The 56,978-nt window shown below is 72.1% G+C and carries 53 protein-coding genes and 1 riboswitch (1 of these 54 running past the window's edge); of the genes, 35 read left to right on the forward strand and 18 right to left on the reverse strand.

The window, feature by feature from the left end:
* Positions 1-266: 266 nt before the first annotated feature.
* Positions 267-1,001: a class I SAM-dependent methyltransferase gene (locus ACIRQF_RS24150; protein ID WP_382486517.1), complete on the reverse strand. Its 735-nt coding sequence runs from the start codon at positions 999-1,001 to the stop codon at positions 267-269.
* A gap of 86 nt (positions 1,002-1,087) precedes the next feature.
* Positions 1,088-1,690, reverse strand: coding sequence for a DUF3043 domain-containing protein (locus ACIRQF_RS24155; RefSeq protein WP_376629229.1), 603 nt, complete (start codon positions 1,688-1,690; stop codon positions 1,088-1,090).
* Positions 1,691-1,995: 305 nt separating this feature from the next.
* Here ACIRQF_RS24155 and ACIRQF_RS24160 point away from each other — a divergent pair, with 305 nt between their 5' ends.
* The 5 genes from ACIRQF_RS24160 to ACIRQF_RS24180 all read left to right on the forward strand — a co-directional run bounded on the left by ACIRQF_RS24160 (position 1,996) and on the right by ACIRQF_RS24180 (position 8,894).
* Positions 1,996-2,793, forward strand: coding sequence for a PspA/IM30 family protein (locus ACIRQF_RS24160; RefSeq protein WP_376629231.1), 798 nt, complete (start codon positions 1,996-1,998; stop codon positions 2,791-2,793).
* Positions 2,794-2,814: 21 nt separating this feature from the next.
* Complete coding sequence (locus ACIRQF_RS24165; protein WP_376629233.1) at positions 2,815-3,093, forward strand: hypothetical protein; 279 nt, start codon at positions 2,815-2,817, stop codon at positions 3,091-3,093.
* Positions 3,094-3,635: 542 nt separating this feature from the next.
* Positions 3,636-4,868: a sensor histidine kinase gene (locus ACIRQF_RS24170; RefSeq protein WP_376629235.1), complete on the forward strand. Its 1,233-nt coding sequence runs from the start codon at positions 3,636-3,638 to the stop codon at positions 4,866-4,868.
* A complete protein-coding gene (locus ACIRQF_RS24175) occupies positions 4,865-5,587 on the forward strand; it encodes a response regulator (protein ID WP_376629236.1) in 723 nt (240 codons plus the stop codon). The genes ACIRQF_RS24170 and ACIRQF_RS24175 overlap by 4 nt, the downstream gene beginning before the upstream one ends.
* A gap of 160 nt (positions 5,588-5,747) precedes the next feature.
* Complete coding sequence (locus ACIRQF_RS24180) at positions 5,748-8,894, forward strand: efflux RND transporter permease subunit (protein WP_404094938.1); 3,147 nt, start codon at positions 5,748-5,750, stop codon at positions 8,892-8,894.
* 74 nt (positions 8,895-8,968) lie between these two features.
* On the opposite strand, the gene nadA is transcribed toward ACIRQF_RS24180, so the two are convergent.
* Entirely contained in the window at positions 8,969-10,156 is a 1,188-nt protein-coding gene (gene nadA / locus ACIRQF_RS24185) for a quinolinate synthase NadA (RefSeq protein WP_382486483.1), read from the reverse strand.
* Between the two features lie 258 nt (positions 10,157-10,414).
* Between nadA and ACIRQF_RS24190 the strand changes: the two genes are divergently transcribed.
* Positions 10,415-10,771, forward strand: a complete 357-nt coding sequence (locus ACIRQF_RS24190; protein WP_376629242.1) for a HesB/IscA family protein — start codon at positions 10,415-10,417, stop codon at positions 10,769-10,771.
* Positions 10,772-10,862: 91 nt separating this feature from the next.
* Here the strand turns inward: ACIRQF_RS24190 and ACIRQF_RS24195 are convergent, their stop codons facing one another.
* Together ACIRQF_RS24195 and ACIRQF_RS24200 are read right to left on the reverse strand one after the other, a co-directional pair.
* Entirely contained in the window at positions 10,863-12,359 is a 1,497-nt protein-coding gene (locus ACIRQF_RS24195; RefSeq protein WP_404095471.1) for a hypothetical protein, read from the reverse strand.
* A 60-nt stretch (positions 12,360-12,419) separates the two neighbouring features.
* Complete coding sequence (locus ACIRQF_RS24200; RefSeq protein WP_403523311.1) at positions 12,420-12,626, reverse strand: hypothetical protein; 207 nt, start codon at positions 12,624-12,626, stop codon at positions 12,420-12,422.
* A gap of 178 nt (positions 12,627-12,804) precedes the next feature.
* On the opposite strand from ACIRQF_RS24200, the gene ACIRQF_RS24205 reads away from it, so the two are divergent.
* Positions 12,805-13,779, forward strand: coding sequence for a carbohydrate kinase family protein (locus ACIRQF_RS24205; RefSeq protein WP_376629246.1), 975 nt, complete (start codon positions 12,805-12,807; stop codon positions 13,777-13,779).
* 62 nt (positions 13,780-13,841) lie between these two features.
* Here ACIRQF_RS24205 and ACIRQF_RS24210 read toward each other — a convergent pair whose 3' ends face one another.
* Positions 13,842-15,227, reverse strand: a complete 1,386-nt coding sequence (locus tag ACIRQF_RS24210) for a cysteine desulfurase/sulfurtransferase TusA family protein (RefSeq protein WP_376629248.1) — start codon at positions 15,225-15,227, stop codon at positions 13,842-13,844.
* A gap of 278 nt (positions 15,228-15,505) precedes the next feature.
* On the opposite strand from ACIRQF_RS24210, the gene coxB reads away from it, so the two are divergent.
* From coxB to ACIRQF_RS24230, 4 genes are all read left to right on the forward strand, one after another.
* Complete coding sequence (coxB, locus tag ACIRQF_RS24215; RefSeq protein ID WP_376629250.1) at positions 15,506-16,471, forward strand: cytochrome c oxidase subunit II; 966 nt, start codon at positions 15,506-15,508, stop codon at positions 16,469-16,471.
* A complete protein-coding gene (gene ctaD / locus ACIRQF_RS24220; protein WP_376629251.1) occupies positions 16,468-18,204 on the forward strand; it encodes a cytochrome c oxidase subunit I in 1,737 nt (578 codons plus the stop codon). Before coxB ends, ctaD begins: the two co-directional genes overlap by 4 nt.
* Positions 18,201-18,599, forward strand: a complete 399-nt coding sequence (locus ACIRQF_RS24225; RefSeq protein WP_376629253.1) for a cytochrome c oxidase subunit 4 — start codon at positions 18,201-18,203, stop codon at positions 18,597-18,599. Before ctaD ends, ACIRQF_RS24225 begins: the two co-directional genes overlap by 4 nt.
* A gap of 113 nt (positions 18,600-18,712) precedes the next feature.
* Positions 18,713-19,969 (forward strand): Ig-like domain-containing protein, encoded by a 1,257-nt coding sequence (locus tag ACIRQF_RS24230; RefSeq protein ID WP_382484385.1) that lies wholly within the window; start codon positions 18,713-18,715, stop codon positions 19,967-19,969.
* Positions 19,970-19,988: 19 nt separating this feature from the next.
* Here ACIRQF_RS24230 and ACIRQF_RS24235 read toward each other — a convergent pair whose 3' ends face one another.
* On the reverse strand, positions 19,989-20,390 hold the full coding sequence (locus ACIRQF_RS24235) for a hypothetical protein (protein WP_376629256.1): 402 nt from the start codon (positions 20,388-20,390) through the stop codon (positions 19,989-19,991).
* Positions 20,391-20,577: 187 nt separating this feature from the next.
* Between ACIRQF_RS24235 and ACIRQF_RS24240 the strand changes: the two genes are divergently transcribed.
* The 6 genes from ACIRQF_RS24240 (at position 20,578) to ACIRQF_RS24265 (ending at position 27,749) form a co-directional block, all read left to right on the forward strand.
* A complete protein-coding gene (locus tag ACIRQF_RS24240; protein ID WP_376629258.1) occupies positions 20,578-21,198 on the forward strand; it encodes a heme-copper oxidase subunit III in 621 nt (206 codons plus the stop codon).
* A gap of 72 nt (positions 21,199-21,270) precedes the next feature.
* Positions 21,271-22,080, forward strand: a complete 810-nt coding sequence (locus ACIRQF_RS24245; protein WP_389751045.1) for a c-type cytochrome — start codon at positions 21,271-21,273, stop codon at positions 22,078-22,080.
* Entirely contained in the window at positions 22,077-23,129 is a 1,053-nt protein-coding gene (locus tag ACIRQF_RS24250; protein ID WP_404094947.1) for a Rieske 2Fe-2S domain-containing protein, read from the forward strand. Before ACIRQF_RS24245 ends, ACIRQF_RS24250 begins: the two co-directional genes overlap by 4 nt.
* Positions 23,126-24,751, forward strand: a complete 1,626-nt coding sequence (locus tag ACIRQF_RS24255) for a cytochrome bc complex cytochrome b subunit (protein WP_382484380.1) — start codon at positions 23,126-23,128, stop codon at positions 24,749-24,751. The genes ACIRQF_RS24250 and ACIRQF_RS24255 overlap by 4 nt, the downstream gene beginning before the upstream one ends.
* A 136-nt stretch (positions 24,752-24,887) precedes the next feature.
* Entirely contained in the window at positions 24,888-25,952 is a 1,065-nt protein-coding gene (gene trpD / locus ACIRQF_RS24260; protein ID WP_376629266.1) for an anthranilate phosphoribosyltransferase, read from the forward strand.
* A gap of 89 nt (positions 25,953-26,041) precedes the next feature.
* Positions 26,042-26,158: riboswitch (SAM riboswitch) on the forward strand.
* Positions 26,159-26,339: 181 nt separating this feature from the next.
* Positions 26,340-27,749, forward strand: a complete 1,410-nt coding sequence (locus tag ACIRQF_RS24265; RefSeq protein ID WP_382484377.1) for an aminotransferase class V-fold PLP-dependent enzyme — start codon at positions 26,340-26,342, stop codon at positions 27,747-27,749.
* Positions 27,750-27,817: 68 nt separating this feature from the next.
* On the opposite strand, the gene ACIRQF_RS24270 is transcribed toward ACIRQF_RS24265, so the two are convergent.
* The gene (locus ACIRQF_RS24270) at positions 27,818-28,099 is read right to left on the reverse strand and encodes an Lrp/AsnC family transcriptional regulator (RefSeq protein ID WP_376629270.1); all 282 of its coding nucleotides are present in this window, start codon (positions 28,097-28,099) and stop codon (positions 27,818-27,820) included.
* Entirely contained in the window at positions 28,096-28,839 is a 744-nt protein-coding gene (locus tag ACIRQF_RS24275) for a rhomboid family intramembrane serine protease (RefSeq protein WP_404094951.1), read from the reverse strand. The genes ACIRQF_RS24270 and ACIRQF_RS24275 overlap by 4 nt, the downstream gene beginning before the upstream one ends.
* Before the next feature lie 151 nt (positions 28,840-28,990).
* On the opposite strand from ACIRQF_RS24275, the gene ACIRQF_RS24280 reads away from it, so the two are divergent.
* The 5 genes from ACIRQF_RS24280 to ACIRQF_RS24300 all read left to right on the forward strand — a co-directional run bounded on the left by ACIRQF_RS24280 (position 28,991) and on the right by ACIRQF_RS24300 (position 34,410).
* Positions 28,991-29,233: a hypothetical protein gene (locus tag ACIRQF_RS24280; protein ID WP_128976779.1), complete on the forward strand. Its 243-nt coding sequence runs from the start codon at positions 28,991-28,993 to the stop codon at positions 29,231-29,233.
* Positions 29,234-29,278: 45 nt separating this feature from the next.
* A complete protein-coding gene (locus tag ACIRQF_RS24285; RefSeq protein WP_382484371.1) occupies positions 29,279-30,643 on the forward strand; it encodes an NYN domain-containing protein in 1,365 nt (454 codons plus the stop codon).
* Positions 30,644-30,898: 255 nt separating this feature from the next.
* On the forward strand, positions 30,899-31,927 hold the full coding sequence (locus ACIRQF_RS24290) for an NlpC/P60 family protein (protein WP_389751042.1): 1,029 nt from the start codon (positions 30,899-30,901) through the stop codon (positions 31,925-31,927).
* Positions 31,928-32,140: 213 nt separating this feature from the next.
* Positions 32,141-33,160, forward strand: coding sequence for an NlpC/P60 family protein (locus ACIRQF_RS24295; protein WP_404094955.1), 1,020 nt, complete (start codon positions 32,141-32,143; stop codon positions 33,158-33,160).
* Positions 33,161-33,195: 35 nt separating this feature from the next.
* The gene (locus ACIRQF_RS24300; RefSeq protein WP_404094957.1) at positions 33,196-34,410 is read left to right on the forward strand and encodes a hypothetical protein; all 1,215 of its coding nucleotides are present in this window, start codon (positions 33,196-33,198) and stop codon (positions 34,408-34,410) included.
* A gap of 95 nt (positions 34,411-34,505) precedes the next feature.
* Here ACIRQF_RS24300 and ACIRQF_RS24305 read toward each other — a convergent pair whose 3' ends face one another.
* Positions 34,506-35,081, reverse strand: coding sequence for a PadR family transcriptional regulator (locus ACIRQF_RS24305; protein WP_376629281.1), 576 nt, complete (start codon positions 35,079-35,081; stop codon positions 34,506-34,508).
* A gap of 116 nt (positions 35,082-35,197) precedes the next feature.
* On the opposite strand from ACIRQF_RS24305, the gene ACIRQF_RS24310 reads away from it, so the two are divergent.
* Entirely contained in the window at positions 35,198-36,556 is a 1,359-nt protein-coding gene (locus tag ACIRQF_RS24310) for an MATE family efflux transporter (protein ID WP_404094961.1), read from the forward strand.
* Here ACIRQF_RS24310 and ACIRQF_RS24315 read toward each other — a convergent pair.
* A complete protein-coding gene (locus tag ACIRQF_RS24315) occupies positions 36,514-37,788 on the reverse strand; it encodes a glycosyltransferase 87 family protein (RefSeq protein ID WP_389751035.1) in 1,275 nt (424 codons plus the stop codon). The two genes, ACIRQF_RS24310 and ACIRQF_RS24315, sit on opposite strands and share 43 nt — an antisense overlap.
* 86 nt (positions 37,789-37,874) lie before the next feature.
* Here ACIRQF_RS24315 and ACIRQF_RS24320 point away from each other — a divergent pair, with 86 nt between their 5' ends.
* Positions 37,875-39,017: a glycosyltransferase family 4 protein gene (locus ACIRQF_RS24320; protein ID WP_404094963.1), complete on the forward strand. Its 1,143-nt coding sequence runs from the start codon at positions 37,875-37,877 to the stop codon at positions 39,015-39,017.
* Positions 39,018-39,224: 207 nt separating this feature from the next.
* On the opposite strand, the gene ACIRQF_RS24325 is transcribed toward ACIRQF_RS24320, so the two are convergent.
* Both ACIRQF_RS24325 and ACIRQF_RS24330 read right to left on the reverse strand, forming a co-directional pair.
* A complete protein-coding gene (locus ACIRQF_RS24325; protein WP_376629289.1) occupies positions 39,225-39,755 on the reverse strand; it encodes a hypothetical protein in 531 nt (176 codons plus the stop codon).
* A gap of 137 nt (positions 39,756-39,892) precedes the next feature.
* The gene (locus ACIRQF_RS24330) at positions 39,893-41,689 is read right to left on the reverse strand and encodes an AMP-dependent synthetase/ligase (protein ID WP_389751034.1); all 1,797 of its coding nucleotides are present in this window, start codon (positions 41,687-41,689) and stop codon (positions 39,893-39,895) included.
* Between the two features lie 272 nt (positions 41,690-41,961).
* Between ACIRQF_RS24330 and ACIRQF_RS24335 the strand changes: the two genes are divergently transcribed.
* From ACIRQF_RS24335 to ACIRQF_RS24360, 6 genes are all read left to right on the forward strand, one after another.
* Positions 41,962-42,717 (forward strand): metallophosphoesterase, encoded by a 756-nt coding sequence (locus tag ACIRQF_RS24335; RefSeq protein ID WP_382484387.1) that lies wholly within the window; start codon positions 41,962-41,964, stop codon positions 42,715-42,717.
* A 69-nt stretch (positions 42,718-42,786) separates the two neighbouring features.
* Entirely contained in the window at positions 42,787-43,230 is a 444-nt protein-coding gene (locus ACIRQF_RS24340) for an SRPBCC family protein (RefSeq protein ID WP_376629292.1), read from the forward strand.
* Positions 43,231-43,318: 88 nt separating this feature from the next.
* Complete coding sequence (locus ACIRQF_RS24345; RefSeq protein WP_404094965.1) at positions 43,319-44,440, forward strand: ArsA family ATPase; 1,122 nt, start codon at positions 43,319-43,321, stop codon at positions 44,438-44,440.
* A 51-nt stretch (positions 44,441-44,491) separates the two neighbouring features.
* Complete coding sequence (locus tag ACIRQF_RS24350) at positions 44,492-44,953, forward strand: DUF5304 domain-containing protein (RefSeq protein WP_404094968.1); 462 nt, start codon at positions 44,492-44,494, stop codon at positions 44,951-44,953.
* Between the two features lie 66 nt (positions 44,954-45,019).
* On the forward strand, positions 45,020-45,961 hold the full coding sequence (locus tag ACIRQF_RS24355; RefSeq protein WP_404094970.1) for an ROK family glucokinase: 942 nt from the start codon (positions 45,020-45,022) through the stop codon (positions 45,959-45,961).
* A 92-nt stretch (positions 45,962-46,053) separates the two neighbouring features.
* On the forward strand, positions 46,054-46,806 hold the full coding sequence (locus ACIRQF_RS24360) for an endonuclease/exonuclease/phosphatase family protein (RefSeq protein ID WP_404094972.1): 753 nt from the start codon (positions 46,054-46,056) through the stop codon (positions 46,804-46,806).
* A gap of 82 nt (positions 46,807-46,888) precedes the next feature.
* Here ACIRQF_RS24360 and ACIRQF_RS24365 read toward each other — a convergent pair whose 3' ends face one another.
* Positions 46,889-47,581, reverse strand: coding sequence for a hypothetical protein (locus ACIRQF_RS24365; RefSeq protein WP_404094975.1), 693 nt, complete (start codon positions 47,579-47,581; stop codon positions 46,889-46,891).
* Complete coding sequence (locus ACIRQF_RS24370) at positions 47,574-48,374, reverse strand: alpha/beta hydrolase (RefSeq protein ID WP_404094977.1); 801 nt, start codon at positions 48,372-48,374, stop codon at positions 47,574-47,576. Before ACIRQF_RS24370 ends, ACIRQF_RS24365 begins: the two co-directional genes overlap by 8 nt.
* Before the next feature lie 233 nt (positions 48,375-48,607).
* Between ACIRQF_RS24370 and ACIRQF_RS24375 the strand changes: the two genes are divergently transcribed.
* The 5 genes from ACIRQF_RS24375 to ACIRQF_RS24395 all read left to right on the forward strand — a co-directional run bounded on the left by ACIRQF_RS24375 (position 48,608) and on the right by ACIRQF_RS24395 (position 53,774).
* Entirely contained in the window at positions 48,608-49,354 is a 747-nt protein-coding gene (locus ACIRQF_RS24375; RefSeq protein WP_376629305.1) for a lysophospholipid acyltransferase family protein, read from the forward strand.
* A 33-nt stretch (positions 49,355-49,387) separates the two neighbouring features.
* Entirely contained in the window at positions 49,388-50,611 is a 1,224-nt protein-coding gene (gene macS / locus ACIRQF_RS24380) for a MacS family sensor histidine kinase (protein ID WP_376629307.1), read from the forward strand.
* Positions 50,612-50,646: 35 nt separating this feature from the next.
* Positions 50,647-51,294: a response regulator gene (locus tag ACIRQF_RS24385; protein ID WP_376629952.1), complete on the forward strand. Its 648-nt coding sequence runs from the start codon at positions 50,647-50,649 to the stop codon at positions 51,292-51,294.
* A gap of 104 nt (positions 51,295-51,398) precedes the next feature.
* On the forward strand, positions 51,399-52,388 hold the full coding sequence (locus ACIRQF_RS24390; RefSeq protein ID WP_404094981.1) for an ATP-dependent 6-phosphofructokinase: 990 nt from the start codon (positions 51,399-51,401) through the stop codon (positions 52,386-52,388).
* Positions 52,389-52,763: 375 nt separating this feature from the next.
* Entirely contained in the window at positions 52,764-53,774 is a 1,011-nt protein-coding gene (locus ACIRQF_RS24395; RefSeq protein ID WP_404094983.1) for a 2-hydroxyacid dehydrogenase, read from the forward strand.
* 4 nt (positions 53,775-53,778) lie between these two features.
* Here the strand turns inward: ACIRQF_RS24395 and ACIRQF_RS24400 are convergent, their stop codons facing one another.
* From ACIRQF_RS24400 to ACIRQF_RS24410, 3 genes are all read right to left on the reverse strand, one after another.
* Entirely contained in the window at positions 53,779-55,695 is a 1,917-nt protein-coding gene (locus tag ACIRQF_RS24400; protein WP_404094986.1) for an anthranilate synthase family protein, read from the reverse strand.
* A 112-nt stretch (positions 55,696-55,807) separates the two neighbouring features.
* Positions 55,808-55,873 carry a trp operon leader peptide gene (locus ACIRQF_RS24405; protein ID WP_376629954.1) on the reverse strand — a complete coding sequence of 22 codons (66 nt, stop codon included), beginning with the start codon at positions 55,871-55,873 and terminating at the stop codon, positions 55,808-55,810.
* Between the two features lie 86 nt (positions 55,874-55,959).
* Positions 55,960-56,978 carry the 3' portion of an N-acetylmuramoyl-L-alanine amidase gene (locus ACIRQF_RS24410; RefSeq protein ID WP_404094989.1) on the reverse strand. It continues 1,033 nt past the right edge of the window, so only the last 1,019 of its 2,052 coding nucleotides appear in the window; its start codon lies beyond the right edge, outside the window; the stop codon is at positions 55,960-55,962.

Raw genomic sequence — 56,978 nt, forward strand, 5'->3', positions numbered from 1 at the left:
CCGGGGGGAGGGCCCGAAGGCCGGGGGGAGGGCCCGAAGGCCGGGGGGAGGGCCCGAAGGCCGGGGGGAGGGCCCGAAGGCCGGGGGGAGGGCCCGAAGGCCGGGGGGAGGGCCCCACGGCCGGGGGGAGGGCCCGAAGGCCGGGGAGAGAGGGGGGCGGAAGGACGCGGAGGGGCCGGGAGGCCCGGGGAGGGAGGGGCCGGGCGGCCCGGGCAGGGTGCGGAAGGGCGCGGAGGGCCCCGAAGGCCGGTCCCGCCCCCGGGAGGTCAGCCCCGCACCCCGCAGAGATGCAGCAGCCCCGCGATCCGCCGGTACGGATCCGTGCGCCCCGCCCGGTCCTCCGCGGTCAGCAGGCGGTCGAGTTCGTCCGCGGCCGGCAGACCCAGGTCGCCCGGGATGCCGTCGGTGAAGACCCGCACCCCGTACCAGGCGTGCAGCGGCGCCGCGATCCCGGCGAGGGTCGTGGTCAGCGCGTCGAGCCGGTCCGCCCGCACCTTGGTGCCGTTGCGGTCGGCGTACACGTCCGACTCGAAGCCGGCCAGCGCGCCCGCCCAGTCCCCGGCGAGGCCCGGCCGCATGGCGAGGGCCTCCGCGTTCCGTACGACCAGGGACAGCAGGCCGCCGGGCGCCAGCATCCGGGCCAGGCCGGCGAGGAGTGCGTCGGGCTCGTCGGCGTACATGAGCACGCCGTGGCACAGGACGACGTCGAAGGAGCCGGGCAGGAAGTGCACGCCGGTCTCGCGACCGTCACCCTGCAGCAGCCGGACCCGCTCACGGATGCCGGCCGGTTCGGTCGCCAGCGAATCGCGGGCGGCCTTCAGGAGCTCGGGGTCGGCCTCCAGGCCGGTCACGGTGTGACCGGCCCGGGCGAGGCGCAGGGCCTGAGTGCCCTGCCCCATGCCCGCGTCGAGGATCCGCAGCCGCTGCCCCACGGGGTAGCGCCCGGCTATCTGCTCGTCGAGCTGCCGGGCGATCAGCTCCTGGCGCACGGTGTGGCGCAGCCCGCCCGGCACGATCGGCCAGTGACCGACGACCGGCAGCCCGCCCGAATCCGCCAGCACCCCACCCGAAGCCGGAACCTCCGCGCTCAGGGCCGCTCTCCGCGCTTGACCTGCGGCTTCGGCAGCCGCAGCCGGCGCATCTGGAGCGTGCGCATCAGGCCGTACGCGACCGCGCCGCGCTTGGACTCGTTCGGGAAGCGCTGGTTCAGCTGCTTGCGCAGGCGGATCGTGATGCCGATCGAGTCGATGACGATCATCACGATGACACCGGCCCACAGCAGCAGGGAGATGTTCTGCAGACCGCGGTTGGTGTTGCCGAACAGCGACAGCACGAGGATCACCACGGCCATCGGCAGGAAGAACTCGGCGACCGCGAAGCGCGAGTCGACGAAGTCGCGGACGAAGCGCCGCACCGGGCCCTTGTCACGGGCCGGCAGATAGCGCTCGTCACCGCTGGCCAGGGCCTCGCGCTGACGGGCAAGGTCCGTGCGGCGCGCCTCGCGCTGGCGCTTCATCGCCTCCTTGCGGTCCGTTGGCGCGGACTGCGCGCGGCGGCGCTGGGACTGTGCGTCACTCCGCTTCGGGGTCGGTCGGCCCTTGGGGGCCTCGGGGTCGCGGGGCTGCTTGGAGAGGTCCGCCGTCACCTTGTCGGTGGGGGCCTTCTCATCGTTCGAACGGCTACGGAACACAAGGCCAAGGGTACGGGGTACCAGGCATGGACCCCAGCGTCGCCGGGAACGATCCGATAGCGATCCTTTCAAAAGATCTTGAAAAATCTCCGGAATCGGCGGAGCGGCGGCGGCGCGGCCTGCGTCTACGCCGGTACGGGCCGGGGGGTTCCCTACTCCTTGGGCTGGAGGGACCGTGATCTCCACTCGTCCTTGGGGAGGAGCACATCGGGCCCCGAACAGTGCGGTAATGGAGTCAGGAACCGTACTGTGGTTCATGTTGGAGTGCAGGAGCCGAGTCCGTCAGAAGGGGGCGCGCGAAGCCCATGAGCGGTGTGATGAAGCGTATGGGGATGATCTTCCGCGCGAAGGCAAACAAGGCCCTGGACCGGGCCGAGGATCCGCGCGAGACCCTCGATTACTCCTACCAGAAGCAGTTGGAGCTGCTGCAGAAGGTGCGCAGGGGTGTCGCCGACGTCGCGACCTCCCGCAAGCGCCTCGAGCTGCAGCTGAACCAGCTCCAGGGCCAGTCCGCGAAGCTGGAGGACCAGGGCCGCAAGGCACTGGCACTCGGCCGCGAGGACCTGGCGCGCGAGGCGCTGTCCCGCCGGGCCGCGCTGCAGCAGCAGGTCAGCGACCTGGAGGTGCAGCACCAGACCCTGCAGGGCGAGGAGGAGAAGCTCACCCTCGCGGCGCAGCGGCTGCAGGCCAAGGTCGACGCCTTCCGTACGAAGAAGGAGACGATCAAGGCGACGTACACGGCCGCCCAGGCGCAGACCCGGATCGCCGAGTCGTTCTCCGGTATCTCGGAGGAGATGAGCGACGTCGGTCTGGCGATCCAGCGGGCCGAGGACAAGACCGCCCAGCTGCAGGCGCGGGCCGGTGCGATCGACGAGCTGCTCGCCTCGGGCGCGCTCGACGACCAGTCGGGCCTCGCCAAGGACGACATCCAGGCCGAGCTCGACCGCCTCTCCGGTGGTACGGACGTGGAGCTGGAGCTCCAGCGGATGAAGGCCGAGCTGGCCGGCGGTCCGTCGGCGCAGCAGCAGGCGATCGAGGGCGGCAACGGCAGCGCCCAGAACCAGAACCAGCAGCAGTCCCAGCCCCGCTTCGACAAGCAGTAGGCGACCGGAAGAGGACGCGTCATGATCGTACGGATCATGGGGGAGGGCCAGTGGAAGCTGGCCGACAGCCACTTCGCCGAGCTGAACAAGCTCGACGACGAGCTGCTCGCGGAGATGGAGTCGGGGGACGAGTCCGGTTTCCGGCGCACGCTGGGCGCGCTGCTGGACGCCGTACGGCGGCTCGGTGAGCCGCTCCCCGACGACGCCCTCGAACCGTCCGAACTGATCCTCCCGGCGTTCGAGGCGACCCTCGACGAGGTCCGCCAGATGCTCTCCGACGACGGCCTGATCCCGGGCTGACCCCTCCCGAGCCCGCTTCCGGCCTGCCGAGCCGGTCCGGGCCGGGGACGGGCCCGCAGGGGACGGACCGGAAGCGGTCGGTCCGGCGGCGGACGGTCCGGCGGCGGGGCGGCCCGCGGGGTGGCGCGTCACGGCCGTCGGGGCCGTCCCCAGTGGCGGACGAGCCCCTCCCGGCCCACGCCCCCGGCCCACGCCCCTCTCGCGGCCCCCACCCCTCTCGCGGCCCCCGCCCCCGGCCCACGCCCCCCGGCCCCCGCCCCTCTCCCAGACCGGGCCCCTCTCCCGGCCCACGCCCCTCTCCCCGACCGGGCGCCTACCTCGGACGGCGGCCCGCCGCTCCTGGCACTCCACCCCGCCGGGTCGAACAGGGCCCGAGGCACTCCACCCCGCCGGGTCGAACAGGGCCCGAGGCACTCCACCCCGCCGGGTCGAACAGGGCCCCACCCCGTACGGCTGATTCCGGGTCCGCGCCCGCACCCCGCTTCCGCCCCCGCCCGCTGACCGGATACGCCCCGCCCCGGCGACCCCGTACCGTTCTCCGCGTGACGACCGACGGCACCCTCCTTTCCCGGAGCCGGGACCGGCTGCGGGACCATCCGCTCGCCTTCGACACGGGGCTCGCGTTCCTCGTGCTCGTGGCGATGGTGATCGCGTCCTTCACCGACCCGCACGGAAGCCCCGACGGGCCGACCTTCGGGGACCGGTCGCCCAGTGCCACCGCCGTGGTGGTGATGCTGGTCGGGGCCGCCGCGCTGGTGTTCCGGCGGCGGCAGCCGATTCCCGTGCTCGTGTTCACGGCGACCGTGTCCCTGGTCGCGCTCGTCGGCGCCGAGCGGCCCGCGCCCGTGGCCATGGCCGCCGTGGTGGCGCTGTACACCGTCGCCTCGCGCACCGACCGGCCCACCACCTGGCGGCTCGGCCTGGCGACGATGGGCGTGCTGACCGGCGCGGCCATGCTCTACGGGCCCACGCCCTGGTACGCGCAGGAGAACCTCGGTGTCTTCGCCTGGACCGGGATGGCCGCGGCCGCCGGGGACGCGGTGCGCAGCCGCCGGGCGTTCGTGGACGCCATCCGGGAGCGGGCCGAGCGGGCCGAGCGGACCCGCGAGGAGGAGGCCCGGCGCCGGGTGGCGGAGGAACGGCTGCGGATCGCGCGGGACCTGCACGACGTCGTGGCGCATCACATCGCCCTGGTCAACGTGCAGGCCGGCGTCGCGGCGCACGTCATGGACAAGCGGCCCGACCAGGCCAAGGAGGCCCTCGCGCACGTTCGCACCGCCTCCCGTTCGGCGCTGGACGAGCTGCGCGCCACGGTGGGGCTGCTGCGCCAGTCCGGCGACCCGGAGGCGCCGACCGAGCCGGTGTCGGGGCTCGCCGTGCTGGACGACCTGCTGGGCACCTTCCGCAACGCGGGGCTCCCCGTCGAGCTGGCCCGTACCGACGGCCGCACCCCGCTGCCCGCGGCCGTCGACCTCGCCGCGTACCGGATCATCCAGGAGGCGCTGACCAACGTGCGCAAGCACGCGGGCCCCGAGGCCCGGGCCGAGGTCAGCGTGGTGCGGGTGGGCCGCACCGTGGAGATCACCGTGCTGGACGACGGCCCGCCCGCGCCCGCCCCCGCGGAGGCCGACGGCGGCGGCCACGGGCTGGTCGGGATGCGTGAACGGGTGACGGCCCTCGGCGGCACGCTCACCGCCGCACCCCGCTACGGGGGCGGGTTCCGCGTGCAGGCGATACTGCCCGTGACCGGCTGCACGGGGGAGGACGAGGCGTGACGGACACCTATGGCACACCGGAGGAGCGGCGGCCCATCAGGGTGCTGCTCGCCGACGACCAGGCCCTGCTGCGCAGCGCCTTCAAGGTCCTGGTGAACTCCGAGCCCGACATGGAGGTCGTCGCCGAGGCCGCCGACGGGGCCGAGGCGGTGGCGCAGGCCCGCGCCACCCGGGCCGACGTGGTCCTGATGGACATCCGAATGCCCGGCACGGACGGGCTCGCCGCGACCCGCATGATCACCGCGGACCCCGAGCTGGCCGACGTGCGGATCGTGATGCTGACGACCTTCGAGGTCGACGAGTACGTGGTGCAGTCGCTGCGCGCCGGGGCCTCCGGCTTCCTCGGCAAGGGCGCCGAGCCGGAGGAGCTGCTGGGCGCCATCCGGGTCGCGCACGCCGGCGAGGCCCTGCTGTCCCCGGCCGCGACCAAGGGCCTGATCGCCAGCTTCCTGGCCCAGGGCGGCGGCGCCGACCCGGACGAAGGGGCGGGACCGGCCTACTCGGAGCGGCTCGCCGCGCTGACCGCCCGCGAGCGCGAGGTCCTGGTGCTGGTGGCGGGCGGACTCTCCAACGACGAGATCGCCGAGCGGCTCGACGTCAGCCCGCTGACGGTCAAGACCCATGTGAACCGGGCGATGGCCAAGCTGGGTGCCCGGGACCGGGCCCAACTGGTGGTGACCGCCTACGAGTCCGGGCTGGTACGTCCAAGGGTGGAGTGACCGGGGGGCCGGGCGTACTCCAGACGCGGTATGCGCGGGATAAGGATTTGGACCCGGGGGCCGAGGATCCGGCCCTTCTCGTGGCTGATCGTATAAGCGGACGCCCCTGGGGACCCCGGAGGGCGTCCGGTCGCCGCGTACGCCACAGAAGAGAGTCCCCATGTCCTGGCTGTCCAGATTCAGCCTCGCGCAACGGGCCCTGATCGGGCTGATGTCCCTTGTCGCGCTCCTCTTCGGAGTGATCGCGATCCCGCAGTTGAAGCAGCAGCTGTTCCCCTCGATCGAGCTCCCGATGGTCTCGATCATCGCCCCGTACCAGGGCGCCTCGCCCGACGTGGTCGAGAAGCAGGTCGTGCAGCCGCTGGAGAACAACCTCAAGGCCGTCGACGGCATCAAGGGCATCACGTCCACCGCCTCCGAGGGCAGCGCCGTCATCATGGCCAGCTTCGACTACGGGGACGAGGGGACCAAGCAGCTCGTCGCCGACGTCCAGCAGGCCGTCAACCGGGCCCGGGCCACGCTGCCCGACTCGGTCGACCCGCAGGTGGTGGCCGGCTCCACCGACGACATCCCGACCGTCGTCCTCGCCGTCTCCTCGGACAAGGACCCGCAGGCCCTCGCCGACCAGCTGGAGCGCACCGTCGTCCCGGTCCTGGAGGACATCGACGGCGTCGCCCAGGTCACCGTGGACGGCGTGCAGGACCTTCAGGTCTCCGTCACGCCCGACGAGCGCAAGCTCGCGGCGGCCGGCCTCACCTCGATGAAGCTGGCCGAGGCGCTCAGGAACGGCGGCGGCACGATGCCCGCCGGCGCCTTCTCCGAGGCCGGCAAGAGCCGCACCGTCCAGGTCGGCGGCGGCTACACCTCGCTGCGGCAGATCGAGGACCTGCGGATCAAGCCCGAGCAGGGCAAGGCGGTCCGCCTCGGTGACGTCGCCACGGTCCGGCAGGAGGAGTCGCGCCGCGTCTCCATCACCCGCACCGACGGCAGGCCCAGCCTCGCGGTCATGGCCACCATGGACAAGGACGGCAGCGCCGTCGCCATCTCCGACGCGGTCGCGGACAAGCTGCCGCAGCTGCGCAAGGACCTCGGCGCGGGCGCCGAGCTCACCGTGGTCTCCGACCAGGGCCCGGCCGTCGCCAAGTCGATCTCCGGCCTCACCACGGAGGGCGCGCTCGGCCTCGTCATGGCCGTCCTCGTCATCCTGGTCTTCCTGGCCTCGCTGCGCTCCACCCTGGTCACCGCGGTCTCCATCCCGCTCTCGGTGGTCCTCGCCCTGATCGTGCTGTGGACCCGTGACCTGTCGCTGAACGTGCTGACCCTCGGCGCGCTCACCATCGCCATCGGCCGGGTCGTCGACGACTCGATCGTGGTCCTGGAGAACATCAAGCGGCACCTCGGCTACGGCGAGGAGCGCGAGGCCGCGATCATCACGGCGGTCAGGGAGGTCGCGGGCGCGGTCACCTCCTCGACGCTCACGACCGTCGCCGTCTTCCTGCCGATCGGTCTGGTCGGCGGCATGATCGGCGAGCTGTTCGGCTCCTTCAGCCTGACCGTCACGGCGGCGCTCCTCGCCTCGCTGCTGGTCTCGCTGACCGTCGTCCCGGTCCTCTCGTACTGGTTCCTGCGCGCGCCCAAGGGCACCTCGGAGGACCCGGACGAGGCCCGCAGGGCGGCCGAGGAGAAGGAGAACAAGAGCCGGCTGCAGCGCGCGTACGTGCCGGTGTTGCGCTTCGCGACCCGCCGCCGTCTCACCAGCCTGGCCATCGCCCTCGTGGTCCTGGTCGTCACCTTCGGCATGGGCCCGCTGCTGAAGACCAACTTCTTCGACCAGGGCGATCAGCCGGTCCTGACGGTCAAGCAGAAGCTGGCGCCCGGCACCAGCCTCGCCGCCTCCGACGAGGCCGCGAAGAAGGTCGAGAAGGTCCTCGCCGACACCGAGGGCGTCAAGGACTACCAGGTCACCGTCGGCTCTTCGGGCTGGATGGCGGCCTTCGGCGGCGGCACCGGCTCGAACCAGGCCTCCTTCCAGGTGACGCTGGAGGACTCCGCCTCGTACGAGAAGACCCGCGACGCGATCGACGCGGCGCTCGGCAGGCTCGACGGCATCGGCGACACCTCGATCGCGGCCGGCGCCGGCTTCGGCAACCAGGACCTGAGCGTCGTCGTGAAGGCCGGCGACCCGGCGGTCCTGAAGAAGGCCTCGGAGCAGGTCAGGAACGCGGTCGCGGAGCTGAAGGACGTCACGGACGTCCAGAGCGACCTGTCGCAGTCGGTGCCCCGGATCTCGGTGAAGGCCAACGCCAAGGCGGCCGACGCGGGCTTCGACGACACCACCCTGGGCATGGTCGTCTCCCAGGCCGTCCGGGGCACCCCCGCCGCCAAGGCGACCCTGGACGACACCGAGCGGGACGTCCTGATCACCTCGGCGAAGCCGGCCACCACCCTGGCCCAGCTGAAGGCGCTGCCCCTCGGCCCGGTCCGGCTGGGCGACATCGCCACCGTCGAGCTGGTGCCCGGCCCGGTCTCCATGACCCGGATCGACGGCGCCCGCGCGGCGACGATCACGGCCAAGCCGACCACGGACAACACCGGTGAGGTCAGCGCGGCACTCCAGACGAAGCTCAACGGCCTCGACCTCCCGGACGGCGCCACCGCCACCGTCGGCGGTGTCTCCGAGGACCAGGCCGAGGCGGCGAGCAGCATGGCCCTGGCGATGCTCGCGGCCGTGGCGATCGTCTTCATGCTCCTGGTCGCGACCTTCCGGTCGCTGGTCCAGCCGCTGATCCTGCTGGTCTCCATCCCGTTCGCGGCGACCGGCGCGATCGGTCTGCTGGTCGCGACGGGCACGCCGATGGGCGTCCCGGCCATGATCGGCATGCTGATGCTGATCGGCATCGTGGTCACCAACGCGATCGTCCTGATCGACCTGATCAACCAGTACCGGGCCCAGGGCCTGGGCGTGGTCGAAGCCGTGATCGAGGGCGGCCGGCACCGACTGCGCCCGATCCTCATGACCGCCCTGGCGACGATCTTCGCGCTGCTGCCGATGGCGCTCGGCGTCACCGGCGAGGGCGGTTTCATCGCCAAGCCGCTGGCCGTGGTGGTGATCGGCGGTCTGATCACCTCGACGCTGCTGACCCTCCTCCTCGTGCCGACGCTCTACGCGATGGTGGAGCTCCGCAAGGAGCGCCGCGCGAAGAAGAAGGCGGCCAGGAAGAGCAGGAAGGGCGACGGGACGATCAACCCGGAGCAGCCGGACGTCACCCCCGCGGACGCGACGCTGCTGGACGCCCTGGATCTCTGATCCGGCCCGGCACGCACGCCAAGGGGCGCCCCGCTCATCAGCGGGGCGCCCCTTGGCGTGGCTGGGGGGAATCGTTACGGCAGTGCCAGCATCCGCTCCAGCGCCAGCTTGGCGAAGGACTCGGTCTCCCTGTCGACCCGGATCTGGTTGACCAGGTTGCCCTCGGCCAGCGACTCCAGGGTCCACACCAGGTGCGGCAGGTCGATGCGGTTCATGGTCGAGCAGAAGCAGACCGTCTTGTCGAGGAAGACGATCTCCTTGTCCTCGGCGGCGAACCGGTTCGCGAGGCGGCGCACGAGGTTCAGCTCGGTGCCGATGGCCCACTTCGAGCCGGCCGGGGCCGCCTCCAGGGCCTTGATGATGTACTCGGTCGAGCCCACGTAGTCCGCGGCGGCGACGACCTCGTGCTTGCACTCGGGGTGGACGAGCACGTTCACGCCCGGGATGCGCTCGCGCACGTCGTTGACCGAGTCGAGCGAGAAACGTCCGTGCACGGAGCAGTGGCCGCGCCACAGGATCATCTTCGCGCCGCGCAGCTCCTCGGCGGTCAGGCCGCCGTTCGGCTTGTGCGGGTTGTAGACCACGCAGTCGTCCAGGGACATGCCCATGTCGCGGACGGCGGTGTTGCGGCCGAGGTGCTGGTCCGGGAGGAAGAGCACCTTCTCGCCCTGCTCGAAGGCCCAGTCCAGGGCCTTCTTCGCGTTCGACGAGGTACAGATCGTGCCGCCGTGCTTGCCGGTGAAGGCCTTGATGTCGGCGGAGGAGTTCATGTACGAGACGGGGACGACCTGCTCGGCGATGCCGGCCTCGGTCAGCACGTCCCAGCACTCGGCGACCTGCTCGGCGGTGGCCATGTCGGCCATCGAGCAGCCCGCGGCGAGGTCCGGCAGGACCACCTTCTGGTCGTCGGTGGTCAGGATGTCCGCCGACTCGGCCATGAAGTGCACGCCGCAGAAGACGATGTACTCGGCCTCCGGCTTGGCGGCCGCGTCACGTGCGAGCTTGAAGGAGTCGCCCGTGACGTCGGCGAACTGGATGACCTCGTCACGCTGGTAGTGGTGCCCGAGGACGAAGACCTTGTCCCCGAGCTTCTCCTTGGCGGCGCGGGCGCGCTCCACCAGGTCGGGGTCGGAGGGCGACGGGAGGTCGCCGGGGCACTCCACGCCGCGCTCGCTCTTGGGGTCGGCCTCCCGGCCGAGCAGGAGAAGGGCGAGCGGCGTCGGCTGGACGTCCAGGGGCTGGGCGGTGGTCACGTCACGCACCCTTTCTACAGTGAGCTCGACAAGCCTTTTCGTCTAAATGACGCTATCTATCATAACCGGTTCACGTCACTTTGACGATGTCCATAGTGTCGATGTGACGAATTCGCCTTCCGCCTCTTCGGACTTCGCCTTCCACGTCTCTGGACGCGGTGTGCGAGCATGAAAGGGAAAGACACGCCTCGGCCCGGAATGAATCCGCGGCCCCGCCGGTTGCAACCGTCGGCAAGCAGTCTCCGTACCAACCCGGGAGAGAAGCAGATGTCCGTATCGGACGAGAAGACCACTGTCAGCGACGGCATCCTCCTGTCCGACGCCGCCGCGGCCAAGGTCAGGGCCCTGCTCGACCAGGAGGGTCGCGAGGACCTGGCGCTGCGCGTCGCCGTTCAGCCCGGTGGCTGCTCCGGCCTGCGGTACCAGCTGTTCTTCGACGAGCGCTCGCTCGACGGCGACGTCGTCAAGGACTTCGGCGGCGTCAAGGTCGTCACCGACCGCATGAGCGCCCCGTACCTGGGCGGCGCGTCGATCGACTTCGTCGACACGATCGAGAAGCAGGGCTTCACGATCGACAACCCGAACGCCACGGGCTCCTGCGCCTGCGGCGACAGCTTCAGCTAGTCCTCGGGCCCCCAGGGCCTGAGACACGCGTGAGGGCGGCACCCGGGGATCCGGGTGCCGCCCTCACGCGTGTCTCAGTGCCCCGGCGGGCTCAGGGACGCGGCACGGCCTGCCCGCTCGCCCCGTCCACGACCGGCCGGTCGCCCAGCGGTGCCTGCAGCGTCACCGTCCTGGTGATCTCCACGGCCATCGCGACGCACACCCGGTCCGGATCGGTCGGCTTCTCCGTGATCCGCACCACGACCTTCTGCGGGCTCTCCTCGGCCGTCACCGTGTAGGTGCTGCACACGCCACCCCAGAAGGTCACCGACAGCTTCCGGCCGCCCGGGTCCGTCGTGAACGAGGAGAGCTGCCGCTCGGGCGCCGTCCCCTGGTCCGGCGGGGGAGTGGGTGTGGGCGTGGGCCTGGCCGGCGGCGCCAGGTACCGGGCGTCCACGGCCGTCCGTACCACCGTGTAGGGCCTGCTGCCGGCCGCGTCGTCCCGCGCCGTGAAGAGCCACGCCGGTACGAGCACCTGCTCGCCGTCCACGTACTGCGCGGCCAGGCCGAAGACCGCGCCCGTCACCGCCACCTCGTGCGGCGGCGCCTTGTCCACCGCTACCTGACAGGGCGCGTCCGGCTTGTCGCCCGGCTTTCCGCCCCGCCCCTCCGCAAGGCCGGCCGGCGGGTCCGTGGCGCAGCCGCCGATCCCGACCGGCCCGGTCCCCTTGGCGTCCTCGTTGAGGTCGGCCAGCGCCTTCTTCGCGCTGACGACCGGATACGTGTCGCCCTTGGCGGGCTCCTTCAGCCGCCCGCTGCCGGCCACCAGCGAGCCGTCCGGTCCCACGTGGATCCCGGTCGACCAGCCGTACGTGGGCAGGCCGTCCACCACCGGATCGGCGTTGACGACCCGCTCCGAGCCGTTCATGACCTGGTGCGCGTCCAGCTTCGCGTCGTCCTGGCCGATCGCCTTGAGGACCGGCGCCACCGCCGCCTTCGCCGCGGCCTCGCTCACCGGGGAGCCGCCGCGCGAGGGCTTCGCCTCACCGGGCGGCGGGCAGGCCTTGCCCTTCAGACAGGTGTCGCCCACCGGGCCGCCCTCGTACCGGCTGAAGGTCCAGCTTCCCGGCGCCTTCACCGAGACGTCCAGGCGCAGTCCCGAGCCGTCCTTCTCCGGGGCCAGCTGCCACACCTCGCCCACCAGCCGCGGGGTGCCCGCCAGGCCCAGCGCCGTCGCCAGCCGGGTCACCTCCGCCGAGGTGACCCGTCCCCCGGGCCGGTGGACCGCGGCCGAGGAGGGCCCGGAGGGAAGCGGACCCCTGGCCCTGTAGACGGTTCCCGCGGGGTCGCCGCCGGGGTCGGGTTCGCCGGGCGCGATCCCCGCGCCACCGCTCTGCTCGCCCAGGTGCAGGGGCGGGGGAGCGGCGGGCGCGTCCTTCGCCGCGCTGCCGCCTCCACCGCCGTCACCCGAGGCCGTGGCGGCGTAGTACACGCCGCCACCGCCCACGAGGAGCACTCCCGCCGCCACCGAGGCGACCAGGAGCGGACCGTGCTTCCTGGGCCGGTTCTCCGTACTGCTGCTCACCGCGCGCTCCTCCAGACCGTGCATCCCTGCGGAAGACACCTCTGGGACGGGAGCGGCGCGCGAACGGTTCCGTGGGCGGTGCCCTCAGGCTCCGTACTCGGAGGTGGCGGCGATCAGCCGGGCCGAATCGGCCGGCACGTCCACGCCGTGGATCAGCGCGGGCGATACGGGGGCGGCCGCGGGCTCGGACGGGATCACCCAGTGCGGGACCATCCGCGCGCTGTCTCCGCACAGCTCGGCGAGGCTGAACTCGGACTCCTGGGGCTCACGAGGAGCGGGGTACTGGGTCATGGCGGCACCGTACGCACGCTCCGCCTTCGGAGAAAAGACCTACTCTGGGGTAGTTTCCCCTGTTCGGCTTCCGCGCTCCCAGCCGGTAGCGTGAACTGTCATTCCCGCCCGTCGTGTACCACCACCCTTCCTTCGAGCGCCTCGCGCGCCTCTACGACTTCCGCAGGAGCACCCAGCCGTGCGTATCGCAGTCACCGGCTCCATCGCCACCGACCACCTCATGACCTTCCCGGGCCGGTTCGCCGACCAGCTCGTGGCGGACCAGCTCCACACGGTCTCCCTGTCGTTCCTGGTCGACAACCTCGACGTCCGCCGGGGTGGCGTCGCGGCGAACATCTCCTTCGGCATGGGACAGCTCGGCGGCCGTCCGGTCCTGGTGGGCGCGGCCGGCTTCGACTTCGACGAGTACCGCGCCTGGCTCGACCGGCACGGCGTGGACACCGGTTCCGTGCGCATCTCCGAGGTCCTGCACACCGCCCGCTTCGTGTGCACCACGGACAAGGACCACAACCAGATCGGCTCCTTCTACACCGGCGCCATGAGCGAGGCCCGGCTGATCGAGCTGAAGGCCGTCGCCGACCGCGTGGGCGGCCTCGACCTGGTCCTCATCGGCGCCGACGACCCGGAGGCCATGCTGCGCCACACCGAGGAGTGCCGGACCCGCGAGATCCCCTTCGCGGCCGACTTCTCGCAGCAGATCGCGCGCATGGGCGGTGAGGAGATCCGCACCCTGCTCGACGGCGCCACCTACCTCTTCTCGAACGAGTACGAGAAGGGCCTGATCGAGTCGAAGACCGGCTGGACCGAGGAGGAGATCCTCGGCCGCGTCGGCCACCGGGTCACCACCCTCGGCTCGCGCGGCGTGCGCATCGAGCGGGTCGGCGAGGACCCGATCGAGGTCGGCTGCCCGGAGGAGGAGGCCAAGGTCGACCCGACCGGTGTCGGCGACGCCTTCCGCGCGGGCTTCCTGACCGGCCTCGCCTGGGGCGTGGGCCACGAGCGCGCCGCCCAGGTCGGCTGCATGCTCGCCACCCTCGTGATCGAGACCCTGGGCACCCAGGAGTACACCCTGCGCCGCGCCAACTTCATGGACCGCTTCACCAAGGCGTACGGCGACGAGGCCGCGGCCGAGGTCCGGGCGCACCTCGCCTGACGCGTCCGCCGGAGCCCCGGGCCGTGTGCCCGGGGCTCCGGCGCGTCCCGGGGGCGTACGGGCTACGCCACCCGGCGCACCACGTACGCCGTCCCGCCCTTCGGGGACACCTCCTCGCCCACGTACTCCTGGCCGCGCATCTCGCACCAGGCCGGGATGTCCAGGCGAGCGGCCTCGTCGTCCGAGAGGACGGTGACCGTGCCGCCCACCGGCACGTCGCCGATCACCTTGGCGAGCTCGATCACCGGGATCGGGCAGCGCTTGCCGAGGGCGTCGATCACGAGGGTGTCCGGAGTGCCGGCGGACACGGTGGCCGGCCGCGGGGCGCCCAGCCGGTCGCGCACGGAGCCGACGACGCCCGGCAGGACCGCGAGGAACCGGTCCACGTCCTCCTCCGAGCTGCCCGGCGGGAGCGACACACGGACGTTGCCCTCGCTCAGCACCCCCATCGCGCGCAGCACATGGCTGGGCGTCAGTGTCGAACTCGTGCACGACGAACCGGACGAAACGGAGAAACCCTCCCGGTCCAGCTCGGCCAGCAGCGTCTCCCCGTCGACATAGAGACAGGAGAAGGTGACGAGATGGGGAAGCCGGCGCACCGGGTCGCCCACCACCTCCACGTCCGGCACCAGCTCCGGCACCCGCGCCCGGATCCGCTCCACCAGCCCCCGCAGGCGCGCCGCCTCGGCCGCCGCCTCCGCCCGTACGGCGCGCAGCGACGCGGCCGCCGCCACGATCGCCGGCAGGTTCTCGAAACCGGGCGCCCGCCCCGACTCCCGCTCGTCCGACGGACCCTGCGGGGCGAACCGGACGCCCTTGCGCACGGCGAGCAGCCCCACCCCCGCCGGGCCGCCCCACTTGTGCGCGCTCGCGGCGAGCAGCGACCACCCCTCCGGCACCGGCCCCCAGCCGAGCGACTGCGCCGCGTCCACCAGGAGCGGCACCCCGGCCGCCCGGCACGCCGCCGCGACCTCGGCCACCGGCTGCTCGGTGCCCACCTCGTGATTGGCGGACTGCAGGCACGCGAGCGCGGTCCGGGCGTCGAGGGCCGCCGCGAAGACCGCCGGGTCGACCGCCCCGGTCCGCCCCACCGGCACCTCGGTCACGGTCCCGCCCGCCGCCGTGAACGCCTCGCCGGCGTGCAGCACGGAGGAGTGCTCGACCGCCGACACCACGAGCCGGTCCCCGACACGCCGACGTCCCGCGAGCGCGCCCGCGACCCCGGCGTGAACCGCGCGCGTTCCCGAAGGAGTGAACACGAGCTCGTCCGGGCGGCACCCGACGGCCTCCGCCGCGGCCTCGCGCGCCGCGTCCAGCAGCAGCCGGGCCCGGCGCCCCTCGCGGTACAGCCGGGCGGGGTCGGCCCAGCCCTCGTCCAGGGAGGCGAGCAGCGCCTGACGGGCGACGGGGTGCAGCGGAGCCGCGCTGGCGGCGTCGAAGTACGGCATCCGGCCACGCTATCCCCGACCGGATAAGGGCCCGTCAGAAGGCCCGCCCGCACCGCCGATCGGCCCCCCGGAACCCGCCTGTGGAAGGAAGGAGTCCACCCCTTCGGGGACTCGGACGGCGCGTTGGGCACCCTCCCCGCGCGACCCCAAATAGCGTCCAGTAGGGTTTGGTCCGCATAAACATCCAAACCCCTGCCCGCGGCCGGGGCGGCGACCGACCAGCGAGACGGACGGCCGTGGCCGACCAACGCGGGCCGAGACTCTCGGGAAGGCGCTACGTGAGTCCCAACGGCTCCGACCGCTCGTCGCGGCGCCCGATGCGGCGGAAGCTGCCGCAGGTGCTGACTGCGGGCCTGATCCTGGCGACAGCCACCGGCTGCTCGTACAACTGGGAAGACTTCCCCCGCCTTGGAATGCCTACCCCGGTGACGGAACAGGCTCCGCGGATCCTCTCCCTCTGGCAGGGCTCGTGGGCGGCTGCGCTCGCCACCGGCGTCCTGGTGTGGGGCCTGATCCTCTGGGCCACCATCTTCCACCGGCGCAGCCGCACCAAGGTCGAGGTACCTCCGCAGACCCGTTACAACATGCCCATCGAGGCGCTGTACACGGTCACCCCGCTCATCATCGTCTCGGTGCTCTTCTACTTCACCGCGCGCGATGAGTCCAAGCTCCTCGAGCTCACCCCGAAGCCGGCTCACACGGTCAACGTGGTCGGCTACCAGTGGAGCTGGGGCTTCAACTACATCGAGAACGTGCCCGGTGTGACCGGCGACGCCAAGGCGGACAAGAACCTCCGGGCGATCCCGGAGAGGTTCAAGGACGACTTCCCGGCGAACGCCGGTGGCGTCTACGACGCCGGCATCCCCGGCACCCGGAACCCGCAGACCGGCAACCCGGGCCCGACCCTGTGGCTGCCCAAGGGCGAGAAGGTCCGGTTCGTCCTGACCTCGCGTGACGTCATCCACTCCTTCTGGGTGGTCCCCTTCCTGATGAAGCAGGACGTCATCCCGGGTCACACCAACTCCTTCGAGGTCACTCCGACGCAGGAAGGCACCTTCCTCGGCAAGTGCGCCGAGCTGTGCGGTGTCGACCACTCCCGGATGCTCTTCAACGTCAAGGTGGTCTCCCCGGAGCGCTACCAGGCGCACCTGAAGGAGCTGGCGGAGAAGGGTCAGACCGGCTACATCCCGTCGGGCATTGAGCAGTCGGACCCGGCCAGGAATGCGGAGACGAACAAGCTGTGAGCATTCTCAACGAACCCCACGGGGCGGCCGCGGCTGAGGACTCGTACGAGAACGAGCTCCCGGTACGCCGCAAGCAGCCCGGCAACGTCGTGGTGAAGTGGCTGACGACCACCGACCACAAGACCATCGGCACGATGTACCTGGTCACGTCGTTCGCCTTCTTCTGCATCGGTGGCCTCATGGCGCTCTTCATGCGCGCCGAGCTGGCCCGTCCGGGTACGCAGATCATGTCGAACGAGCAGTTCAACCAGGCGTTCACGATGCACGGCACGATCATGCTGCTGATGTTCGCGACGCCGCTGTTCGCCGGTTTCGCGAACTGGATCATGCCGCTGCAGATCGGCGCGCCCGACGTGGCGTTCCCGCGGCTGAACATGTTCGCCTACTGGCTCTACCTGTTCGGCTCGATCATCGCCGTGGCCGGCTTCCTCACCCCGCAGGGTGCCGCCGACTTCGGCTGGTTCGCCTACTCCCCGCTGTCGGACGCGGTCCGCTCGCCGGGCGTCGGCGCCGACATGTGGATCATGGGTCTGGCCTTCTCCGGCTTCGGCACGATCCTCGGTTCGGTCAACTTCATCACCACGATCATCTGCATGCGCGCTCCGGGCATGACGATGTTCCGCATGCCGATCTTCACCTGGAACGTGCTGCTGACCGGTGTCCTGGTCCTGCTGGCCTTCCCGGTCCTGGCGGCCGCGCTGTTCGCCCTGGAGGCGGACCGCAAGTTCGGTGCCCACGTCTTCGACGCGGCCAACGGCGGCGCACTGCTGTGGCAACACCTCTTCTGGTTCTTCGGACACCCAGAGGTGTACATCATCGCCCTGCCGTTCTTCGGCATCATCTCCGAGGTCATCCCGGTCTTCAGCCGCAAGCCGATGTTCGGCTACATCGGTCTGGTGGCCGCGACCATCGCGATCGCCGGTCTGTCCGTGACCGTGTGGGCGCACCACATGTACGTCACCGGCGGCGTGCTCCTCCCGTTCTTCTCCTTCATGACGTTCCTCATCGCCGTCCCGACCGGTGTGAAGTTCTTCAACTGGATCGGAACGATGTGGAAGGGCTCGCTGTCCTTCGAGACCCCGATGCTCTGGGCCGTCGGCTTCCTGATCACCTTCACCTTCGGTGGTCTGACCGGCGTCATCCTGGCCTCGCCCCCGATGGACTTCCACATCTCGGACTCGTACTTCGTGGTGGCGCACTTCCACTACGTGGTCTTCGGCACCGTCGTGTTCGCGATGTTCTCCGGCTTCCACTTCTGGTGGCCGAAGTTCACGGGCAAGATGCTGGACGAGCGCCTCGGCAAGATGACCTTCTGGACGCTGTTCATCGGCTTCCACGGCACGTTCCTGGTGCAGCACTGGCTGGGTGCCGAGGGCATGCCGCGTCGTTACGCGGACTACCTCGAGGCCGACGGCTTCACCACGCTGAACACGATCTCGACGATCTCGTCGTTCCTCCTCGGCCTGTCGATCCTGCCGTTCTTCTACAACATCTGGAAGACGGCCAAGTACGGCAAGAAGGTCGAGGTCGACGACCCGTGGGGTTACGGCCGTTCGCTCGAGTGGGCGACGTCCTGCCCGCCGCCGCGGCACAACTTCCTCACCCTGCCGCGGATCCGTTCCGAATCCCCGGCGTTCGACCTGCACCACCCGGAGATCGCCGCTCTCGACCAGCTCGAGAACAAGGGCCACGAGGTCGAGGCCCTCACCGGCGGCAAGGAGGCCGGCAAGTGAAGATCCAGGGCAAGATGTTCATCTGGCTGAGCGTCTTCGTCCTCGCCATGGCAGTGCTCTATGGCGTGTGGTCGAAGGAGCCGGTCGGTACGACGGCGCTGTTCCTGGCGTTCGGCCTGTGCATCATGATCGGCTACTACCTGGCCTTCACGGCCAAGCGGGTCGACGCGATGGCGCAGGACGACAAGGAGGCCGACGTCGCGGACGAGGCCGGCGAGGTGGGCTTCTTCGCCCCCCACAGCTGGCAGCCGCTCTCGCTGGCCATCGGCGGTGCGCTCGCCTTCCTCGCCATCGCGATGGGCTGGTGGCTGCTGTACTTCTCGGCCCCGCTGATCCTGGTCGGCATCTTCGGCTGGGTGTTCGAGTTCTACCGCGGTGAGAACCAGAACCAGTAGCAGGACCCCGTAACAGCCCGAGGGGCCCGGTCACTTCGACAGCGAAGTGACCGGGCCCCTCGTTTGCATGCGCTCGGCGCGCCGGGCGCGAGGAATGTTCTTAGCGTGAAGTCATGAACGACACGCCGCGCATTCGGATAGTTCCGATCTGCACTCTTCTGGTCCTCACCGTCACCGCGGGCGCCACGGCGTGCGCGGGCGCCGGGGACCACCCGCTGACGGCGAGGCCCTACGACGCGGCGGACGAGGTCTCCTTCAACGCCCCCGCCGAGGGGAAGAAGGCGGATCCCGAGAAGCCGCTGGAGATCAGCGCCAAGGGCGACGACGGGCGCATCACCGATGTCACCGCCACCGACGAGTCGGGCCACCACCTGGCCGGCGAACTGACCGCGGACGGGCACAAGTGGCGCTCCACCGCCGCCCTGGCGGCCGGCGTCCGCTACACCGTCCGGGTGACCACCGAGGACGCCGACGGCGCCCCAGGAGCCCGTACGTTCACGTTCGAGACGGCCCCGGCCGACCGGGCCCTCACCGCCACCTTCGGCCCGGAGGCGGGCACGTACGGCGTCGGGCAGCCGATCACCGCCGAACTCAGCCTCCCGGTGAAGGACCGGGCGGCCCGGGCGGTCGTCGAACGGGCCCTCAAGGTCCGCTCCTCGCCCGCCGTCGAGGGCTCCTGGTACTGGGTGGACGACAAGAAACTGCACTTCCGTCCGAAGGAGTACTGGCCCGCGGGCGCCTCCGTCACCGTCACCGGCAACCTGGACGGCCTCAAGGTCGGCGACAAGCTCTACGGCGGCGCCTCCAAGCCGCTCAAGCTCACCATCGGCGACCGCGTGGAAGCGGTCGCGGACGCCGGCTCGCACTACATGACGGTGAGCAAGAACGGAGAAGTGATCAACACCATTCCGGTGACCACCGGAAAACCGGGCTTCTCCACCCGTAACGGGATCAAAGTGGTACTGGGCAAGGAGTACTTCGTCCGGATGCGAAGCACCACCGTCGGCATAGCCGAGGGCAGCTCGGAGTCGTACGACCTGCCCGTCTACTACGCCACACGGGTCACCTGGAGCGGTGAATACGTGCACGCCGCCCCCTGGTCCGTCGGCTCCCAGGGTGCCGCCAACGTCAGCCACGGCTGTGTCGGCATGTCGACCGAGAACGCGGCCTGGTTCTTCGGGGCCGTCCGCCCCGGTGACATCGTCCGCGTCGTCAACAGCCTGGGCGACACGATGGACACCTTCGGCAACGGCTTCGGCGACTGGAACCTGGACTGGGACAAGTGGCGCAAGGGCAGCGCCCTGGTGACGGACGGCGGGAACCCGACCGTCACCGAGGACGCCAAGGCCCGTCTGCGGCCCTCCATCTAGCCCGAGGGTGCCCGGGCCGCTAGGAGGCGATCGAGAGGCGCGAACGCAGCAGGGACGCCAGGGACGCCGCGAACTCCACCGGTTCCACCGGAAGGGTGATCGCGGCGTCCGCGCGGCTCCAGGTGGCCAGCCAGGCGTCCTGCGGGCGCCCGATCAGCAGCAGGACCGGCGGGCACCGGAAGACCTCGTCCTTGATCTGCCGGCCCACGCCCATGCCGCCGGCCGGCACCGCCTCGCCGTCGAGCACGCACACGTCGATGCCGCCCTCGTCCAGCGCCTCCAGGACCGCGGGCAGCGTCGCGCACTCGACGAACTCGACCGGGGGAACATCGGCGGCGGGCCTGCGCCCGGCCGCGAGGCGGACCTGCGCGCGGGTGTTCGCGTCGTCGCTGTAGACCAGGACCGTGGCGCTCGACTGCATCGTTCCTCCGTGAAGGTGGTCGGTCGTTGCGCGGATGCTACTCCGGTCCACACCCCGTCAACACCCGTTCAACACCTGTTCGAAGGGTGCCGGAACGCCTTCCGGATGGGCCGTTCGGGCTGGACACGCGCCCCGGACACTCCGAACGGCACCCCCCGGAGTGAGGGCGGGATAAGCGACCGACATAATGTCGGTCGTGGCGACAGTAACGACAGTAGATACCGGGCACGCGCACCCGTCGGTCAATCGACCGAACCTCACCAGCGTCGGAACCATCATCTGGTTGAGTTCCGAGCTGATGTTCTTCGCGGCCCTCTTCGCGATGTACTTCACCCTGCGATCCGTGATGGGCGCGGAGTTCTGGACGGAAAAGGCCGAGGCCTTGAACCTTCCGTTCTCCGCGACGAACACCACGATCCTGGTGCTCTCCTCCCTCACCTGCCAGCTCGGCGTCTTCGCCGCCGAGCGGGGCGACGTGAAGAAGCTCCGGACGTGGTTCATCATCACCTTCGTGATGGGCGCGATCTTCATCGGCGGCCAGGTCTTCGAGTACACCGAGCTGGTCAAGGTGGACGGCCTCTCGCTGTCCTCGGACCCGTACGGCACGGTGTTCTACCTGACCACCGGCTTCCACGGCCTGCACGTGACGGGCGGTCTCATCGCCTTCCTGCTGGTCCTCGGCCGGACGTACGCCGCCAAGAGGTTCACCCACGAGCAGGCAACCGCCGCCATCGTCGTGTCCTACTACTGGCACTTCGTCGATGTCGTCTGGATCGGCCTCTTCGCCACGATCTACTTGATCAAGTAATCGGGCTCCGCCTCCGGGCGGAGACACATCCAGCAAGCATCGACGCAGAAGATCCTGACACCGGGGTAATCCGTGAAAAAGCTCTCCGCACGACGACGCCATCCGCTGGCGGCGGTCGTCGTCCTACTCCTCGCGCTGGCGGCAACTGGGGGGCTGTACGCCGCGTTCGCGCCCGCGGGCACGGCGAAGGCCGATGAAACCGCCCAGTCCCTCGCCATCGAGGAGGGCCAGAAGCTCTACGCCGTCGGCTGTGCCAGCTGCCACGGAACCGGCGGTCAGGGCACCTCTGACGGCCCGTCCCTGGTAGGCGTGGGTTCGGCGGCCGTGGACTTCCAGGTCGGCACCGGCCGCATGCCGGCCCAGCAGCCCGGCGCCCAGGTCCCGAAGAAGAAGGTCATCTACTCGCAGGCTGAGATCGATCAGCTCGCGGCGTACGTGGCTTCTCTCGGTGCCGGCCCCATCACGCCGAAGGCAGGCCAGTACAGCCCTGAGGGCGCCGACATCGCCAAGGGTGGTGAGCTGTTCCGCTCCAACTGCGCCCAGTGCCACAACTTCACCGGTGAGGGCGGCGCTCTGACCTACGGCAAGTACGCCCCGTCCCTCGAGGGCGTGGACCCGAAGCACCTCTACGAGGCCATGCAGACGGGCCCGCAGAACATGCCGTCCTTCCCCGACACCACCATGCCGGAGAAGCAGAAGAAGGACATCATCGCCTACGTCCAGGCCGTGAACAGCGACAAGGCCGACAGCCCGGGTGGTCTCAAGCTCGGTGGCCTCGGCCCCGTCAGCGAGGGTCTGTTCGCGTGGATCTTCGGTCTGGGCGCGCTGATCGCAGTTGCCATCTGGGTCGCGGCCCACACCGCTAAGGCCAAGAAGTCATGAGTAGCCAAGAGAATCCAGAAGAGAACCTGCCGACCGAGCAGGCCACCGCGCACGGCGCGGTGAAGGTCGCCGACGACCCGTTCGCCGACCCGGGCCTCCCGCCCCACAAGCCGCGCATCCAGGACATCGACGAGCGGGCCGCTCGCCGGTCCGAGCGCGCGGTCGCGTTCATGTTCACGCTGTCGATGCTGGCCACGATCGGCTTCATCGCCTCGTACGTGATCTTCCCGGTCGACAAGATCGTGTACATCTGGCCCTTCGGCCGGGTGTCCGCGCTCAACTTCGCCCTGGGTCTGACCCTCGGCGCGGCCCTGTTCTTCATCGGCGCGGGCGCGGTCCACTGGGCCCGCACCCTGATGTCCGATGTCGAGGTCGCCGACGAGCGTCACCCGATGGAGGCGTCGCCGGAGGTCAAGGCGAAGGTCATGGCGGACTTCGCGGCCGGTGCCGCCGAGTCCGGCATGGGCCGTCGCAAGCTGATCCGCAACACGATGTTCGGTGCGCTGGCCCTGGTGCCGCTCTCCGGCGTGGTGCTCCTGCGTGACATGGGTCCGCTGCCCGAGAAGAAGCTGCGCTCCACCATGTGGGCCAAGGGCAAGCTGCTCATCAACATGAACACCAACGAGCCGCTGCGTCCCGAGGACGTCGCGGTCGGTTCGCTGACCTTCGCGAAGCCCGAGGGCCTCGAGGAGCACGACCACGACTTCCAGGTCGAGATCGCCAAGGCCGCCCTGATGATCGTCCGGATCCAGCCGGAGGACATCAAGGACAAGCGCGAGCTCGAGTGGTCGCACGACGGCATCGTCGCCTTCTCGAAGATCTGCACCCACGTCGGCTGCCCGATCTCCCTGTACGAGCAGCAGACGCACCACGTGCTCTGCCCGTGCCACCAGTCCACCTTCGACCTGTCCGACGGCGCCCGTGTCATCTTCGGCCCGGCCGGCCACGCCCTCCCGCAGCTGCGGATCGGCGTGAACGACAAGGGCTTCCTCGAGGCGCACGGCGACTTCGCAGAGCCCGTCGGTCCTGCCTTCTGGGAGCGCGGATGAGCACTGTGACCAATACGCAGAAGAAGGCGCCCGCCGGTGAGCGGGTCGCCGACTGGGCCGACGGCCGCCTGGGGATCTACACGCTGGCCAAGGCCAACATGCGGAAGATCTTCCCGGACCACTGGTCCTTCATGCTGGGCGAGGTCTGCCTCTACAGCTTCCTCATCATCATCCTGACGGGCGTCTACCTGACGCTGTTCTTCCACCCGTCGATGAACGAGGTGGAGTACGTCGGACCGTACGTCCCGCTCCAGGGACAGCTGATGTCCGAGGCGTTCAACTCGACCATGCACATCTCGTTCGAGGTGCGCGGTGGTCTGCTCATCCGGCAGATCCACCACTGGGCGGCGCTGATCTTCCTCGCCGGCATGTTCGTGCACATGATGCGCGTGTTCTTCACCGGCGCGTTCCGCAAGCCGCGTGAGATCAACTGGCTGTTCGGCTTCCTGCTGTTCTTCCTGGGCATGTTCACCGGCTTCACCGGTTACTCGCTCCCGGACGACCTGCTCTCCGGCACCGGTGTGCGCTTCATGCAGGGCGCGATCCTGTCCGTCCCGGTCGTCGGCACCTACCTGTCGATGTTCCTGTTCGGCGGCGAGTTCCCCGGCGGCGACTTCGTGGCCCGGTTCTACTCGGCGCACGTGCTGCTGCTCCCGGGCATCATGCTCGGCCTCGTGGTCGCGCACCTCATCCTGGTGTTCGTCCACAAGCACACGCAGTTCGAGGGCCCCGGCCGTACGAACAAGAACGTCGTCGGCATGCCGCTGCTGCCCGTGTACATGGCCAAGGCCGGAGGCTTCTTCTTCCTGGTCTTCGGTGTCATCGCGGTCGTCGCGGCCATCGCCTCGATCAACCCGATCTGGGCCATCGGCCCGTACCGCCCGGACCAGGTGTCCACCGGCGCCCAGCCCGACTGGTACATGGGCTTCGCCGAGGGTCTGATCCGTGTCATGCCGGGCTGGGAGATCAACCTGTGGGGCCACACGCTGGTCCTCGGCGTGATGATCCCGCTGGCGATCTTCCCGGCGGTGCTCGCCGCGATCGCGGTCTACCCGTTCATCGAGTCCTGGATCACCGGCGACAAGCGCGAGCACCACATCGCGCAGCGCCCGCGCAACGCTCCGACGCGCACCGCCTTCGGTGTCGCCTGGATCACCGCGTACATGATCATGCTCGTCGGTGGTGGAAACGACCTCTGGGCGACGCACTTCCACCTGTCGCTCAACTCGATCACCTGGTTCGTCCGGATCTTCTTCTTCCTCGGACCGGTCATCGCGTTCATCGCCACCAAGCGGATCTGCCTCGGCCTGCAGCGCCGGGACAAGGACAAGGTGCTGCACGGGCGCGAGTCCGGCATCATCAAGCGCCTGCCGCACGGTGAGTTCGTCGAGGTCCACCAGCCGCTCAGCCAGGGCGAGCTGTACAAGCTCACGGCGCACGAGCAGTACGCGCCGGCCGAGCTGCCGCCGACCGTCGACGAGAACGGCGTGGAGCGCAAGATCGGCCGTATGGAGAAGCTCCGGGTCAAGCTCAACAAGGGCTACTACGGCGACGACAACCAGGTCGCCAAGCCCACTTCCGAGGAGTACAAGGAGATCCAGAGCGGCCACGGCCACCACTGATCACCTCTGACCTCCTGAAGTAGGTCGCCACGGCGAGAGCCCCGTCCATTCGATGGACGGGGCTCTTTGCCGTTCCCGGAGATCGATAGGGTGGGAGGCAACCCTTGCAGTCCGTACGTACACCTCAGGAGCGACCATGAGCGCTGTGAACCCCGCTGGAGGCGACACCGCGGCGGGCCGCTCCTGGCCCGGCGTCCTGAACGCACTCCTCGGCCGGCAGGACCTCAGCAGCGAGGCCACCGCCTGGGCGATGGACACCATCATGAGCGGCGAGGCGACCGACGCGCAGATCGCCGGCTTCGCGGTCGCCCTGCGCGCCAAGGGCGAGACCGTCGAGGAGCTGACGGGTCTGGTCCGGGCGATGTACGCGCACGCCAACCTGATCGAGGTGCCCGGGCCGAGCGTGGACATCGTCGGCACCGGCGGCGACGGCGCCAAGACCGTCAACATCTCCACCATGTCCGCGATCGTCGTGGCCGGCACCGGCGCGAAGGTGGTGAAGCACGGCAACCGGGCCGCCTCCTCCGCCTCCGGGGCCTCCGACGTCCTGGAGAAGCTCGGCGTCAATCTGGAGCTGACGCCCCGGCGGGTGGTCGAGGTCGCCGAGGAGGCCGGCGTCACCTTCTGCTTCGCGGTGAAGTTCCACCCGGCGCTGCGGCACGTGGCCGCCGCCCGCGGCCAGCTCGGCGTGCGCACCGTCTTCAACTTCCTGGGCCCGCTCACCAACCCGGCCCGGGTCAGGGCCCAGGCGACCGGTGTGGCCGACGCCCGGATGGCCCCCATCATGGCGGGCGTGCTCGCCGAGCGCGGCTCCTCCGCCCTGGTCTTCCGCGGCGACGACGGCCTGGACGAGCTCACCACCACGGCCACCTCGACGGTCTGGGTGGTCCGGGACGGCACCGTCCGCGAGGAGCGCTTCGACCCGAGGGACGTCGGCATCGACCTGGTCCCGGTGGAGGCGCTGCGCGGCGCGGACGCCTCGTACAACGCGGACGTGGCCCGGCGGCTGCTCGCCGGTGAGACCGGACCGGTCCGGGACGCGGTGCTGCTCAACTCGGCGGCGGCGCTGACGGCCCTGGAGCCGGGCGAGGGCACCCTGGCGGAGCAGCTGCGGGCGGGCATGGCGAAGGCCGCCGAGGCCATCGACTCGGGCGCCGCACGGCGGGCCCTGGACCGGTGGGTGGCCGCCAGCAACGCCTGAGGGTCCGTGTGAACGCCGTATGGCGACCCCGTCCCGGATGCCGGGACGGGGTTGCGTCGTCGTGATCGACTGGCATAGGTTCTGTACCAGGTCATGAGTGACAGCGACAAAGCCCCGGCTGGCTGTCCGGCAACCCTCCGTCCGTGGCGGGGTGCCCCGGGTGAAGACCAGGCCGTACGAGCAGAAGCCTGCGGCAAGCGCGGACCCCTGCGCACAACCCTGGGGTCCTTGGTCCTCTAGGGAGCAGTGTCTCGTGAGCAAGCGAATGCGTTAGGGCCTCCGGCCCCCTTCTCCATCACCACCCGTACGCGGCACCCTTCTTCGCGCTGCCGTCGCGCGGGCCTCGTCACGCCATTTCGCGCCCCTTTTATGCCGGGAGATACCGTCATGTCCGCACGCCCGAACGCCGCCTCCGTCGCCACCGCCCCGTCCGCCGCCTCCGCCTCCGCCGACTCCGACCCCTGCTGCGACGCTCCGCTGCCGGTCCTCGGCCGGGACGTCACGGTCCCGCTGGTCACCGGCGGCGAGGTCACCTACGCGGCGCTCGACTACGCGGCCAGCGCGCCGGCCCTGCAGCGCGTGTGGGACGACGTCGCCGCGTACGCCCCCTACTACGGCAGCGTCCACCGCGGCGCCGGGTACCTCTCCCAGCTCTCCACCGACCTCTTCGAGAACAGCCGGACCACCGTCGCCGAGTTCCTCGACTGCCGCCCCGGTGACCAGGTCGTCTTCACCCGCTCCACCACCGACTCGCTCAACCTGCTCGCCCAGGTGATCCCCGCCGACTGCCAGGTCTTCGTCTTCGAGACCGAGCACCACGCCTCCCTGCTGCCCTGGCGGGACGCCCGGATCACCTATCTCGACGCGCCGCGCACGCCGCGGCAGGCCGTCGAGACCCTGGAGCGCGCGCTCGCCGACCGCGACCCCCACGGCCCCGCCCTGGTCTGCGTCACCGGCGCCTCGAACGTCACCGGCGAGCTCTGGCCGGTGCGCGAACTCGCCGCAGCAGCGCACGCGCACGGCGCGCGGATCGTTCTGGACGCCGCCCAGCTGGCGCCCCACCACCCGGTGTCCGTACGGGAGTTGGACGTCGACTGGGTCGCCTTCTCGGGTCACAAGCTGTACGCCCCGTTCGGCTCCGGCGTACTCGCGGGGCGCGCCGACTGGCTCCAGGACGCCGAGCCCTATCTCGCCGGCGGGGGAGCCTCCCGCACGGTGGCCCGCCGGGCCGACGGCGGTGTGGACGTGGAGTGGCACACCACCGCGGCCCGGCACGAGGCCGGCTCGCCCAACGTCATCGGCGTCTACGCCATCGCCTCCGCCTGCAAGGCGCTCACCGAGGCCGGCTTCGACTCGCTCGTCGCCCGCGAGCGGCACCTGATCGCCACGGTCCGCGAGGGCCTCGCCGAGGTGCCCGAGGTGCGGGTGCTCTCCCTCTTCGGTGACGACGCCGAGCGCGTCGGCGTCATCTCCTTCGTCGTGAACGGCTGGAACAGCTCCCACTTCGCCGCCGCGCTCTCCGCCGAGTACGGCATCGGGGTCCGCGACGGCCTGTTCTGCGCCCACCCGCTGGTGCGCACCCTGCTCGGCAGCGACCCGCAGGACCCGGGCGAGTGCGGCGCCCCCGAGGCGGCCCCCGGCGAGAGGTCCCTGAACGCGATCCGGGTGAGCTTCGGTGCCGGCACGCCCGACGAGCACGTGGAGCGCTTCGTCGGCGCGGTGAAGGAGCTGGTCCGCGAAGGCGCCCGCTGGAACTACCGCACCGAGGACGGCCGCTGCGTCCCGGACCGCGGCTGATCTGTCCCTCGTACGGGTGAAGCCGGCCTCCCGCGGGGGAGGCCGGCTTCACCGTGCGTGCGGTTGCCCTACGACTCCAGGCCGATGGCGAAGGCCGCGTCCAGCTCGTGCTGGGAGTAGGCGCGGAAGGCGACGTGCGTGTCGGTGCCCTCGACGCCCGGGATCTTGGAGATCCGGCCGGGGATGATGTCGGCCAGGTCGTCGTGGCGCCCCACCCGGACCATGGCGATCAGGTCGTAGGTGCCGGTGACCGAGAAGACCTCGCTGACCGAGTCGATCGCGGCGATCGCCTCGGCGATCTCGGGGATCCGGTCCACGCTGGTCTTGATGAGCACGATCGCGGTGATCACGGCTGGCTTTCTCCCTCGGTGGCCGCGGCTGGTGGTTTCACTCTATCCGGCCGTCTGTAGCGCGCCCACGCGTAGAGGAACCCGATGCCGAACCCGACCACGTGCGCCAGATACGCCACCCCCGGCCCCGATCCCGCCGAGCGCGCCGCCAGCCACTGGAGTGCGAACCAGAAGATCAGCACGATCCAGGCCGGGAAGCGCAGCGGCAGGAAGAAGAGGAACGGGAACAGGCTGGTCACCCGGGAGCGCGGGAAGAGGTAGAGGAAGGCCCCGAGCACCCCGGAGATCGCGCCCGACGCCCCGACCAGGGTCTGCTCGGCGTCCACCTGGTCGAAGTGCGCCGCCGCGTACCCGAGCAGCGCGAGGGAGCCGCAGCCCAGATAGAACAGGCAGAAGCCGGCGGCTCCCATCCGTTCCTCGGCCATCGCCCCGAAGACGTACAGGAACAGCATGTTCCCGAGCAGATGCAGCCAGCTGCCGTGCACGAAGAGGGCGGTCAGGGGGGTGAGCAGGGCCCGCGGTTCGCCCTGCGCGAGGTCCGCCGGGATCACGCCCCAGCGCTGGAAGTACGCGCTCTGCGCCGCGAGCAGGGTGTCCCCGGTGCCGTAACCGGGGTTGAGCCCCGACACCGGGCCGGCGGCGAACAGCAGCACGCAGGCGGCGATGAGTCCGTAGGTCACGGTCGGCCCGTTCCGGGCGCCCCGCCAGGCGCCGAGGGCCACGCCCCGCCAGTCGATCATGGACAGATCATGGCGTACCGGGCCCCACCTGGACAGAGCGCCTCGCCGTGACACGGGAGACCCGGGAGGCCGTAGGGTTGCGGGCAGTACTCCCGCAGTTCGACGGCGCACCGCGGGCCCGTTAAGCCTCGTACGGAAAGAGGACGGCACGATGACGACGGTTCCCCTGCCGACCGCCGAGACCCGCTGGCGCTGCACTCTCTGCGGCAACCTGACCCGCTTCGACGTGACCCGCTCGTCCAAGGTCGTGGAGTACGTCCATCTGGACCTCGCCGGAGAGCCCAAGGTGGAGGAGCGCGAGGTGGTCAGTGAGACCATCGAGTCGGTCCGCTGTCGCTGGTGCAACGCGGTGGATCAGATCGAGTTGGTGGACAGGCCCGGCGCCGCTTCCTGAGAAGCGGCCCCACGAGGGCGACGACAGGGAGAGGGGTGACGGATCGTGGAGCAGCCCGCGCACGGTGATCAGCCGGCGGGTCCGGCGGACGACCCCGCCGAGGCGCTCGACCGGCCCCTGCCCGAAGCCGTCCGCCGGAAGGTCGTCGCGCTGGTCGCGGACGCCTTCGGCGGCCTGGCCGTCTCCGAGCTGCCGGCCCCGCTGCGGCAGTACGCCCGCTTCACCGCCTCCCGTCGGGCCAAGTTCGCCGGGAACGCGATGGCGGCCGCCCTGGAGGGTGATCCGCTGTTCCGCCAGCGGATCGGCGAACGGTTCAAGGAGTCCCAGCCCGAGCTCGCCGGCGCCGTCGAGACCGGCACCGCACCCGGCGCCGCCGACCCCGTCGACGTCGCCGCGGCCGCCTACGTGCTGCGCCCGGCCGGCTGGGGCAAGCTCGTGGCCGCCGCCGGCGAGGAGGCGCAGCGCGCCGACGCCGAGCGCGCCGACGAGGCGAGCCGGCGCGAGCTGGAGCGCCTGCGCGAGGAGGTCGCGGGCGCGAAGGAACGCGCCAGGGCCGAGACCGAGCAGCTGCGGCACGACCTGGAGGCCGCCCGCAAGGAAGCGGAATCGCTTCACCGGAAGCTGCGCAGCGCCCAGAGCGACGTCAAGCGCGGCGAGGCGGCGCTGCGGCGCGTCCAGGCCGACATCGACGCCGCGAAGGCCGAGGCCGCCGCGCAGGTGTCGGCCGCCGAGAGCGAGACCCGGCGGCTCAAGTCCCGGCTCGGCGAGGTGGAGGCCGCCCTGGAGGCCAGCCGGCGGGCCGCCCGCGAGGGCCGCTCCGTGGAGGACATGCGCCTGCGGCTGCTCCTGGACACGGTGCTGGACGCCGCGCAGGGGCTGCGTCGCGAACTCGCCCTGCCCCCGGTCTCGATGCACCCGGCGGACACCGTGGATGCGGTGGAGCCCGGCCGGATGTCGCCGAAGGACATCGCGGCCCGCGCCCTGTCGGAGACCGACCCGGCGCTCCTGGACCAGCTGCTCGAACTGCCCCAGGCGCATCTGGTGGTCGACGGCTACAACGTCACCAAGACCGGCTATCCGACGATGCCGTTGGAGAAGCAGCGGCTGCGGCTGCTCGGCGGTCTCTCCGCGCTCGCGGCCCGCTCCGGCGCGGAGATCACCTGTGTCTTCGACGGGGCCGAGCTGGCGGCGCCGGTGCTCCTGGCCCCGCCGCGCGGCGTGCGGGTGCTGTTCTCCAAGCCCGGGGTCACCGCCGACGAGTTGATCCGTCAGCTGGTGCGGGCGGAGCCGCCGGGGCGTCCGGTGGTCGTGGTCTCCACCGACCGCGAGGTGGCCGACGGGGTCGCCAAGTCCGGTGCGCGGCCCGTCGCGTCCGCCTTGTTGCTGAAGCGCCTTTCGCGTCTCTCGTGACATCTCGTCACGCACATCCCGATTGCCCGTTTTCTGGTCCGCAGAGGGTCAAGTGGCCACTACTGCCCGTGGGGTGCACGTAAATAATGTGTTGAGTGAGCGAGATTTTGGCCCTCGGGATTTGAACTGATCACAAGATGGTCACTAGGGTCGGGGCTCGAACCTTCGCGCGGTTGATCATCCATCGGGGATATCAGCGTGGGTCCCGCCTGCCGTCGCCCGGTCGGCGGCTCGAGGAAGAAGGAGCTCGCCCCCGTGGCGTCCCACCGTCGTCCCAAGCAGCCGAGCCGCACCCGTGTGACCGTGCTCACCGCGACCGCCGCAGCCGCCGTCGCGCTCACCGCCCAGACCGGTGCCCAGGCGGCACCGAAGCCGAAGATCGACGAGGTCAAGTCGAAGGTCGACAAGCTGCACCACGAGGCCGAGGAGGCCACGGAGCAGTACAACCTCGCCGAGGAGCGCCGCGAGAAGCTCCAGAAGGAGATCGGCGCCCTTCAGGACAAGGTGGCCCGCGGCCAGCAGGAGCTCAACACCCTGCGCGGGCAGATCGGTTCGGTCGCCACCGCGCAGTACCGCTCCGGCGGCATCGACCCCGCGCTCCAGCTCTTCCTCTCCTCCGACCCGGACACCTACCTCGACAAGGCGTCCGCGATCGACCAGCTCGGCGCCAAGCAGGCCGACGTCCTGCAGTCCATCCAGGCCAAGCAGCGCACCCTCGCCCAGGAGCGGGCCGAGGCGACGACGAAGCTCGCCGACCTGGAAGACGTCCGCAAGACGCTCGCCGAGAAGAAGAAGAAGTTCCAGGGCAAGCTCGCCGACGCCCAGAAGCTGCTCAACACGCTGACGGCCGCCGAGCGCGCCAAGATGCAGCAGGACGAGCAGCGCGCCAGCCGCGCCGCCGGCGACCGCGTCGACCTCGGCAACGAGGTGCCCGCCTCGCAGCGCGGCGCCGCCGCCCTCAACGCCGCCGCCACCCAGCTCGGCAAGCCGTACGTCTCCGGCGCCGAGGGCCCCAACTCCTACGACTGCTCGGGCCTGACCCAGTGGTCGTACCGCCAGGCCGGCGTCCGCATCAGCCGCACCACGTACACCCAGCAGAACGACGGCGTGAAGATCGGCCGCAGCCAGCTCAAGCCGGGCGACCTGGTCTTCTTCAACGGCCTTTCGCACGTTGCCCTGTACGCGGGCAACAACACCATCCTGCACGCCCCGAAGCCGGGCGCGGTGGTCCGCTACGAGTCCATGGACTACATGGGCACCTTCCAGTTCGGCGTCCGCATCTGACGCGACGCGAACCGCCCGGCACCCACGGGCACCCCGCGAACCGCCCTCCGAACGGGTGGTTCGCAGGATCGCGAACTGACCTGACGCCCCGCCGGTGACCTTGTGGTCTCCGGCGGGGCGTCACTTTGTGTGCCCGGCGCCTTCGTTGGACGCGGAGTGATCAGCGGCTACTGTCTGCCGCGCCAGTCCGTCGAACCGAACGGAGCGCGATCCGTGGCGTCCCACCGACGACCCGCCAGGGTCACCGTCCTCACCGCAGCCGCGGCCACCGCGGCCACGGCCCTCGGTGCCGTCCCCGCGCACGCCGACCCCGGTGACGCGGCCCAGCGCACGCTGACGACGCGGTCCACCGTCGACCGCCTCTTCGAGGAGGCCGAGCGGGCCACCGAGAGCTACAACCGGGCCGACGAGAAGGCCGACCGGCTGCGCCGGACGGTCTCCCTGGCGCAGGACAGCCTCGCCCGCGGCCAGGAGCGGATCAACCGCATGCGTGGCGCGCTCGGTTCGGTGGCCGGCGCCCAGTACCGCTCCGGCGGCATCGACCCGGCCCTCGCCCTGCTGCTCTCCTCGGACCCCGACAGCTATCTCGACCGGGCCTCCGTCCTCGACCGGGCCGCCGCCCGCCAGGGGGCCGCCCTCGGTGAGCTCCAGCGCGAACTGCGCGAACGTGCCCAGGAGCGCGCCGAGGCGGGCCGCACGCTCGCCGAACTGGAGCGCAGCCGGGCCGAGGTGGCCCGCCACAAGCGCACCGTCGAGGGCAAGCTCGCCGAGGCCCGCCGACTGCTCGCCTCGCTCACCGCCGAGGAGCGGGCCGGCTTCGACCGCGCCTCCCGCTCCGGCCGCGAGGCCCTCGGCGAGGAGCTGCCGCCGCTCGGCGACCTCGGCCCCTCACGCGCCGCCGCCGCGGTGATCGCCGCGCGCAGCGCCATCGGCCGGCCCTACGTGTGGGGCGCCACCGGGCCGTCCGCGTTCGACTGCTCGGGCCTCATGGTCTGGTCGTACCGTCAGGCCGGCATCGCGCTGCCCCGGACCTCCCAGGCCCAGCGCAACGCCGGGCGCCGGATCCCGCTCTCCCAGGCGCAGCCGGGCGACCTCGTCACCTACCGTGGCGACGCCAGCCACGTGGCGATCTACGCCGGCAACGGCCAGGTCATCCACGCCCCCTATCCGGGCGCGCGGGTCCGCTACGACCCGGTGAACATGATGTCCCACGTGACCGTGACCCGGGTCTGAGACCTCCGCCGGGGTTCCCCCGTACGATCGGGGGCGTGGCAGGTCAGGGCGGTGGAGCGGCGCGCGGCGCCCTCGTGTGCCTGCTGACGGTGCTGTCGGCCCTCGCCGGGTGCGCCGCCCCGGCCCCGGAACGCCCGGCCGCCGCCGAGGTCCAGCGGCTGCTCGACCGGCACGCCGGAGCGCTCCTCGCCCGCGACGAGGCGGCCTACCTCGCCGACCTCGACCCCGCCCTCGTCCCCGCCGCCCGCACCGAGTTCGGGCGCCTCGCGGGGATCCCGCTCGGCGGCTGGAGCTACCGCGTCACCGACGTGGACCCGGCCGGCCCGGGGCGGGCCACCGTCGAGGCCGACCTCGGCTACCGCATCAAGGGCTACGACTCCGGCCCCGCCACCACCCGGCGCGTCCTGGATCTCACCGAGCGGGACGGGCGCTGGTACGTCACCGGGGACCGGGCCGCCGCGGGGGCTCCGCAGCAGCTGTGGCAGCAGGGCGAGGTCACGGCCGTGACCGGCCGCCGCAGTCTGGTCCTCGGCGTGGGCCAGCGCCCGGAGCGCCTGAAGGAGATCGCGGACGCGGCGGACCGGGCGGTGCCCGCCGTCGGCGAGGCCTGGCCCTCGCCCTGGGCGGGCCGGGTCGTGGTCCTGGTCCCGGCCTCGGTGGACGCGATGGGGAGGCTGCTCGGCGCGCCCGCGGCCTCGTACCGCGGGATAGCGGCGGTCACGACCGGCGAGGTCGGCGGCGGCCCGACGGCGCCCGCGGACCGGGTGATCGTCAACCCGGACGCGTACGGGGTGCTCGGTGCGTTCGGGCGGGGCTTCGTGCTCACCCACGAGACCACCCATGTCGCCACCCGCACCCAGACCACCCGGGCCACCCCGGTCTGGCTGTCCGAGGGCTTCGCCGACTGGGCCGCCTACCGCGGCACCGGCCGCACCGCCGCCCAGGCCGCCCCCGAACTCGCCCGCGCGGTCCGGGCCGGCGAGGGGCCGGCGGAGCTGCCGGACGACAAGGCGTTCGCCTTCGGCGGCGACGCGGACGCGCTGGCCCGCGCCTACGAGAGCGGCTGGCTGGCCTGCGCGCTGATCGCCGACCGCTGGGGGGAGGCGAAGCTCACCGCGTTCTACCGCGCCGTCGGCGCCCACCCGGCCCGCGCGGGCGCGGTCGAGAAGGCCCTCGCGGACGTCCTGGGCACCACCCCCGAGGAGTTCACGGCCCGCTGGCGGACGTATCTGGCCGAGCGGCTGGGCTAGGCCGTCTCGTTCGGATCTCTCCGGGTTCGCGGCGCAGGGGTCCCGGCGTAGGGGTCGCGGCGTAGGGTCGCGGCGCCCGGCCCAGGTCCTCGCGGTCAGGGACGGTCGGGCCCGGGTGCGGCGGACGCCCCCTCGCTCGCCGCGGCCCGCCGGTCCAGGTCGTCCAGGGTCTCGGCGAGCCAGGCCTTCTCCTCCGTGCCGGTGGCGCGGGCGATCCGGAGCATCCCGCGCCGGAACGGGTCGGGCTCGTCCTCGGCGCGGACCGGGGCGCCCTCCGCGTAGAAGAAGCTGGCCGGCGCGTCCAGGAACGCCTTGCGGCGGCGCAGCACGGCGGCCTGCTCCGCCGGGCCGGGGAGCAGGCCCAGGAAGGCGAGCAGGGTGAAGAAGCGCTGGCCGTCGGTGATCTCGGCGTCCTTGGGGGAGCGCAGCCGCGCGAGCAGCTCCGCCCGGCCCGCGTCGGTCAGCGAGAGGGTGCGGCGCGGGGCCGCGCCGGCGCCCGGTTCCGTGTGGCTGTCGACCAGGCCGTTCTTCACCAGCCGGGTGATCGCGGGGTAGAGCGCGCCGTCGCTGACCGGGCGGACGTGGCCGCTCAGGCCCTGGATGCGCTCCTTGAGCTCGTAGCCGTGCAGCGGCCGCTCGTAGAGGAAGCCGAGGATCGACAGCTCCAGCACCGTTCTGCTCCTTCGCACTTGTCGGGTCCGTCGCACTTGTCGGGCGCCCCGACGGCATGCTACCTCTTTTCGAGCTACCTCGAATCGAGGTACAGCGAAACGAGGGGGATCCATCCATGAGTGCCGACACCCTGACCGCCGCCGCGCACCGCGGCACGCTCGTCCGGCTCGCCGGGCCCGTCTACCTCGAACTGCTCGCCGGAGTCGCCGCCGGCGTCATCAACATGGTCTGGGTCGCCCGGCTCGGCGGGGCCGCCGTCGCCGCCGTCGCCGTCGCCACCAACGTCGAGAACCTGCTGCTCGGCGTGGTCCTCATGGCCGCCTCCGGCACCACCGTGCTCGTCGCCCGGGCCAGGGGCGCCGGCGACCCCGGCGCGCTGCGCTCCGCCGTACGCGGCGGAGCCGCCCTCGGCGCCGTGCTCGTCCCGCCGGTCGCCCTCGGCGGGTACCTGCTGCGCGACCCGCTCGCCGCCCTGCTGCTCGGCGGCTCCGGCCACCCCGCGCACGGCCTCGCCACCGCCTACTTCGCGATCTCGCTCCCGGGCACGGCCGTCTTCTTCGCCACGACGGTCCTGGACGGCGTTCTCAAGGGCACCGGCGACACCCGCACCCCCATGCGGCTCGCCTTCCTCGCCAACGGGCTGATCCTCGTCCTCGACCCGTTCCTCGTCCACGCCCACGGAGTGCGGGGCGCCGCCGTGGCCACCGTCATCGGACGCACCGCGGCCCTCGCCGCCGGACTCCTCGCGCTGCGCCGCAACGCGCACCTGAGGGCCGCCCGCGCGGTCCACCCGGCCGGCGGCACCGCCGCCGCCCTGCGCCGCACCGCCGCCCTCGGCCTGCCCATGTCCGTCGACTTCGTCGTCCGCATGGCTGGCGCGCTCGCCCTCGTCTCCGTCGTCGCCCGGCTCGGCGTCACCGAGATCGCCGCGTACGGCATCGCCACCAAGGCCATGTGCGTCGCCACCATGGCCTTCTACGCCGTCCGCCAGGCCGCCGCCATCCACACCGCGCACCTCCTGGGCGCCGGAGAGGACCGGCGCGGGGCCGTCGGCCGGCAGGCCCTCCTCCTCGGCGGGCTGCTCGGCGCGGGCGCGGCCGTCCTGCTGCTGCTCGCCGCGGGTCCGGTGATGCGCGGCTTCGGCGCCGAGCCGGCCGTCGCCGGGGCAGGCGCCCTGTTCCTGCGCTGCCTCGGCCCGTACCTGCTGCTCATGGCCGGGTTCATCGCCCTCGCCGGGGTCTTCGAGGGCAGCGGCGACTCACCGAAGCTCGCCCGGATCACCGTCGCCGGCGTGCTGCTCCAGCTGCCGCTCGCCCACGCGCTCTCGGGCGTCCTCGGGCTCGCCGGGATCTGCCTGGCCATGGCCCTCGCGATGGCCGCCCAGTGCACCGCCCTCGGCGTGCTGCGCCGCCGGACCGCACGGGCCGCGACTCAGGACGAGACCGGGACCCGGGACTTCTCCCTGTCCGCCTGAGCCGGGATCCGCACCGGGCCCAGCGCCTCGAGCCGCGGCTCCGTGACCGTCTGCCGCCACAGGATCCGGCAGGCGGAGACGGAGGCCGCGACGAGCAGTCCGTTGCGCACCAGGAGCAGCGCGATGCCCAGCGGGTCGCTGTGCGAGACGTGCGAGAACCACACCGGGAACTCGAACTGCGTGACGGCCGTCGCCCACAGCACCAGGTACGCGGGCCGGCGCATCCGGCTCGCCCGGTAGACCAGGCACACGGCGGCGAGGCCCACCAGCCAGATCATGTACTGCGGGCTGATCACCCGGCTGGTCGTCGTGAACAGCAGCACCGCCACGAAGGCCGCGTCCGCCGTGGTCGTCGTCGTGTGGCGGCGGGCCCGCAGCCGCCACACGAGCAGCCAGCCGAAGGCGGCGATCGTCAGCAGCATCGCCGCCGTCGACACCACGGGGACGCCCGGGCCGAGGAACTCGATCGAGCCGAAGTTCATCCGCGCCTCGCCCGGCCAGCCGAAGTGCCGGGCCACGTGGAAGACCAGCGCGCCCAGCGACTCGACCTCGGTGCCCCGGTCCCGCTGGAAGCCCAGGAAGGCCAGCGCGCCCGGCGCCGCCAGGACGCACAGCGCGAGCACACCCGCCGCCGCGCCCGTGGCCGTGGCCCAGGACCGGAAGGTGGCCCGGCCGCGTGCCGTCCCCGCGAGCACCAGCACCGGCCAGACCTTCAGCGTCGCCCCGAAGCCGGCGAGCGCGCCGAGCACGGCCGGGCTCCGCAGCGCCGCGAGCAGGCCCGCCACCGCCACGGCCGTCACCATCAGGTCGTACCGGGAGTACGCGGTCGGGCCGAGCAGCGGCACCCCCGCCAGCCACAGCCACGCTCCGCGCATCGAGCGGCTGGGGCGCCGCCCCGTGTACACGAGGAGGCCGAAGACGACCGCGTCGCAGAGCAGCGCGCACACGAAGAAGGCCGAGGTGTAGCCGAGGAACGGCATCAGGGCGGGAGCGAGGATCGCCAGCGCGGCGGCCGGCGGGTACTGCCAGGTGACGTCGTCCAGCGGATAGGTACCGGTCCTGAGGACCTCGTACCAGCCCTGGTAGATCTCCTCGACGTCGCTGGTGACGTCCGGGCCGGGAATGACCACGACCTTGAAGACGCACAGCAGGATCAGGACGCGGGTCAGGGCCCACAGACCTATCGGCTTGCGCAGACCGTCGTGCGACACCGTCCCCACCGCGCCCGTCATACCTGACCTGTTCCTGTCCTGTCGGTCCGCCGGGGCGGAGGTGGTGGTGCCGGGCTGAAGGCGCGACCAGGGTACTGTCGCCCACGATGCACAAGACCCTGATCGTAACGAACGACTTTCCGCCGCGCCCCGGCGGAATCCAGGCCTTCCTGCACAACATGGCGCTGCGCCTGGATCCCGAGCGGATCGTGGTCTACGCCTCCACCTGGAAGCGCAGCCGCGAAGGGATCGAGGCGACCGCCGCGTTCGACGCGGAACAGCCTTTCATGGTCGTCCGTGACCGCACCACCATGCTGCTGCCGACTCCTCGGGTCACCGCCCGGGCGACGGCGCTCCTGCGCGAGCACGGCTGCGAGTCGGTCTGGTTCGGCGCGGCGGCCCCGCTCGGCCTGATGGCGCCGGCGCTGCGCCGGGCCGGCGCGCGGCGACTTGTCGCCACCACGCACGGCCACGAGGCGGGCTGGGCGCAGCTGCCGGCCGCCCGGCAGCTGCTGGGGCGGATCGGCGAGGGCACCGACACCCTCACCTACCTCGGTGAGTACACGCGCTCCCGGATCGCGAGCGCCCTCGGCCCGGCCGCGGCCGCGCGGATGACGCAGCTCACGCCGGGTGTCGACGAGAAGACCTTCCACCCCGACTCGGGCGGCTCCGAGGTGCGCGGGCGGCTCGGGCTCAGCGACCGCCCGGTGGTGGTGTGCGTCTCGCGGCTCGTGCCGCGGAAGGGGCAGGACACCCTGATCCTCGCGATGCCGGAGATCCTGCGCCGGGTGCCCGAGGCGGTCCTGCTGATCGTCGGCGGGGGCCCGTACGAGCAGGAGCTGCGCAAGCTCGCGGTCTCGACCGGTGTGGCCGGATCCGTGCGCTTCACCGGCGCCGTGCCGTGGTCGGAGCTGCCCGCGCACTACGGGGCGGGCGACGTCTTCGCGATGCCCTGCCGCACCCGGCGCGGCGGCCTCGACGTCGAGGGCCTCGGCATCGTCTACCTGGAGGCCTCCGCGACCGGCCTCCCGGTCGTCGCGGGCGACTCGGGCGGCGCGCCCGACGCCGTGCTCGACGGCGAGACCGGCTGGGTGGTCCGCGGCGGCGTCCCGGAGGACACCGCCGACCGCGTCGCCACGCTGCTGCTCGACCCGGAGCTGCGCGCCCGCATGGGCGAGCGCGGCCGGCAGTGGGTCGAGGAGCGCTGGCGCTGGGACCTGCTGGCCGACCGCCTCAGGGAACTGCTCTGAGCCCGGCCCGGCAGCCGGCCGAAGGGCCCCGGGCCCGGACCGGCGGGTAGTCGACCGCCCCTGACCCGGGGCAGGACGGCCGGGCGGCCCGGCCTCGGGCCAGGGGCGGTCGGGTGGCCCCGGCCCTCGGCCTCGGGCGGACGGTCGGGCCGGCCCCGACCCAGGCCCCGGCCTGGGCCCGGAGCCAGGGCCGTGCTCCGGGCGGCTCTAGGCCTGGCTGGGCAGGTAGTCCGTCAGCGCGCAGCCGTCGACGAGGAGCTTCTCGCTGCGGTAGCCGTCGGGCACCTTGAAGCCCTTCTCGCAGGTGAAGAGCAGCACGTCCGACTTCAGCAGGGCCTTGGCGGTGGGCTCGTCGCCCGCGACGAGCGCGAAGTCCTGGCCCAGCAGGAAGCGGGTGGCGTGCCCGGTCTCCGCGGCCTTCTTGGCGGTCTCCTGGAACTTCTCCATGTCGGAGACCGACAGCAGCGTGACGGTGTCGCGGGCGTCGTCGCCGCACACCCCGCGCTCCTTGATCGCCCAGGCCGGGTCCTTGGTCTCCGGGCCCATCGTGCCGCTGTCGCCCGCGCCGGTGCGCAGGTCGCTGCACATCGTGTGCGAGCCGACGAGCTTCTCGATCGCCCCCATGTCGCCGGCCTCTGGCAGGCCGGCGTCCTCTCCCCAGGAGCTGCTGCATCCGGTCAGGAGGACCAGGGAGACGAGGGCCGCGCCCAGGGCGGCGGTGGTGCGCTGGAGCCGCATGACTGCCTTTCGTGCCGTGTGTGCTGTGTGTGCCGTGTGTGGCCGTGTGTGCGGAATTGACCATTCCGGCCCTGACGCGCGCGAACGCCCCCGGCAGGCCCGTGACACGGGCCCGCCGGGGGCGTTCCGAAGAGCCGTCAGGCCCGGTAGATCGCCTCGATCTCGTCGGCGAAGTCCTTCGCCACGACGTTGCGCTTCAGCTTCAGGGACGGGGTGATGTGCCCCGCCTCCTCCGTGAACTGCGCCGACAGGATACGGAACTTCCGCACCGACTCCGCCTTCGAGACCGCCGCGTTGCCGTCGTCCACCGCGCGCTGGACCTCCGCGATCAGGTCCGCGTCCTCGCGCAGCGAGGCCGCCGTCGAGCCGGCCGGCTTGCCGTGCTCCGCCGCCCAGCGGCCCAGGAACTCCTCGTCGACGGTGACGAGCGCGCCCACGAACGGACGCCCGTCGCCGACCACCATGCACTCGGCGACCAGCGCGTGCGCCCGGATCCGGTCCTCGATGACCGCCGGGGCGACGTTCTTGCCGCCCGCCGTCACCAGGATCTCCTTCTTGCGGCCCGTGATCGCGAGGTAGCCGTCCTCGTCGAGGGTGCCGATGTCACCGGTGTGGAACCAGCCGTCCGCCAGCGCCTCGGCCGTCGCGGCCTCGTTGTTCCAGTAGCCGGAGAAGATGTGCTCGCCGTGCAGCAGCACCTCGCCGTCGTCGGCGATCCGCACCACCGAACCGGGCAGCGGCTGCCCGACCGTGCCGATCTTCTGCCGGTCCCACGGGTTGAACGCGGTCGCCGCGCACGACTCCGTCAGGCCGTAGCCCTCCAGGACGGTGAAGCCGATGCCGCGGAAGAAGTGCCCGAGCCGCTCGCCCAGCGGCGCGCCGCCGGAGATCGCGTACTCGCCGCGCCCGCCGAGCACCGCGCGCAGCTTACTGAACACCAGCTTGTCGAAGACCTTGTGCTTCAGCTTCAGACCGAAGGACGGGCCCTGCGGGGTGCTGAGCGCGCGGCTGTACGCGATGGCCGTGTGCGCGGCCTTGTCGAAGATCTTGCCCTTGCCGTCGGCCTGCGCCTTGGCCCGGGCCGAGTTGTAGACCTTCTCGAAGACCCGCGGCACACCGAGGATCAGCGTCGGCCGGAAGGCCGCCAGCTCGTCGGTGAGGTTCTTGATGTCGGGCACGCAGCCCAGCTTGATCGGCGCCATCACCGAGGCGACCTCGACCAGCCGGCCGAAGACGTGCGCCGCCGGCAGGAACAGCAGCACCGAGCACTCGCCCGTACGGAAGAGCGGCTTCAGCCGCTCGACCACGTTGCCGCACTCCGCGAAGAAGGCGCGGTGGGTCAGCACGCAGCCCTTGGGGCGGCCGGTGGTGCCCGAGGTGTAGACGATGGTCGCCGGGTCGTCCGCGTGCGCGATCGACATCCGGCGGTCGAGCTCCTCGTCGGAGACGTCCGTGCCCTCGGCGGTCAGCCGGGCCACGGCGTCCGCCTCGATCTGCCGGACGCCCTTCAGGCCGGGCAGGTTCGCCCGCACCGACTCCACCGAGGCCTCGTGCGCCGAGGTCTCGACGAGCGCCAGGGAGGCGCCCGAGTCACCGAGGATCCACTGGATCTGCTCCGGCGAGCTGGTCTCGTACACGGGCACGGTCACCGCACCCGCGCTCCAGATCGCGAAGTCGAGGAGCACCCACTCGTAGCGGGTGCGGGACAGCAGGGCGACACGGTCGCCCGGCTCGACGCCGGCGGCGATCAGACCCTTCGCCGCCCCCCGGACCTCGGCGAGGAACTGCTTCGCGGTGACGTCCGTCCAGGCCCCGGCGACCTTGCGTCCCATCACGGCGACGTCTGGGTGCTGAGAGGCGTTGCGGCGGATGAGATCCGTCAGGTTGCCGTCCGTGGGGACCTCGTACAGGGCCGGAAGGCTGAACTCGCGCAAGACTGCTGCTCCTCATCGGGCGCCGACGCCACGACTCTGTGTGACGCGCCGGTGCGGTCCATGATCGGGCAGGGTGCTCTGTGTGGGGGTGAGCACGACTGTGGACTGGCCGGACGTTACCCATCAGTACACGGTTCCCGATAGGGGGTTCAGGCCAGATGTTCCGTGCGTCACACATGTATGGCGTTCCTTGGCGCACAGTAGTCCACTGCTTTCCGGACTCCCAAGTAACCGCAGGTCGCACCCCCTAGGCTGGCGCCATGAGGATCAACGTGGTCAGCGACGTGCACGGCAACACCGGAGCCCTCGCCAAGGCGGGGGAGGGTGCCGACGCCCTGATATGCCTCGGCGACCTGGTGCTCTTCCTGGACTACGCCGACCACAGCCGGGGCATCTTCCCCGACCTCTTCGGCGTCGAGAACGCCGACCTCATCGTGGAGCTGCGCACCGCCCGCCGCTTCGACGAGGCCCGTGACCTCGGTCGCCGCCTGTGGGCGGAACTGGACATGGACCGCGCCACGGCCATCGAGTCGGCCGTCCGCCGCCAGTACGCGGAGCTGTTCGCCGCCTTCCCCACCCCCACGTACGCCACCTACGGCAACGTCGACGTCCCCCACCTCTGGCCCGAGTACGCCGGTCCCGGCACCACCGTCCTCGACGGCGACCGGATCGAGCTCGGCGGCCTCGTCTTCGGCTTCGTGGGCGGCGGCCTGCGGACCCCGATGAGGACCCCGTACGAGATCTCCGACGAGGAGTACGCCGCCAAGGTCGAGGCCCTCGGCGAGGTCGACGTCCTCTGCTCCCACATCCCGCCGGACGTCCCCGAGCTCACGTACGACACCGTCGCCCGCCGCTTCGAACGCGGCAGCCGTGCGCTCCTCGACGCCATCCACCGCGTCCGCCCGCGCTACGCCCTCTTCGGCCACGTCCACCAGCCGCTGGTCCGCCGCATGCGGGTCGGCGCGACGGAGTGCGTCAACGTCGGCCACTTCGCGGCGACCGGGCGCCCCTGGAGCCTGGAGTGGTGACAGGCCCGTGACACCGGCGCGATAGCCTGCACGCAGACACGGATCGCGCCCATACGAGGAGCCACCGCGATGGCGGAACACACCAGCTCGAGCATCACCATCGAGGCGGCCCCGGCCGAGGTCATGAGCGTCATCGCCGACTTCGCCCGCTACCCCGAGTGGACGGGTGAGGTGAAGGAGGCCGAGGTCCTCGACACCGACGCCGCCGGCCGCGCGGAGAAGGTCCGCCTGCTCCTCGACGCCGGCGCGATCAAGGACGACCACACCCTCGCGTACACCTGGACCGGCGACAACGAGGTGTCCTGGACCCTCGTCAAGTCCCAGATGCTCCGTGCGCTCGACGGCTCCTACCGCCTCGCCCCGGCCGCCTCCGGCACCCGGACCGAGGTCACCTACCAGCTCACGGTCGACGTCAAGATCCCCATGCTCGGCATGATCAAGCGCAAGGCGGAGAAGGTCATCATCGACCGCGCCCTCGCGGGTCTGAAGAAGCGCGTCGAGTCCCCGAAGTAGCCCGCACCGGCCGGGGGCCGCGCTCCCGGGGGCCGGGGCGTCCGGACCAGGGGCGTGAGGTGTCCCGGCGCGCCGGTACCGTCGGCGTATGCGGATCATTCTTGTGACCGGGACCGGCGGCGCCGGGCGGAGTGCGGTGGCCGCCGGGACCGCGCTCGCCGAGGCCCGGGCCGGGCGGCGCGTGCTGTTCGTGTCGGAGGACGCCGGCGAGGCGGACGGGCCGCGGGTGGTCCGGCCCGACGCCGCCGCGGACTTCCGGCGCGAGTTCCTCGCCCTGCAGGCCCGGTCCGGCGTCGCCTTCGACCTGCTCGGGGCCGCGCCCTTCGAGGACGCAGAGCTGACCGAGCTCCCCGGCAGCGGACACTTCGCGCTGCTGCGGGCCCTGCGCGACGCCGCCGCCGGCGACTGGGACCTCGCCGTCGTCGAGCTCCCGCCCGTCCGCGAGGCGCTCGCCCTGCTCGCCCTGCCCGAGCAGCTCCGCCGCTATCTGCGCCGCCTCCTGCCGCCCGAGCGCCAGGCCGCCCGTGCGCTGCGCCCGATGCTCGCCCAGCTCGCCGGCGTACCCCTGCCCGCGCAGTGGCTGTACGAGACCACCGCCCGCTGGGAGGCCGAACTGGCCGCCGTCCAAGAGGTCGTCGACTCCCCGCACACCACCGTCCGGCTCGTCGTCGAGCCGGGACCCGCCGCCGCGGAGGCTCTGCGCACCGCGCGGCTCGGCCTCGCCCTCCAGGGCCTCGCCCTCGACACCGTCGTCGCCAACCGTGTGCTCCCCGCCGACTCGGCCGACCCCTGGTTCGCCGGCCTCGCCGCCGAGCAGCACCGGCACCTCGCCGCCCTCCGCGAGGCCCACCCCGGGCTGCACGAGCTGCCGCACCTGGGCCGCGCCCCGCGCGGACCGGAGGACCTGGTCCTGCTCGCCGTACCGGAGCCCGCCGCGCCGCCCGCCGCGCCCGCCTGGACCGTCGAGGACCGCCGTGCCGAGGACGGCATCCTCGTCTGGCACGTCCCGCTGCCCGGCGCCGTCAAGGACGGGCTCTCCCTCGTCCGCCGGGGTGACGAACTCCTGCTCTCCGTCGGCCCGTTCCGGCGCGCCGTGCCGCTGCCCGCCGTACTGCGCCGCTGCACCGTCTCCGGCGCCGGTCTCGTCGACGGCGACCTGCGCATCCGCTTCACCCCCGACCCCGGGCTCTGGCCGAGGAGCGGCTCCTGACCCCTGGCGAGGCGGTGTACCGTCGACCGTAGAAGCCTTAAGGAGTACGCCATGAGCGATTCGGACGCCTGGGCCGATGCCTGCGCCGAGGACCTGGAGGCCGAGAAGGCCCGCCGCCGCACCCGCCGCGGTGAGGAGCCCGGCACTCCGGCCGAGGAGTTCCGCAAGCTCTTCGAGGCCGTCGCCGACAAGCTCGGCGGCACCTTCGGCGGCTCCGTCGCCGGCGGGCAGGCCGCCGCCACCGTCCACCAGGTCGTCAACCAGGCGAAGGCCCTCGTCGAGCCCGTCATCGAGCGCAATCCGCAGGTCTTCGACCACCTCGCCGCCGCCGGCAACGAGCTCCTCGCCGCCTACCGCTCCGCCGTCCAGGGCCAGGAGGCCCGCTGGACCCGCGGCGACAGCCGGCAGGCGACCGGTGCGGAGGCCGAGGACACGGGCCGCGAGGACGCCCGCGGCGAGGACGAGGGGCCGGACGAGGGGCCCGCGACCGGGCAGCACATCGACCTGGACTGATCAGGAGGGGCGCCCTCCTCGGGTACGGTGGGCCCTAGCGGGGCTCGACCGAAAACTGAGGGACACATGGGACTCACCATCGGCGTCGACATCGGCGGCACCAAGATCGCGGCCGGCGTGGTCGACGAGGAGGGCAACATCCTCGACACGCACACCGTGCCCACCCCGCCGACCCCCGAGGGCATCGTCGACGCGATCAGCGCCGCGGTCTCCGAGGCCGGCAAGGGGTACGAGATCGAGGCCGTCGGCATCGGAGCCGCGGGCTACGTCGACGACAAGCGCGCCACCGTCCTCTTCGCGCCGAACATCGACTGGCGGCACGAGCCGCTGAAGGACAAGGTCGAGCAGCGGGTCGGTCTCCCCGTCGTCGTCGAGAACGACGCCAACGCGGCGGCCTGGGGCGAGTACCGGTTCGGCGCCGGCAAGGGCCACGAGGACGTCATCTGCATCACGCTCGGCACCGGCCTCGGCGGCGGCATCATCATCGGCAACAAGCTGCGCCGCGGCCGCTTCGGCGTGGCCGCCGAGTTCGGCCACATCCGGGTCGTCCCGGACGGTCTGCTGTGCGGCTGCGGAAGCCAGGGCTGCTGGGAGCAGTACGCCTCCGGCCGTGCCCTCGTGCGCTACGCCAAGCAGCGCGCCGCCGCCACCCCCGAGAACGCGAAGACGCTCCTCGCGCTCGGCGACGGCACCCCCGAGGGCATCCAGGGCAAGCACGTCAGCGAGGCCGCCCGCGCGGGCGACCCCGTGGCCCGCGACTCCTTCCGCGAGCTCGCCCGCTGGGCCGGCGCCGGCCTCGCGGACCTGGCGTCGCTGTTCGACCCGTCGGCGTTCATCGTCGGCGGCGGGGTCTCGGACGAGGGCGAGCTGGTGCTCGAGCCGATCCGCAAGTCCTTCCGGCGCTGGCTGATCGGCGGCCAGTGGCGTCCGCACGCCCAGGTGCTCGCCGCGCAGCTGGGCAACAAGGCAGGTCTGGTGGGCGCGGCCGACCTGGCCCGCCAGGGCTGAGCAGGCGCCGGGCGGACGCTCGGCAGGTTCGTCGCGACGGTGCCCGTCGCGCCCTCTGGGGCGCGGCGGGCACCGCGCCTATCGTGGGCCGTATGGCGATCAGCGCGATCAGCGAGCTTCCCAACTCCCGTACGGAGCCCGACGGTTCGGCCGTCGTCCGGATCCTCTCCTACAACGTGCGCTCGATGCGCGACGACGAGGACGCCCTCGCCCGGGTGATCCGGGCCTGCGCCCCGGACCTCGTCTTCGTCCAGGAGGCGCCCCGCTTCTTCCGCTGGCGCAAACACGCGGCGCGGCTCGCCGCCAAGAGCGAGCTCGTCGTCCTGAGCGGCGGCGCCACCGCCGCCGGACCGCTGCTGCTGTGCTCGCTGCGGGCCACCGTGGAACGCACCGAGGACGTCCTCCTGCCGCTCACCCCGGGCCGGCACCGGCGCGGCCTGGCCACCGCCGTGGTCCGGCTGGGGGGTGCGCGGGTCGGCCTGGTCAGCTGCCACCTGAGCCTCCAGGAGGAGGAGCGGCACGCCCAGGCGGGCCTGCTCCTGGACCGCGTGGCCGCCCTGGGCACCCCGTACGCGATCGTGGCCGGCGACCTCAACGAGCGCCCCGGCGGCCGCGCCTGGACCCGTCTCACGAAGGAGCTCCAGGACGGCTGGACGACCGCGCCCTGGGGCGGGGAGCCCACCTGGCCCGTCACCGCCCCGGACCGCCGCATCGACGCGGTCCTGGCCACCCCGGGCGTCGAGTTCCTCGCCTGCGGGGTCCCGGAGGACCTGGACCCGGAGGACCTGAGAAAGGCGACGGACCACCTGCCGGTCCTGGCGGTGGTCCGTATCCCGGCGACCTAGGCTGCCTCTGCCGCCTCGCAGGGCCCGTCCTCCGGATCGGGGCGAGCCGGGCACGGTCCGAAGGACACGACCTGGCGGCCGCCTACACCACGGCGCCCCGGCCGGGGTCGTCGAAGCCGTCGTCGTCCTCGTCGTCGTGCCTCATCCGGGCCACCAGGGTGACGAAGCCGCCCAGGAAGCCGCCCACGCACAGCGTGGTCAGCCACCAGGTCATGTCCCACTGGAGCAGCACAGCGAGCAGCATCAGGACCGGTCCGCCGACCACCGCGAGCCAGGCGAACTTCGTCGTGGTGTCGGCCTCCGGCAGCGGCGGCGGCTCCGGCGGCACGAAGTGGCCCTCGTCGCCCGTCCCGGCGGACTCGTCCGGCTCGGACAGCGCGTAGTCGCGGGGGCCGCCGCCCAGGCCCACACCCGGGGCGAAGACGACGGACGAGCCCAGGGCGGGCCGCTCCGGCTCGCCGGGGGCCTCGGGCTTCCGGAACTTGTCCGGCTTGTCCGCGGCCGCCGGGGTGTCAGGGGCGCCCGGAGTCCCCGGAGTCCCCGGTGCGCCCGGTGCGCCCGGTGCGTCCGGGGCGTCCGGAGCCGTGCGGGTCCCGGTGGGCACGCCCCCGTCCTCCTCCGGCATCTCGGGGAGCGCCAGGTCCTCCACCGGACGGAAGGGGCGCGCACCCGGAGGGTCCGCGGGCTCCTCGCCGTACCCGGCGACGATCGCGGCCCAGGCCGCCGCCTCGTCGATGGGCTGCGGCTCGCGCTCCCCGTCCTGCTGTTCAGCCACCGCTCGCGCTTCCCTTCTCGGTCTTCCCGACGCTCTCGCCGGCGAGTTCCGGAGCGAGCCGGGTCACGAACGCCCAGCTCTCCTCGAAAATCCGCTCCGCGTCGTGGTCCAACGTCGCCACGTGCCAGCTCTGTTCCAGCAGGACCTCCTTGACGTCCGTCGAGGAGACCCGGCTGAGCACCCGCGCGGAGTCGGCCGGCGGTACGACGTGGTCCTGCGGGCTGTGCAGCAGCACCATCGGCTGCGTGACCTGCGGCAGCTCCGCGTCGACGACCTGGAAGAAGCGCCGCAGCGAGTGCGCCGCGTGCAGCGGGACCCGGTCGTAGCCGACCTCGGCCACGCCGTCCTTGGCGATGTCGCTGGCGATGCCCTTGGTGGAGGGCACGAGATGGCGGACGACGGGCAGCGCGTACGCCGCGAGGCCGTGCACCTTGTTGCCCGGGTTGACGAGCACGATGCCGCTGATCGCGTCGCCGTGCCGGGCCGCCAGCCGCAGGGTCAGCGCGCCGCCCATGGACAGGCCCATGACGAAGACCCGCTCGCAGCGCGCGGTCAGCTCCCGCAGCTCGCGGTCCACCTCGGCGTACCAGTCCTGCCACGTGGTGAGCTGCATGTCCTGCCAGCGCGTGCCGTGCCCCGGCAGCAGTGGCAGCGACACCGTCAGTCCGCGCGCGGCCAGGTACTCGGCCCAGGGGCGCAGCGACTGCGGGGAACCGGTGAATCCGTGACAGAGGAGGACGCCGACCTCTCCGCCCTCGTGGCGGTACGGTTCGGCTCCAGGAAGGACCGGCACGGGGTCTCCTGTTCGGGTTCGACTCCGGACCGCGCTCTCGCGGACGACCCGAAGCGGCTTCGGTAAGGGGAAGGCTTTCACCGTACGCGACCGGACCGACACCGACCAGGGCCGTCAGCACGAAGGAAACGGGAAGCCGCGCTCCCCACGGCGGTCCGGCCGGTCCCATAAGGGATAAGGTCAGCCTGACGCCGCACGCAGAGGGTGGGGCGGCCCACGGAAGGCTTGGCGAGTTGATCTACGGCGCAATGAAGTTCTCCCTCGGAGGGTCCCTGAAGCTCGCCTTCAGGCCCTGGGTGGAGGGCCTCGAGAACGTCCCCGCCGAGGGGCCGGCGATCCTCGCGAGCAACCACCTCTCCTTCTCCGACTCCTTCTTCCTGCCGGCCGTCCTCGACCGCAAGGTCACCTTCATCGCGAAGGCCGAGTACTTCACCACCCCCGGCGTCAAGGGCAAGCTGACGGCCGCCTTCTTCAAGGGCGTCGGCCAGCTCCCGGTCGACCGCTCCGGCGCGCGCGGCGCGGGCGAGGCGGCGATCAAGGCCGGCATCGAGGTCATCGAGGGCGGCGGCCTGTTCGGCATCTACCCCGAGGGCACCCGCTCGCCCGACGGGCGCCTCTACCGCGGCAAGCCCGGCGGCCTGGCGCGCGTCGCGCTGGCCACCGGCGCGCCGGTGATCCCGGTCGCCATGATCGACACCGAAAAGATCCAGCCGCCCGGCAAGCTCGTGCCCAAGCTGATGCGCCCGGGCATCCGGATCGGCAAGCCGCTCGACTTCAGCCGCTACCAGGGCATGGAGGGCGACCGCTTCATCCTGCGCTCGGTGACCGACGAGGTCATGTACGAGATCATGAAGCTGTCCGGCCAGGAGTACGTCGACATCTACGCGACGGCGGCCAAGCGCCAGATGGCGGAGGCCGAGAAGGCCGCCAAGGAAGCCGTCAAGGCCGAGATCGCGGCGCGGGAAGAGTCCGGCGCCTGACCTCCTGAGGGGGGGCGCACGGGGGTGGGGGATATGGCCAGGCGCGAACGTGTCGTGCGCATGTCGGTCGAGCAGCCGCTGTGGCGAGCGCTCACCGCGTACCGCGTGCTCACGATGGTCTACGCGGTACTGCTCGGCGTCTTCGGGCGGCACAACTACGAGCGCCCCTGGGTCGCCGTCGCCTTCCTCTCCGTGATGTGCGTGTGGACCCTCGCCACCCTCCCCAGCGTGGCGAACGCCCGGAGCTGCACCAAGCGCTTCCTCGTCGCCGACCTCACCGTCGCCCTCACCGGCATCCTGCTCACCCCGGTCGCCGACGTGCAGGCCCGGTCCGTGGACGGCCCCACGCTGCCGACGATATGGACCGCCGGCGCCGTCCTCGCGTACGCGATCAAGGGCGGCTGGCGCTGGGCCGGCTTCGCGTCCTCCCTGGTCGCCGTCGCCAACATCATCGAGCGCGGCGAACCCAGCCGCGACACCCTGCACAACGTCCTGCTCGTCTGGGTCGCCTCCATCGCCATCGGCTACGTCGTCGAGGTCGCCCGCGCCTCCGAGCGCACCCTCGCCCGGGCCCTGGAGATCGAGGCCGCCACCCGCGAGCGGGAGCGGCTCGCCCGCGACATCCACGACAGCGTGCTCCAGGTCCTCGCCATGGTGCAGCGCCGCGGCACCGCCCTCGGCGGGGAGGCCGCCGAGCTGGGCCGGATGGCCGGCGAACAGGAGGTCGCCCTGCGCACCCTGGTCGCCGGCGGCCTGACCCGTACCTCGCACGTCTCCGAGGACGAGTCCGAGGGCGCCGTCGTCCGGGTCGTGGAGGAGCCCGACGACCACACCGGCGACCTCGACGTGCGCACCCTCCTCGCGCCGCGCGCCGGGGCGCGGGTCACCCTCTCCGACCCCGGCGCCCCCGTCGTCCTGCCGGCCCCGGCGGCCCGCGAACTGGCCGCCGCCGTGGGGGCCGCCCTGGACAACGTCCGGGTGCACGCGGGGGAGCGGGCGCAGGCCTGGATCCTGCTGGAGGACTGGGGCGACGAGGTCATCGTGACGGTCCGGGACGACGGCCCCGGCATCCCCGAGGGCCGGCTCGACCAGGCCGAGGGCGAGGGCCGGATGGGCGTCGCCCTGTCCATCCGGGGCAGACTGCGGGACCTCGGCGGCAGCGCCGAACTGATCTCGGTCCCCGGACAGGGCACCGAAGTGGAACTGAAGGTCCCGCGCACCTCGCGGGACCGGCGGGGGAAGGCAGGAGCGAAGTGAGCGAGCAGCAGACGGACCGGCAGACGATCAGGGTCATGGTCGTCGACGACCATCCGATGTGGCGGGACGCGGTCGCCCGCGACCTCGCCGAGGCGGGCCTCGACGTGGTCGCCACGGCCGGGGACGGCGAACAGGCCGTACGCCGCGCGGCCGCCGCCGGCCCCGACGTCCTCGTCCTCGACCTCAACCTGCCCCTCAAGCCGGGCGTCCAGGTCTGCAAGGAGCTCGTCGGCGCCAACCCGGCGCTGCGCGTCCTGGTGCTGTCGGCGAGCGGCGAGCACGCCGACGTCCTGGAGGCCGTGAAGTCCGGCGCCACCGGCTACCTGCTGAAGTCGGCCAGCACGGAGGAGCTCATCGACGCGGTGCGCCGCACCGCCGTGGGCGACCCCGTCTTCACGCCCGGCCTGGCCGGTCTCGTCCTCGGCGAGTACCGGCGGCTCGCCTCCGAGCCCGGCCCGGCACCCGGCGCCGACGAGCCGAAGGCCCCGCAGCTCACCGACCGGGAGACCGAGGTGCTGCGCCTGGTCGCCAAGGGTCTGAGCTACAAGCAGATCGCCGAACGGCTCGTCATCTCGCACCGCACGGTGCAGAACCACGTCCAGAACACCCTCGGCAAGCTCCAGCTGCACAACCGCGTCGAGCTCGTCCGCTATGCCATCGAGCGCGGTCTGGACGACGCCTGATCCCCCTTACGGGGGTGGACGATTCACTCTCTTCGCCGTGTCAGGGTGACCCACGTCACCACTAGCGTGGGCCGTATTCCCCCACGTACGGCGAAGGAGTGCCCATGCGCGTCGGTGTGCTGACCGGCGGAGGAGACTGTCCCGGACTCAACGCGGTGATCCGCGCCGCCGTCCGCAAGGGCGTCCAGGAGTACGGCTGGAGCTTCACCGGCTTCCGGGACGGCTGGCGCGGGGTCGTCGACGGCGACAGCCTCCCGCTCGACGTCCGCGCCGTCCGCGGGATCCTGCCGCGCGGCGGCACCGTGCTCGGCTCCTCCTACACCGACCCGTTCGACGTTCCCGACGGCGTCCGCCGGGTCCGCGAGCACCTGGCCAAGGACGGCGTCGACGCCCTCGTCGTCATCGGCGGCCGCGGCACCCTCGGGATCGCCGCCCGGCTGCACGCCGAGCACGGGCTGCCGCTGGTGGGCGTCCCCAAGACCATCGACAACGACCTCTCGGCCACCGACTGGACCTTCGGCTTCGACACGGCCGTCGGCATCGCCACCGAGGCCATCGACCGCCTCCACACCACCGCCGACTCGCACCGGCGGGTCCTCGTCGTCGAGGTCATGGGCCGGCACACCGGCTGGATCGCGCTGCACGCCGGGCTGGCCGGCGGCGCCAACATCATCCTCGTCCCCGAGCAGCGCTTCGACCTCGACCAGGTCTGCGCCTGGGTCGCCTCCCGCTTCGAGGCCACCTACGCCCCGATCCTGGTCGTCGCCGAGGGCGCGCGGCCCCGGGACGGCTCGCCGGTGGGGAGCTCGGTGGGGGCGTGGCTGGCCGCGGCGATCGAACGCCGGACCGGCAAGGAGGCCCGCACCACCGTCCTCGGTCACGTCCAGCGCGGAGGCAGTCCCAGCGCCTTCGACCGCTGGCTGGCCACCCGCTTCGGGCTGCACGCCGTGGACGCCGTACGGGACGGGGCGCACGGCACGACGGTCGCGCTGCGCGGCACGGACGTGGTCCGGGTCCCGCTGGCCGCCGCGACCGCCCGCCTCAAGACGGTGGACCCGGCGCTGTACGCGGAGGCGGGGGTCTTCTTCGGCTGACACCCGCCTCGGCCGGGACCGCGTCGTTCGGGGGCCGCTTCGGCCTGGGCCCGCCGGAGCCGGGGCCGTCCCCGGCCTGGGTGCTCGTCCCGGCCGGCCCGGGGGCCGCCCTGGCCTGGGTGCTCGTCCCGGCCGGGCCGGGGACCGCCCTGGCCTGGGTGCTCGTCCCGCCCGGCCTGGGGGCTCGTCCCGCCCGGCCCGGGGGTCGTCCCGGCCCTGGAGCTCGTCCCTCCCGGCCCGGGGCCCGCCCCGGCCGGTCCCGCTCGGCCGAGCCGCGCGCGGCCGCAGCCCGTATATTCGCCCCGTGACCCGGCCATTCGGCCCGTAACCTGATGAAACCGGCACATCGCGATCGGCGCGTCTACGGAGGGGCCCGTGGAGATCCTGGCATTCGGCGTACAAGCCGACGAGAAGCCGCTCATGGAGAAGGCCTTCGCGGGGCACCACGAGGTCCGCTGCGTGGGGGTCTTCCTCACCGAGGACACGGCCCCCATCGCCGCCGGCTACGAGGTCGTCTCCACGAGCGTCAACGCCGACCTCGGCCCCCGGGTGCTGCAGACCCTCGCCGCCGGCGGCACCCAGCTGATCGCCCAGCGCTCCACCGGCTTCAACAACATCGACCTCGACGTCGCCGAGCGGCTGGGCCTCACCGTCGCCCGCGTCTCGTCCTACTCGCCCTACTCCGTCGCCGAATTCGCCTGGACCCTCGCGATGGCGGTCAACCGGCGGATCGTCCGTGCCTCCAACCGGACCCGAGACTTCGACTTCCGGCTCGACGGACTCATGGGCCGCGACCTGCGCGGCCGCACCGTCGGCGTCGTCGGCACCGGCAAGATCGGCGAGGCCTTCACCCGGATCGCCCACGGCTTCGGCATGAACCTCCTCGGCTGGGACATCGCCGAGAACCCCGCGTGCCTCGAACTCGGCATGAAGTACGTCGACAAGGAGCGCCTCTTCGCCGAGGCCGACCTCGTCAGCCTGCACGTGCCGCTGCTCCCGGCCACCCACCACCTCGTCGACGCCGCCGCCCTGCGGGCGATGAAGGACGACGCGATCCTGGTGAACTCCAGCCGCGGCGGCCTCGTCGACACCGAGGCACTGGTCGGCGAACTGCGCGCGGGCCGCTTCACCGGTGTCGGACTCGACGTGTACGAGGCGGAGGCCGGGCTCTTCTTCGTCGACCGGTCCCTCGCGGGCGTCGAGGACGACACCCTGGCCCGCCTGGTGACCTTCCCGAACGTCGTGGTCACCTCCCACCAGGCGTACTACACCGTCGACGCGGTCGGCCAGATCATCGACACCACGGTCCAGAACGTCCTCGACCACCTCGCCGGACGGCGCAGCGAGAACGTCCTGGTACCGCGGCTCCAGGCCGGGTCCTCGTGACCCCTCAGACGAGGACCCCCGCCAGCAGCGAGGCGGTGACCGCGGCCCCGTCCATCGTCAGCACCGACTCGGGGTGGAACTGCACGCCGGCGAATCCCGGCCCGCGCAGCGCGTGCACCTCGTCCGTCGCCGCGTCCCGGCTCACCTCGATCCGGTGCAGGGCCAGTTCGGTCGCCGCCCGGTCGTCGCAGCGCGCGGTGAAGCTGTTGTAGAAGCCGACCGTCTGCTCCTGGCCGAACAGGTCGATCCGCACCTGCGCCCCCTGGAACGGGGTCCGCTTGCGGACGATCTCCAGGCCCAGCTCGGCCGCGATCAACTCGTGTCCGAGGCACACCCCGAGCAGACCGTGCCGGTGGTCGCGCAGCAGCTCGGCGGTCAGCCCGCGCAGGAAGCGCATCTTCGGGTCGGCCGCGTCCTGCGGGTCGCCCGGGCCGGGGCCGAGCACCACCGGCCCCTCGTGCGCGAGCGCCAGCTCCCGCAGGCCCGGCTCGTCGTAGCGCAGGACCGAGACCTCCAGGCCCGAGGAGCGCAGCAGGTGCGCCAGCATCGCGGTGAAGGTGTCCTCGGCGTCGATCACCAGCGCATGCCCGGACAGCTCGGCCGACCGCGCCTGCATCTTCAGCCAGAACGGCGCCAGGTCCGCCCGTCGCGCGTCGAGCGCCGCCCGTACCCGGGGATCGTCCGCGAGGCGCGGCGGCACGGTGCCCGCCCCGGCCGCCCCGACCGCGCCGCCCGCGGTGTCCGTGCCGTCCGCGTTGTCGAAAGGCCGTCCCTCCCGCACGCCCAGCGCGGTCAGCACACCCGCCGCCTTGGCGTGGGTCTCGGCGACCTCGCCCGCCGGGTCGGAGTGTCGCACCAGGGTGGCGCCGACCGGCACCCGCAGCCCGCCGTCCGCCGCGATGTCGGCGGTCCGGATGAGGATGGGGGAGTCCAGGGTCTGCGCCCCGCTCTCGTCGGTGCCGAGCAGGGCCAGCGCGCCCGCGTAGTAGCCACGGCCGCCGACCTCGTGCCGCTCGATGACCCGGCAGGCGTTCTGCAGCGGGGATCCGGTGACGGTCGCCGCGAACATCGTCTCGCGCAGCACCTCGCGCACGTCGAGCGAGGACCGCCCGCGCAGCTCGTACTCCGTGTGGGCGAGATGGGCCATCTCCTTCAGGCGCGGTCCGATCACGACTCCGCCCCGGTCGCCGACCGTGCACATCATCTTGAGCTCCTCGTCGACCACCATCGACAGCTCCTCGGTCTCCTTGCGGTCGGCCAGGAACGTGAGCAGGTCCTCGGGGGTCGGCGCGGCGCCCGCCGGGTAGCGGTAGGTGCCGCTGATCGGGTTCATCACGACCGTGCCGCCGGTCATCCGCACATGGACCTCCGGGCTCGCACCGACCAGCGTGCGGTCCCCGGTGTGCACCACGAAGGTCCAGTACGCGCCCCGTTCGCCCGCGAGCAGCCGCCGGAACAGGGCCAGCGCGTCGGCCCGGCCGAAGCCCGGGATCTCGCCGGTGTAGGTGCGCCGCACGACGAAGTTGGCGCCCTCGCCGCCGCCGATCTCCTCGTCGATCACGCGCCGCACGATCCGCGCGTACTCCTCGTCGGAGACGTCGAAGCCGCCGCCCTCGACCCGCACGTCATGGGCCGGCAGCCGGTCCAGGGCCTCGGCGAGCGGCAGCTCGTACGCCTCCTCGGCGACCAGCACGGAGAGCGGGGTGCCGTCGTCGCGGACGTCGAAGCCGCGCTCGCGGATCTGCCGGAACGGCACCAGGGCCAGCGCGGGGGCCGTGCCCACCGGCAGCTCGGCCAGCCGCTCGGCCTCGTGCACCGGGCCGACGAGCACCTCGACGGTGTCGTGGTCCCGGCCCGGGGTGCGCCGGCGCAGCAGGGCGAACGGCGGGGCGGAGTCGTCGAGGAGACGGGAGAGGTCCATGGGGCGTCGTTCCTTCCGTGGAGATCAGGGAGATCAGGGGGAGGAACGGCCTCGCGGGTACGAGAAAGGCCGCCCCTCGGGCGGCCTTCGCGTGGTTTCGGTGTACGCGCAGTCAGTGGGCCGCCGGATGAGCGGTCCACCACCAGTTCCGGTTCGTCAGCCGGGTGTGCGCGAGCATGGGGGCACTGTAGCGCGCTGCCGGTCCGTCGCGCGTCCTGGTCCACAGCGTGGACCGGGACGCGCCGGTCACGGACGCTCAGACGATCAGGTCGTACGCCTGCCGGCGCGGCCGGAGCCGGAGACCGGGGCCACGCCCGGGACCTCTTCGACGTCGGACGCCTTCACCCACGCCAGCCGGTGGTTGTACCGGATGGGCAGGTAGCGGGTGTCGCCGACGACGTTCTTCCGGGCGGAGCCGAACCAGTCGTCGCCCTGCACGGGCGGCCCGGCCTTCGGGTAGGCCTGACCGGCGGGGAAGCCGTACTTCGAGAGGTGGTCCGGGCTGTCGGTCGGCGCGGTCAGGCCCGCCGCCGCGTAGGCGGCGGTCTCCGGGAAGGCCCGGCCGTAGATCTTCACCGTGGTGCCGGCCTTGGCCCTGACCTGGGTCGGGGCGCCGGTGACGGGCACCGTGTACCGGCCGCCGGGGTTCTGGAACCAGGCCTTCTGCCCGGCGTACCAGATCGCCGTCCAGTCGGTGCGTGCCTCGGCGACCACGTAGGTGCCGCCCGCGCGGACCTTGTTCGCCCAGTTCGACCCCTCGGACCAGAGGGTCGAGAAGTACGGGTCGGCGAGCGTCGCCGCGCCCGTCGACGGCTGCGTGTACAGATAGCCGAAGTTGGCGGGGCGCGGCGCGACCGCCGTGCCGCCCCGGTAGGTGAGCTTCGGCTGGTTGGCCGTGGTGAACGGCGGCACGACGCGCACCACCTGGCCGGCCCGCAGCGGGCCGCCGGCGCCGCGGTCGCCGGTGGGCGCGCCCATCAGGGCCATGAAGTGGTTCCAGTCCCAGAAGGGGCCCGGATCCCAGTGCGTCCTGCCGATCGACCCGTCGAGCTGCACCGGCACCTCGTCGTGGCCGACGACGTGCTCGCGGTCGAGCGGCAGCCCGTACTTCCCGGCGAGGAACTTCACCAGGGCCGCGGTCGACTCGTACTGGGGCTCGGTGTACCAGCTGCTCTCGTCGATGGCGTAGCCCTCGTGCTCCACGCCGATGGCGTGCATGTTGAGGGTCCAGTTGCCGGCGTGCCAGGCGAGGTTCCTGTTCTCCACCATCTGGGTGACGAGAC

Origin of the sequence: Streptomyces sp. NPDC101191 (assembly GCF_044767915.1) — a bacterium.
In the GTDB taxonomy this organism is placed as follows: Bacteria; Actinomycetota; Actinomycetes; order Streptomycetales; family Streptomycetaceae; genus Streptomyces.

Excerpts from the sequence above, each read along its gene's own strand:
- ACIRQF_RS24390 (WP_404094981.1), top strand. The coding sequence starts at position 51,399 with ATGCGCGTCGGTGTGCTGACCGGCGGAGGAGACTGTCCCGGACTCAAC.
- ACIRQF_RS24195 (WP_404095471.1), bottom strand. The coding sequence starts at position 12,359 with ATGCACGGTCTGGAGGAGCGCGCGGTGAGCAGCAGTACGGAGAACCGG.
- ACIRQF_RS24255 (WP_382484380.1), top strand. The coding sequence starts at position 23,126 with ATGAGCACTGTGACCAATACGCAGAAGAAGGCGCCCGCCGGTGAGCGG.
- ACIRQF_RS24325 (WP_376629289.1), bottom strand. The coding sequence starts at position 39,755 with ATGCGGCTCCAGCGCACCACCGCCGCCCTGGGCGCGGCCCTCGTCTCC.
- ACIRQF_RS24180 (WP_404094938.1), top strand. The coding sequence starts at position 5,748 with ATGTCCTGGCTGTCCAGATTCAGCCTCGCGCAACGGGCCCTGATCGGG.
- ACIRQF_RS24250 (WP_404094947.1), top strand. The coding sequence starts at position 22,077 with ATGAGTAGCCAAGAGAATCCAGAAGAGAACCTGCCGACCGAGCAGGCC.
- ACIRQF_RS24400 (WP_404094986.1), bottom strand. The coding sequence starts at position 55,695 with ATGGACCTCTCCCGTCTCCTCGACGACTCCGCCCCGCCGTTCGCCCTG.
- ACIRQF_RS24315 (WP_389751035.1), bottom strand. The coding sequence starts at position 37,788 with ATGACGGGCGCGGTGGGGACGGTGTCGCACGACGGTCTGCGCAAGCCG.
- ACIRQF_RS24160 (WP_376629231.1), top strand. The coding sequence starts at position 1,996 with ATGAGCGGTGTGATGAAGCGTATGGGGATGATCTTCCGCGCGAAGGCA.
- trpD (WP_376629266.1), top strand. The coding sequence starts at position 24,888 with ATGAGCGCTGTGAACCCCGCTGGAGGCGACACCGCGGCGGGCCGCTCC.
- ACIRQF_RS24235 (WP_376629256.1), bottom strand. The coding sequence starts at position 20,390 with ATGCAGTCGAGCGCCACGGTCCTGGTCTACAGCGACGACGCGAACACC.
- ACIRQF_RS24345 (WP_404094965.1), top strand. The coding sequence starts at position 43,319 with ATGCGGATCATTCTTGTGACCGGGACCGGCGGCGCCGGGCGGAGTGCG.
- ACIRQF_RS24275 (WP_404094951.1), bottom strand. The coding sequence starts at position 28,839 with ATGATCGACTGGCGGGGCGTGGCCCTCGGCGCCTGGCGGGGCGCCCGG.
- ACIRQF_RS24165 (WP_376629233.1), top strand. The coding sequence starts at position 2,815 with ATGATCGTACGGATCATGGGGGAGGGCCAGTGGAAGCTGGCCGACAGC.
- ACIRQF_RS24210 (WP_376629248.1), bottom strand. The coding sequence starts at position 15,227 with ATGCCGTACTTCGACGCCGCCAGCGCGGCTCCGCTGCACCCCGTCGCC.
- ACIRQF_RS24190 (WP_376629242.1), top strand. The coding sequence starts at position 10,415 with ATGTCCGTATCGGACGAGAAGACCACTGTCAGCGACGGCATCCTCCTG.
- ACIRQF_RS24200 (WP_403523311.1), bottom strand. The coding sequence starts at position 12,626 with ATGACCCAGTACCCCGCTCCTCGTGAGCCCCAGGAGTCCGAGTTCAGC.
- ACIRQF_RS24320 (WP_404094963.1), top strand. The coding sequence starts at position 37,875 with ATGCACAAGACCCTGATCGTAACGAACGACTTTCCGCCGCGCCCCGGC.
- ACIRQF_RS24230 (WP_382484385.1), top strand. The coding sequence starts at position 18,713 with ATGAACGACACGCCGCGCATTCGGATAGTTCCGATCTGCACTCTTCTG.
- ACIRQF_RS24340 (WP_376629292.1), top strand. The coding sequence starts at position 42,787 with ATGGCGGAACACACCAGCTCGAGCATCACCATCGAGGCGGCCCCGGCC.
- ACIRQF_RS24310 (WP_404094961.1), top strand. The coding sequence starts at position 35,198 with ATGAGTGCCGACACCCTGACCGCCGCCGCGCACCGCGGCACGCTCGTC.
- ACIRQF_RS24350 (WP_404094968.1), top strand. The coding sequence starts at position 44,492 with ATGAGCGATTCGGACGCCTGGGCCGATGCCTGCGCCGAGGACCTGGAG.
- ACIRQF_RS24360 (WP_404094972.1), top strand. The coding sequence starts at position 46,054 with ATGGCGATCAGCGCGATCAGCGAGCTTCCCAACTCCCGTACGGAGCCC.
- ACIRQF_RS24355 (WP_404094970.1), top strand. The coding sequence starts at position 45,020 with ATGGGACTCACCATCGGCGTCGACATCGGCGGCACCAAGATCGCGGCC.
- ACIRQF_RS24385 (WP_376629952.1), top strand. The coding sequence starts at position 50,647 with ATGGTCGTCGACGACCATCCGATGTGGCGGGACGCGGTCGCCCGCGAC.
- ACIRQF_RS24240 (WP_376629258.1), top strand. The coding sequence starts at position 20,578 with ATGTCGGTCGTGGCGACAGTAACGACAGTAGATACCGGGCACGCGCAC.
- ACIRQF_RS24265 (WP_382484377.1), top strand. The coding sequence starts at position 26,340 with ATGTCCGCACGCCCGAACGCCGCCTCCGTCGCCACCGCCCCGTCCGCC.
- ACIRQF_RS24280 (WP_128976779.1), top strand. The coding sequence starts at position 28,991 with ATGACGACGGTTCCCCTGCCGACCGCCGAGACCCGCTGGCGCTGCACT.
- macS (WP_376629307.1), top strand. The coding sequence starts at position 49,388 with ATGGCCAGGCGCGAACGTGTCGTGCGCATGTCGGTCGAGCAGCCGCTG.